The organism is Paenibacillus sp. N3.4 (genome assembly GCF_008017805.1).
Taxonomy (GTDB): Bacteria; Bacillota; Bacilli; order Paenibacillales; family NBRC-103111; genus Paenibacillus_E.
Map to the genome: position 1 here is coordinate 1 of NZ_VRTT01000026.1, position 57671 is coordinate 57671.

Annotated in this window: 44 protein-coding genes and 5 pseudogenes (1 of these 49 running past the window's edge); 43 read left to right on the forward strand and 6 right to left on the reverse strand. The window is 41.7% G+C overall.

What is annotated here, in order from left to right; all coding sequences use genetic code 11:
- The 3 genes from FU659_RS35490 to FU659_RS14925 all read left to right on the forward strand — a co-directional run.
- On the forward strand, positions 1-1279 hold a 1279-nt coding region (locus FU659_RS35490), incomplete at its 5' end, for an immunoglobulin-like domain-containing protein (RefSeq protein ID WP_315971321.1).
- A 75-nt stretch (positions 1280-1354) separates the two neighbouring features.
- A complete protein-coding gene (locus FU659_RS14920; protein WP_147948320.1) occupies positions 1355-2653 on the forward strand; it encodes an S-layer homology domain-containing protein in 1299 nt (432 codons plus the stop codon).
- Between the two features lie 707 nt (positions 2654-3360).
- Positions 3361-10911: a fibronectin type III domain-containing protein gene (locus tag FU659_RS14925; RefSeq protein ID WP_147948321.1), complete on the forward strand. Its 7551-nt coding sequence runs from the start codon at positions 3361-3363 to the stop codon at positions 10909-10911.
- Between the two features lie 130 nt (positions 10912-11041).
- Here the strand turns inward: FU659_RS14925 and FU659_RS14930 are convergent, their stop codons facing one another.
- Both FU659_RS14930 and FU659_RS14935 read right to left on the reverse strand, forming a co-directional pair.
- Positions 11042-11263, reverse strand: a complete 222-nt coding sequence (locus FU659_RS14930; RefSeq protein WP_147948322.1) for a spore germination protein — start codon at positions 11261-11263, stop codon at positions 11042-11044.
- Positions 11264-11516: 253 nt separating this feature from the next.
- Positions 11517-12128 (reverse strand): hypothetical protein, encoded by a 612-nt coding sequence (locus FU659_RS14935; RefSeq protein WP_315971322.1) that lies wholly within the window; start codon positions 12126-12128, stop codon positions 11517-11519.
- Positions 12129-12380: 252 nt separating this feature from the next.
- Between FU659_RS14935 and FU659_RS14940 the strand changes: the two genes are divergently transcribed.
- From FU659_RS14940 to FU659_RS15045, 22 genes and pseudogenes are all read left to right on the forward strand, one after another.
- On the forward strand, positions 12381-13406 hold the full coding sequence (locus FU659_RS14940; protein ID WP_147948323.1) for an HD-GYP domain-containing protein: 1026 nt from the start codon (positions 12381-12383) through the stop codon (positions 13404-13406).
- On the forward strand, positions 13403-13741 hold the full coding sequence (locus FU659_RS14945) for a response regulator transcription factor (RefSeq protein ID WP_147948324.1): 339 nt from the start codon (positions 13403-13405) through the stop codon (positions 13739-13741). The genes FU659_RS14940 and FU659_RS14945 overlap by 4 nt, the downstream gene beginning before the upstream one ends.
- Before the next feature lie 212 nt (positions 13742-13953).
- Positions 13954-14721: a YveK family protein gene (locus tag FU659_RS14950; protein ID WP_187274164.1), complete on the forward strand. Its 768-nt coding sequence runs from the start codon at positions 13954-13956 to the stop codon at positions 14719-14721.
- Positions 14702-15367, forward strand: a complete 666-nt coding sequence (locus FU659_RS14955; protein ID WP_147948326.1) for a CpsD/CapB family tyrosine-protein kinase — start codon at positions 14702-14704, stop codon at positions 15365-15367. The genes FU659_RS14950 and FU659_RS14955 overlap by 20 nt, the downstream gene beginning before the upstream one ends.
- Before the next feature lie 43 nt (positions 15368-15410).
- Positions 15411-16694, forward strand: coding sequence for an efflux RND transporter periplasmic adaptor subunit (locus FU659_RS14960; RefSeq protein WP_147948327.1), 1284 nt, complete (start codon positions 15411-15413; stop codon positions 16692-16694).
- A gap of 20 nt (positions 16695-16714) precedes the next feature.
- Positions 16715-18433, forward strand: coding sequence for a hypothetical protein (locus FU659_RS14965; RefSeq protein WP_147948328.1), 1719 nt, complete (start codon positions 16715-16717; stop codon positions 18431-18433).
- Positions 18434-18446: 13 nt separating this feature from the next.
- On the forward strand, positions 18447-18638 hold the full coding sequence (locus tag FU659_RS14970; RefSeq protein ID WP_147948329.1) for a hypothetical protein: 192 nt from the start codon (positions 18447-18449) through the stop codon (positions 18636-18638).
- 4 nt (positions 18639-18642) lie between these two features.
- Positions 18643-18912 (forward strand): PqqD family protein, encoded by a 270-nt coding sequence (locus tag FU659_RS14975; RefSeq protein ID WP_147948330.1) that lies wholly within the window; start codon positions 18643-18645, stop codon positions 18910-18912.
- A 245-nt stretch (positions 18913-19157) separates the two neighbouring features.
- Positions 19158-21092 (forward strand): lasso peptide isopeptide bond-forming cyclase, encoded by a 1935-nt coding sequence (locus FU659_RS14980; RefSeq protein ID WP_147948331.1) that lies wholly within the window; start codon positions 19158-19160, stop codon positions 21090-21092.
- A 15-nt stretch (positions 21093-21107) separates the two neighbouring features.
- On the forward strand, positions 21108-21242 hold the full coding sequence (locus tag FU659_RS14985) for a paeninodin family lasso peptide (RefSeq protein WP_147948332.1): 135 nt from the start codon (positions 21108-21110) through the stop codon (positions 21240-21242).
- A 146-nt stretch (positions 21243-21388) separates the two neighbouring features.
- A complete protein-coding gene (locus FU659_RS14990) occupies positions 21389-22324 on the forward strand; it encodes an ATP-binding cassette domain-containing protein (protein ID WP_147948333.1) in 936 nt (311 codons plus the stop codon).
- Positions 22325-22636 (forward strand): lasso peptide biosynthesis PqqD family chaperone, encoded by a 312-nt coding sequence (locus FU659_RS14995; protein WP_147948334.1) that lies wholly within the window; start codon positions 22325-22327, stop codon positions 22634-22636.
- A pseudogene (locus FU659_RS15000) lies at positions 22623-23077 on the forward strand (lasso peptide biosynthesis B2 protein). The gene FU659_RS14995 and the pseudogene FU659_RS15000 overlap by 14 nt, the downstream one beginning before the upstream one ends.
- An 18-nt stretch (positions 23078-23095) precedes the next feature.
- Positions 23096-24294, forward strand: a pseudogene (locus FU659_RS15005) (nucleotidyltransferase domain-containing protein).
- Positions 24294-26090 carry an ABC transporter ATP-binding protein gene (locus tag FU659_RS15010; protein ID WP_147948335.1) on the forward strand — a complete coding sequence of 599 codons (1797 nt, stop codon included), beginning with the start codon at positions 24294-24296 and terminating at the stop codon, positions 26088-26090. The pseudogene FU659_RS15005 and the gene FU659_RS15010 overlap by 1 nt, the downstream one beginning before the upstream one ends.
- Before the next feature lie 85 nt (positions 26091-26175).
- Positions 26176-26955: pseudogene (locus FU659_RS15015) on the forward strand (glycosyltransferase family 32 protein); the annotation flags it as partial.
- The gene (locus tag FU659_RS15020; protein WP_147948337.1) at positions 26952-27557 is read left to right on the forward strand and encodes an acyltransferase; all 606 of its coding nucleotides are present in this window, start codon (positions 26952-26954) and stop codon (positions 27555-27557) included. The pseudogene FU659_RS15015 and the gene FU659_RS15020, both read left to right, overlap by 4 nt.
- The gene (locus FU659_RS15025; protein ID WP_147948338.1) at positions 27550-28785 is read left to right on the forward strand and encodes a glycosyltransferase; all 1236 of its coding nucleotides are present in this window, start codon (positions 27550-27552) and stop codon (positions 28783-28785) included. Before FU659_RS15020 ends, FU659_RS15025 begins: the two co-directional genes overlap by 8 nt.
- Positions 28782-29894, forward strand: coding sequence for a polysaccharide pyruvyl transferase family protein (locus FU659_RS15030; RefSeq protein ID WP_147948339.1), 1113 nt, complete (start codon positions 28782-28784; stop codon positions 29892-29894). Before FU659_RS15025 ends, FU659_RS15030 begins: the two co-directional genes overlap by 4 nt.
- Before the next feature lie 18 nt (positions 29895-29912).
- Entirely contained in the window at positions 29913-31094 is a 1182-nt protein-coding gene (locus tag FU659_RS15035) for a glycosyltransferase (RefSeq protein ID WP_147948340.1), read from the forward strand.
- Between the two features lie 21 nt (positions 31095-31115).
- Positions 31116-32669 (forward strand): lipopolysaccharide biosynthesis protein, encoded by a 1554-nt coding sequence (locus tag FU659_RS15040; RefSeq protein WP_147948341.1) that lies wholly within the window; start codon positions 31116-31118, stop codon positions 32667-32669.
- A 27-nt stretch (positions 32670-32696) separates the two neighbouring features.
- Positions 32697-33806 (forward strand): acyltransferase, encoded by a 1110-nt coding sequence (locus FU659_RS15045; RefSeq protein WP_187274165.1) that lies wholly within the window; start codon positions 32697-32699, stop codon positions 33804-33806.
- A gap of 543 nt (positions 33807-34349) precedes the next feature.
- On the opposite strand, the gene FU659_RS35495 is transcribed toward FU659_RS15045, so the two are convergent.
- Positions 34350-34514, reverse strand: coding sequence for a hypothetical protein (locus FU659_RS35495; RefSeq protein WP_187274166.1), 165 nt, complete (start codon positions 34512-34514; stop codon positions 34350-34352).
- A 103-nt stretch (positions 34515-34617) separates the two neighbouring features.
- Positions 34618-35772, reverse strand: a complete 1155-nt coding sequence (locus FU659_RS15050) for an acyltransferase family protein (RefSeq protein ID WP_147948343.1) — start codon at positions 35770-35772, stop codon at positions 34618-34620.
- A 361-nt stretch (positions 35773-36133) separates the two neighbouring features.
- Between FU659_RS15050 and FU659_RS15055 the strand changes: the two genes are divergently transcribed.
- Positions 36134-39787: a fibronectin type III domain-containing protein gene (locus FU659_RS15055; RefSeq protein WP_147948344.1), complete on the forward strand. Its 3654-nt coding sequence runs from the start codon at positions 36134-36136 to the stop codon at positions 39785-39787.
- A 138-nt stretch (positions 39788-39925) separates the two neighbouring features.
- Here FU659_RS15055 and FU659_RS15060 read toward each other — a convergent pair whose 3' ends face one another.
- Positions 39926-40981: a glycosyltransferase family 2 protein gene (locus FU659_RS15060; RefSeq protein ID WP_147948345.1), complete on the reverse strand. Its 1056-nt coding sequence runs from the start codon at positions 40979-40981 to the stop codon at positions 39926-39928.
- A 290-nt stretch (positions 40982-41271) separates the two neighbouring features.
- Between FU659_RS15060 and FU659_RS15065 the strand changes: the two genes are divergently transcribed.
- The 16 genes and pseudogenes from FU659_RS15065 (at position 41272) to FU659_RS15135 (ending at position 56449) form a co-directional block, all read left to right on the forward strand.
- Positions 41272-41859, forward strand: coding sequence for a serine O-acetyltransferase (locus FU659_RS15065; protein WP_147948346.1), 588 nt, complete (start codon positions 41272-41274; stop codon positions 41857-41859).
- A gap of 229 nt (positions 41860-42088) precedes the next feature.
- The gene (locus FU659_RS15070) at positions 42089-43918 is read left to right on the forward strand and encodes a polysaccharide biosynthesis protein (protein ID WP_147948390.1); all 1830 of its coding nucleotides are present in this window, start codon (positions 42089-42091) and stop codon (positions 43916-43918) included.
- 15 nt (positions 43919-43933) lie between these two features.
- Positions 43934-44808: pseudogene (galU, locus tag FU659_RS15075) on the forward strand (UTP--glucose-1-phosphate uridylyltransferase GalU).
- Between the two features lie 9 nt (positions 44809-44817).
- Positions 44818-45971, forward strand: a pseudogene (locus tag FU659_RS15080) (glycosyltransferase family 4 protein).
- Entirely contained in the window at positions 45956-47065 is a 1110-nt protein-coding gene (locus tag FU659_RS15085) for a glycosyltransferase family 1 protein (protein ID WP_147948347.1), read from the forward strand. The pseudogene FU659_RS15080 and the gene FU659_RS15085 overlap by 16 nt, the downstream one beginning before the upstream one ends.
- 4 nt (positions 47066-47069) lie before the next feature.
- Positions 47070-47954 carry a glycosyltransferase family 2 protein gene (locus FU659_RS15090; protein WP_147948348.1) on the forward strand — a complete coding sequence of 295 codons (885 nt, stop codon included), beginning with the start codon at positions 47070-47072 and terminating at the stop codon, positions 47952-47954.
- A gap of 21 nt (positions 47955-47975) precedes the next feature.
- Positions 47976-49049 carry an EpsG family protein gene (locus tag FU659_RS15095; RefSeq protein ID WP_147948349.1) on the forward strand — a complete coding sequence of 358 codons (1074 nt, stop codon included), beginning with the start codon at positions 47976-47978 and terminating at the stop codon, positions 49047-49049.
- 15 nt (positions 49050-49064) lie between these two features.
- On the forward strand, positions 49065-50108 hold the full coding sequence (gene galE, locus FU659_RS15100; RefSeq protein WP_147948350.1) for a UDP-glucose 4-epimerase GalE: 1044 nt from the start codon (positions 49065-49067) through the stop codon (positions 50106-50108).
- Positions 50109-50164: 56 nt separating this feature from the next.
- The gene (locus FU659_RS35500; protein ID WP_187274167.1) at positions 50165-50326 is read left to right on the forward strand and encodes a YwzD family small protein; all 162 of its coding nucleotides are present in this window, start codon (positions 50165-50167) and stop codon (positions 50324-50326) included.
- The gene (locus FU659_RS15105) at positions 50314-51279 is read left to right on the forward strand and encodes a glucosamine inositolphosphorylceramide transferase family protein (RefSeq protein WP_147948351.1); all 966 of its coding nucleotides are present in this window, start codon (positions 50314-50316) and stop codon (positions 51277-51279) included. Before FU659_RS35500 ends, FU659_RS15105 begins: the two co-directional genes overlap by 13 nt.
- Before the next feature lie 22 nt (positions 51280-51301).
- Positions 51302-51898, forward strand: coding sequence for a sugar transferase (locus FU659_RS15110; protein WP_147948352.1), 597 nt, complete (start codon positions 51302-51304; stop codon positions 51896-51898).
- Positions 51899-51913: 15 nt separating this feature from the next.
- A complete protein-coding gene (locus FU659_RS15115) occupies positions 51914-52549 on the forward strand; it encodes an acetyltransferase (protein ID WP_147948353.1) in 636 nt (211 codons plus the stop codon).
- Between the two features lie 65 nt (positions 52550-52614).
- Positions 52615-53781, forward strand: a complete 1167-nt coding sequence (locus FU659_RS15120) for a DegT/DnrJ/EryC1/StrS family aminotransferase (RefSeq protein ID WP_147948354.1) — start codon at positions 52615-52617, stop codon at positions 53779-53781.
- Between the two features lie 26 nt (positions 53782-53807).
- Positions 53808-55610 carry a glutamine--fructose-6-phosphate transaminase (isomerizing) gene (gene glmS / locus FU659_RS15125; protein ID WP_147948355.1) on the forward strand — a complete coding sequence of 601 codons (1803 nt, stop codon included), beginning with the start codon at positions 53808-53810 and terminating at the stop codon, positions 55608-55610.
- An 8-nt stretch (positions 55611-55618) separates the two neighbouring features.
- Positions 55619-55969, forward strand: a complete 351-nt coding sequence (locus FU659_RS15130) for a helix-turn-helix domain-containing protein (protein WP_147948356.1) — start codon at positions 55619-55621, stop codon at positions 55967-55969.
- 138 nt (positions 55970-56107) lie between these two features.
- Entirely contained in the window at positions 56108-56449 is a 342-nt protein-coding gene (locus FU659_RS15135) for a helix-turn-helix domain-containing protein (protein WP_079414124.1), read from the forward strand.
- 21 nt (positions 56450-56470) lie between these two features.
- Here the strand turns inward: FU659_RS15135 and FU659_RS15140 are convergent, their stop codons facing one another.
- Positions 56471-56650 carry an anti-repressor SinI family protein gene (locus FU659_RS15140; RefSeq protein WP_261807828.1) on the reverse strand — a complete coding sequence of 60 codons (180 nt, stop codon included), beginning with the start codon at positions 56648-56650 and terminating at the stop codon, positions 56471-56473.
- Between the two features lie 198 nt (positions 56651-56848).
- On the opposite strand from FU659_RS15140, the gene FU659_RS15145 reads away from it, so the two are divergent.
- Positions 56849-57671: the 5' portion of a metallophosphoesterase gene (locus FU659_RS15145; RefSeq protein WP_261807829.1), read on the forward strand. 44 nt of this gene lie beyond the right edge of the window; 823 of the gene's 867 nt are visible here — the first part of the coding sequence; the start codon lies at positions 56849-56851; its stop codon lies off the right edge, out of view.

Below are 57671 nucleotides of genomic sequence, written 5' to 3' on the forward strand. Positions count from 1 at the left end.
AGTGAAGACGTCTAACGATGAAGTGGTGACGTTGACGGCGACGATTACAAAAGGAACTTCGAAGGAAACGAAAGAATTTACCGTAAACGTCGTGAAGCAAACAACGTTCAACGAAGCGGAATCGGTGGCAGCGGACAAAGCGACACTTGACATCGGTTATAGTGGCAATGATAAAGCAGTCAGTGTAACGCAGGATCTACGATTGCTAAGCACAGGAGCGAATGGAACGAGCATTGCATGGACGTCCAATAGCCTGACGATAGATGCCGCAACTGGCAAGGTAATCCGTCCAGTGAAGACGTCTAACGATGAAGTGGTGACGTTGACGGCGACGATTACAAAAGGAACTTCGAAGGAAACGAAAGAATTTACCGTAAACGTCGTGAAGCAGACAACGTTCAACGAAGTGGAATCGGTGGCAGCGGACAAAGCAGCACTTAACCTCGTTTATGATGGCACCGATACAGCGGTAGGTGTAACCAAAAGTGTAATTTTGCCTGAAGAGGGAACAAATGGAACGACTATTACATGGACCTCTAGTAATTTGTTAGTCATAGCCGCAAACGGAGTAGTGAACCGTCCAACAAATATAGACGGTGATGCTGCGGTTACCTTAACGGCGACAATTACGAAGAACGGTGTAACGGATCAGAAAACATTCAACCTCACCGTCCTGAAAAACAGCCGGACTTCGGCTCCGCTCAGCTCGGACATCGTGGTCACGAACAACGTCGCGGGTCAAAATGATGTAATTAAAGTGTCCAGCCTCCAAGCGGGTGATCTCGTGAACGTGTACAGCTCCACGGGTGACTTGCTCGGATCTGCTAAGGTTGCGAGCGGAGTTACATTCGCAACTGTGGAAGTTACACAGCTCAGCACAGCAGCCGGTTCCGTGCAAATCACAGTAACTCGCGGCGACATGGATGAAAGCATCAAGGTCAACGCGCCGTACGCAGCAGAAAATGCCAAGCCATACGTCATTTCAGGTACTGCACTGGATACGACAAGTGGAATTAAGGCCTCGGTGACGATAACACCGACCGAAGGGCTAACTTACTCCGGTTCAAAGCTTGTCGTATTCGAACTCATGAACGGGGATACCGCTGTGAGCATCAATGCTTTTGATTTTGACGCTACATCAAATAGACCTTTAATCGCACATTTCAATACCGTGTATAACGCAAATCACAAGGTGAAAGTGATGATTCTGGATCAGTATAACGTAGGCACGGATAATGTCGGCACCCCGTTGGCAAACCAAGTCGTTTTGAGCAAGTAAAAGATTATCATTTTGGTAGGCGGCCAAATATCGGGTTAACCGTGTTTGGCTGCCTTACACAGGAGTGAAACAAGAGTGAATAAGAAATGGCTTGCCCTGATTTTCTCTGCCGTAATGCTGATCGGCAGTGTAACCGGGATGACATCTGCAAAAGCCGCACCTTCCAAAGAGACGGTTAACAGCATTGATTCGGTGAACCCCGGTCAAGCAATCACGATAAGTGGTACCTCTCCTAATTCCGATGTCGTGGTAAAAGTGATCGACGTTGCAAAGAATGTAGTTGAATACATCGATACGATTTCTGTGTTAGATGGTGCTTTCTCCGTCAAAATAAACATTTCTCCCGATGCTTCCATCGGTACTCACAAGGTGATTGTTGGCCTTGGTTCCGAAGTTACAGCAAAGGAATTTGCAGTAACCCCTCGTATTGTACCTGGAGGACCAGGAGGACCAGGAGGACCAGGAGGACCAGGAGGAGTACCAACAGATGTCCCATCAAAGAATACAGATATCGTATATGTAGTTAATGGAGGCACATTAACTTTGAATGGGGCTACGATTGCTTTTCCGGCCGGAGTCGTAAAGGGTGACGTTAATAATTTCAAGGTAATAGTGAATAAAGTAGCGGATACGTCCGTTTTGCCAGTGGATTCATCGTCAAAGCTGATTAACGATGTCTTTGAAATTACTAAAGATATAACTGGCGAGTTCAGCAAACCTGTACAAATCACTTTGTCCTATGACAAAAACAGTGTAAATTTGGATCATTCGACAATTAACATTTACTGGTTCAATGAAGAAACTAAGAAGTGGATTCCGTTAGATAATCCGCAGGTGGATAGCAGCAGTGGTACGGTTACTGGCTCGGTCACTCATTTCACGAAATTCGCCATACTGGCAACTGCAAAAACAGATATCCCTGTAGCTCTTTCTGATACGAAGGGACACTGGGCTGAAAAAAACATTTTAGAATTGATTCAAAAGGGAGCTATTAGTGGTTACCCTGATGGAACTTTTAAACCGAATAACAACATTACTAGAGCAGAATTCGTTTCGATCATCGTAAAAGCTTTTAATCTCAAAGAGCAAGACGGGATGGTATTTGCGGATACGAGTAACCATTGGGCGAAAAGTTCAATAGCTACAGCGGCCGCACAGGGTATTATTAGTGGATATAGCGACACAACTTTCGGGCCGAACGATCCTATTTCCCGTGAGCAAATGGCAGCGATCATTGTAAAAGCGGTTAAAATGGACTCTTCGGCAGAAGGCACGACTTATACCGATAGCTCAGAGATTTCAGATTGGGCCAAAGCAGCCATTACTGCAGTCACTTCTAAAGGACTAATGAATGGATATCAGATGGTACTTTAAAACCGAAAGGGAATTCAACCCGTGCGGAAGCAGTTACTGTTATCTTAAGGGCTTTGGCTTATAAAAAATAATGTGAACTTTTAGGCTGTTCCAAATGTCATAAATAGACATTGGGACAGCTTATTTTTTTATTCGCTACCAGATGCTTAGTTGTAAAAGGGGTTAAATATACAGGAGCTAGATTCCATATTAATGAACGGATTTGGATTTCTAGATTTATTATGATTGAAACTATTGATTAGAAAAGTATTTGGAAATAACATTATTTAAAAAATAAATTTTGTAATAATTAAATATAATTGTAAAATCATATATCTGATTTTTCAATAAATAAAGTTGAACCCATCATGTGAGAGAAGACCTTGATTACTCAAGGTTTCCTCTCTTTTTATTTTGTCAGATGAATAATAAAAGTAGTGGGGGTTCAGAGCTAATATTATGATTTTAAATTATGGTAATTGTTAGCGAGAATCCAAAATTCAACTAAATGTTATAAACCATTCCCTCTTACTCGATTATTCCGTTGTTAATCGCCCAATTTCTACTGTTTTTCATAGAATGTGAGCTAATGATTATTTACGTAATGAGCATCTATCTATTAGGATCAAGTTTGAAAACGTATTCAAATAGGAAGGGGGCCATAGAACAAGCGATAGCTAAATCGTTGTATATTAGTCAACAAATTCCATTCGGAGGTATTCATCATTATGATAAGAAAAAGCAAAAAAATAAGCTTGTTGTTAGCCATTTTGCTTGTTCTGCAATTATTTTCTGGCATTCCGTACGGATTGACGGCTGCATCAGCAGCTTCTGAAAGCGTTTCTTCATCTGGCTTGCCGCAAGGTTGGAAGGCAGTGAAAATGACGGATATGATTGGCGGCATCAATGATCCTGGAAACGTGAATGTGAATTTTGAAAGCGGGAAATTTACAATGTCTGCGGCATCGGGGGGCTTGAGTGCTGATAACGATAACCTTGCTTATGTGTATATGCCGTTCACTTCGTCCTTAGACAAAGACTTTCAATTGACTGCAAAAATTAGTATGTCGGGTGAATTAGTTGATTCGAAGACATGGGCCATGATGATGGTCAGGGATGGTACGGAAAGCAATTCCAATTACGTATCGATAGGTTTGGATCGCAATACCGGAAGTACCAGAGTTCGTGATTATCGAAGGTTAGATACTTCAAATGGAGGGGGAAACACGGCTTTAACAAGTGACTCTGTCTATGTGAGAATGACGAGAACAGGAGAAGGGGCTTCATCTAAACTTGCTTTTGAGTACTCTTCCAACGGTACTACATGGACTAGCCGCACAAGCTATTCTAATAACGCAAATAATCATTATGTCTTAAATAAATCAACTTTAAATGTAGGTTTCGCTGTTTCTTCTGTCTCAGCGTCTTTTGAACAAGTAAAATTTACAGTTGGCGGGACGGGAGGAACGGGTACAGGCTCTCAGGTCATTTTCGATTCTGCAACGGCAGTATCAGAGACGCCTTCCACCCCACCAACTATAGGACCAACTATTCAGACATCTGTTACACCGCTTAATAGCAGCAGTGTGCCTATTTCGTGGAGTCCCGTAACCGGTGCAACGCACTACAACGTTAAAGTAGGTACTGTCTCCGGGAATTATAATGTCAGTACGAATCAAATATCTGGCTTGTCAACGACCGTAACAGGCTTAGTGCCAAACACCAAATATTTTTTCACAGTGAGTGCAGCTAACAGTGCTGGGCAAGGTCCGAATGGTACCGAGGTTTCCGCTACCACGCCTGCTGTTGCTGTGACGACACCGACTACTGCGCCAGTTCTATCTCAACCCACGGTCGGTGACCGGAGTGTAACGCTCTCGTGGAGTTCGGTGACCGAAGCGACGTATTATAGGATTAAGGCGGGAACGGCCTCTGGGGTCTATACGATGCTTGATCAAACTTCGGTTACCTCGTACACCTATAATGGCTTGCAGAACGATACCAAGTACTACTTCACAGTGAGCGCAGGCAATAGTGCCGGTGAAGGTCCGAGCGCAATTGAGGTTGCTGTCACGCCGCATGGTGCGACTGTCCTGGAAGCGCCGAAAAATCTAAGAGTTCCGGCAATGGCGTATGATGAAAAGAGTATCATTCTGGTGTGGGATAAACCGGATAACTACGCCAACATTGCGGATTACAACGTATACCAGAATGGAGTGTTTATAGGTACGGCAAACCAAAACACCTTGGACAATTCCCCGGCTCGTCCTTTTATCGATAAGTTCTATCAGGATGATGCCGCAAATAAGCATGTGAAAGTATCGATGCATAATTTCACAGCGACAGGCCTCAATCCGAATACATCGTATACGTATACGGTGAAAGCAGTTGACGCTATAGGTAAGGAATCGCTAGCCAGTAATTCAATCACACAGTCCACTACACCCTTACCTCAGGTATTCAATATTGTTGATTATGGTGCGGTGGGTGACGGGGTTACATTAAATACGGAAGCCATTCAAGCGGCTATCGACAATGCTACCTTTGGAGCAAAGGTGCTGATACCTGCCGGTGTGTTCAAATCCGGAGCGATCTTTTTGAAGAGTGATATGACCCTTGAGATCGGTGAGGGCGCGACACTGCTCGGTTCAGAGAAACCTCAGGATTACCCGTTCGATTATTATTTATATGATTACTCGACCGTTCCGAGGTATTACTCACTTATAAATGCACATACGTACGATTTCGGCAGTATCAAAAATATTCGAATTGTTGGGAAAGGTACGATTGATGGGAATGGATGGGTATGGAGTGATCCTCCGAAGTTCAATGATGGTTATTTTCCTGTACAAACTCCAAGCAGTAATAGTAACTACGGAACGTATGGCGTATTAGCCAAAGCACAGACGGATTATGCAAGGGACAATTTCTTCGCTGGACAAACCAATGCGCAAGCCAACGGTTATGCAGCTCGGTCCAACCTGATTACGCTGCGAGGTGTTGACAATGCGTTCTACGGCGGCTTTACGGCATTGAATCCGTCGAACCATACTTTGGTTAACCTGAATTCGAACCATATTACCATAACCGGAACGAAGCTGTTGACCTTCGATGACAACAATGCGGATGGCATTGAGTTTGGCGGAGGCGATGGTCTAACGGTATTTAACAATGTGCTCGACACCGGTGACGACAATATCAACTTTGCTGCCGGACAAGGTGCAGTTGCACAGCATGAAGATTCGACGCGTAATGCCTGGATTTTCAACAATTACATGAGAGAAGGCCATGGTGGCGTTGTTATGGGTAGCCATACCGGTGCGTGGATCGAGAATATTCTGGCAGAGGACAACGTCATGAACCAGACGGAAATCGGACTCCGCGCCAAAACGAATACCCCGACCGGGGGTGGAGGAAGGAACGTTGTTTTCCGGGATACTGCGATGAAAAACGGAAAAAATCAAGCGTTCATATTCACATCTTCCTACTCCGACGTTAACTCAGTCAGTGAATTTGAGCCTTCGCCTACGATGGCCCAATTTAAAGACATTACAGTTCAGAATGTGACAGTGGAAGGCTACAAAGGCGATTCGATCAACGTGGCCGGGGTCGATGGCGGCGGATTCCATGAAGGCATCCATTTTGATAATGTAAAATTTTATGGGAACAGTAATTCCGCTGTGAAGCAAGCCAATATCAGCTACATGAGAAACAGCTCTTTTAAAGATGTTGTATACGATATCGCAAGTCCTTGGAAGATTGCCAATTCAGTTGGCCTTACATTTACTGGTACAACGACTATGGACAATGTTTCGAAGAATGCAGCGGCGGCGCCAATATGGCCGAACGATAGCACGCTAACCTCTTCCAACGAGAGTAACAGTTCTGTGAAATTGACTTGGACATCAGCATCAGATAATACAGCAGTAAGTAATTATCGTGTGATTGTTGATGGTGCCGTTGTTACGAGCAGCATCACGGGAACCACAAACACGTACACAGTAAGTGGGTTGTCTCCCGGGTTGAAGTATACGTTTAAAGTGGAAGCAATCGACGCGACAGGCAATTGGACCACTACCGGACCTAGCGTGTCAGCGACAACGACAGGAATAGCAGGAACAGTTCCTCCGACGGTACCGACCGGAAGCAACAGTATCCAGCTCGTGGGCACGGCGAATACGACATGGGCTAATATCAAGTGGACGCCAGCAACATCTGCCGTGAAGGAGTATGTGATTTATAACAACGGGCAGAAGAAAGGTTCGGTGGCAGGCAGTGCAAGTACCTTCAACGTGACTGGACTTGCGTTTGCGACAAGGTACGTGATTGAGGTAGAAGCGGTAGATGCTTACGGCAATAAAGCGAAGTATCCTTTCCAATTGGTAATAACTACCGCAGACCCATATGATATTGGAGCGCCGAAATGGCCGACAAATAGCCAAATCACCGCGAATGAAATTACGGGGACAAGTGTGAAGTTGAGCTGGACACCGGCAATTGACGATATCGGTGTAACGGGATACCGATTATACATGAACGGTAAACCAATTGGGGGCGATGTGAAATTTACCCCTGTCAACTCGGCAAATACAGTTTCGGCAACCTCGACATCGTATACGGTGACTGGCCTCACGCCGGGAACGAGCTATACATTCAAGGTGGAAGCGGGAGATGGAAGATCAAAATGGACCGGTACGGGACCGAGCGTGAACATCGTTACAGCCGTTCCCAGTCAGGATAACCAAATTTGGAAGTCAGTCTCGTTCGGACAATCCACAGATCTGAACTTCGCATCGAATGTACTGCCGAATAAAGTGGGAACTAATTATGCCAATCCGGAACAGCCAGGCACCATTAACGGAAAAATCGTGTTGGAAAGCAGGGGTGGGAAGATTGCCCAAGGACACGATGGCATGACTTTTTACTACACAACTTTGGATCCGAAAGTAAACAACTTTGTACTTGAAGCGGATGTAACCATCGAACAATTCGGACCTGAGACCAGCGGGGGCCCCAATTCGCAGGACAGCGCAGGTCTGATGGTCAGGGACATTAACGGGCAACCTCGTCAGGACCCTATGGTTCTAGGGTATGAAGAGCTTCCGGCTGGTTCCAACATGGTAGCTATCGGAGCTATGCGTGTATCAAGCAGCGATAAGAGTAAAGTTCGAATCAATTCGATCTATCGAACTGGAGTGTTGTATCCATGGGGCAATCCGGGAGGCACCATAACTCAATCCGCATTCAGCACCGTCTCGGCTAACGATGTACCGGTCGGTTTACCGCCAGTCGGGAAGCCTGTCAATTTGAAGATTGAACGAACGAACGATCGATTTATTTTGACCACCACATACAAGCATGTAACTCCTAACGTCATCATCACCAAGGAAGTGGCTGGAGCGGATTTGGTTCAGGCGATCGATCCAGATCATATGTATGTCGGGTTCTATGTGGCAAGAAATGCCAAAATGATTGTAGAGAACGCAAAGCTGACTTTAAGTAAAGCGAATACGATTCCCTCTGTTGTGGTTCCGACCGCTGAGCCGGCCGCTACTATGAATATCGTTTCGGCGCCTCAATCAGGCTCGGCCGCATATGACCTGAAGGCACTTGCGAATTACGGCGGAACGATCTCAGTGACTAAGGACGGAGCCCAGGTTATAGCCAATGCAGTCGTTACTAAAAATGAGGCATTCGTTTTCAGCACAACATTGGATAACGATACTGCGGTCTTTAGTGTTACCTTAACACCGGTAGGAGCGCCAAGCGCCAATCCGATCACCAAGAGCATTACCGTTACCAAGAAAATTTACAACAACGGTGCGGGAATTTACGTTTCCACTGACGGAGGGAGCGCGGCCAAAGGAACCATCGATGATCCGATGGATCTAGCAACAGCAATTCGTTATGTGCTGCCAGGCGAAACTATCTTTATGCGCGGGGGAACGTATAAACCTGCTGCGACAATTACGATCGCTAAAGAATATAGCGGAACGCCAGAAAATCGCAAGATGCTGACCGCTTATAATGGTGAGAAAGTGATCGTTGATGGACAGAGAAATATGAGCAACGTTATGCAAATCAATGCTGACTACTGGCATATTGTTGGCCTTGAACTGACCCAAGGAAGCAGCAACGGCATGAGGTTGACAGGAGACCATAACATCATTGAATTGATGAAATTCTATTTTAACGGAGATACCGGCTTCCAACTGAGCGGCGGAGGAACGGATCCAAACAACTGGCCGAAATACAATCTAATATTGAACAGCGAATCCCATGATAACCGTGATGCATCCGATATTAATGCCGACGGCTTTGCTGCGAAGCTAGGTGTAGGCGTAGGCAATGTATTCAGAGGCAACATTGCGCATCATAATATTGATGATGGTTGGGATCTGTTTAACAAGATTGATGAAGGACCGAATATGCCAATCACGCTGGAAGGAAACATTTCCTATTCGAATGGTAAGTTGAGCGATGGCTATAACCAGAATGGAAAAACAGGGAATGGTTTTAAACTCGGTGGTGAAGGATTTCCTGTGGCGCATATTGTCAGAAACAATATTGCCTTCGACAACAATATGGATGGTTTTTCAGATAACTTTAATCCAGGAGCGTTGAAGATTGAGAACAATACGTCATTCAATAACAAAAGATTTAATTATATTTTCAGATCGAATCCGTACTTTCAGCCTGACAAAATGGGATCATTCATAAACAACCTGTCCTTCCGTACAAATACAGAAGGTACATTAGAGGATTTCATCTCAGGAAATGTAGATACTACAGACTTCTTCTTCGACGGGGTAAAAACTGCGAATAGCAATAACCTTGTCGTCACTGGGGCAGATTTGGTCAGCTTGCAGGCTCCTGAGAAGTTTGAAAGAGACGGGGATGGTAACCTACAATTTGGCGATTTTCTTAGAATTGCTTATACCAGCCCGCTAAGAACAGCTGGTAAGAATGGCGGTCATATCGGTGCGCTTGCTGCAGTTGCTCCGGGCGACGGGACACCGGGAGGCGGAACGCCTGGGGATGGAACACCGGGTAGCGGGACACCTGGCAATGGAACTCCAAGCAGCGAAATTCCGTCCGACAGCAGCAAAACAGCGCCTGCGGCGATCACTGTACCCGTGACCTTAGCCGGAGGAGTCGCGAGTGGGACGATAGACAACGCGAAGCTGAGCGATACGCTTAGCAAAGTGGCGGCAAACGCCAAGGGCGTAAAGAGAGCAGATATTGAGGTAGCCAAAATGAATGGGGCGAATGCTTATGAGCTCGTTATTCCGGCTAACGCGATAACTACGGCAGGCAAAAACCAGCAGATTGCCATTTCAACAGCTGTAGCTACCGTTGTATTGTCGGGTAATTTACTCAGTAACCTGGATCTTGGCGGAGCTCAAAACGTAACTTTGAATGTGTCCATCACAGACACAGCCAATCTTCCTGCGGATGTGCGCAATCAAGTTGGCAATCACCCGATTGTAGATTTAAGCTTCACTGCGAACGATAGGAAAATTGCGTATAATAATCCTTCTGCACCGGTGGAAATATCCATTCCGTACCAACCGACCGCCGACGAACTAAAGAATCCTGAGCTTATTACCGTATGGTATATCGATGGATCAGGCAAAGCAACTCCAGTTCCAAGCGGAAAATATGATGTGAATACGGGCAAAGTGACGTTCATAACGACTCACTTTAGTAAATACGCGATAACCTTCGTTCAGAAGTCGTTCAACGACTTGAAGAACGTACCATGGGCTCAAAAATCGATCGAAGTCATGGCATCCAAAGGGATAATCAACGGCACAACGGCTATGACATACACGCCAAGCCACAGTATTACAAGAGCCGATTTCACCGTTCTGCTTGTCAGAGCTTTAGGATTAACAGCCAAAGTGGATGCAACTTTCTCTGATATATTGCCAACCGATTATTATTATGAAGGTGTGGGTATTGCGAAGAGTTTGGGTATCGTAAATGGTCAAGATGAAAATAAATTTAATCCGACAGCTAACATTTCCAGACAAGATATGTTTGTAATTGCTGCCAGAGCGATGAGAGTGGCTGAACTGCTGAATTCCAGCGTTGCTTCCTCCAATCTGAACAGCTTCGTGGACAACTCGGATATCGCGGCATATGCCAGCGGGGATATGGCAGCAATGCTGCAGAACGGTTTGATTCAAGGAGATGACAGCAAAAAGCTGAACCCTCACGCAAACACGACCCGTGCCGAAGCAGCTGTATTGATCTACAGAATATACAATCATTAATAATAATGTTTGCAGTAAGGAATACCCGCTGCAAGGCAGATTTAAACACTTGGAACCCTTGTTAGATAAGGGTTCTTTTTATTGTACAATGTAAAAAACATAGCGGTACAGCGATACTGCCATAAAGTTATCACACAATATTAGTACCATCAAATACATCTAGATCGCTTGTATTCGTACTACTGTTCTGGTTATTCGTAAGGGTACCGAAGCTGTCACCTGGCGTAAACGAGTTTGCACCCGCATGCATCTTGGTATTGCTGGACAACACGATAAAAGCGGCATCTCCAACTTGGACATTAGAACTGTTAGAAACGTTATTAATTCTGATATTTCCGACAAACGAATTCACCCGTTCACTCCTCTCCCTTCATGAACTAACCAATAAGCTATACTATGTAATTTCTCGCCCAAACGTCACATGGGTGCTTATAATAAAACACTGTTGGATAAAGAAGGAAAGAACACATCAAATACATTTGCTACTGGGCAGATTCATTGGAAAGAGGTTTGGGATGCAAGCTTTAACGTGAAAAAGCAGATCTGCCAATTCAATCGACAGCATCTGCTTTTTTTGCTTCCATGCTTGTTAGCTGCTGGTTAGTCTAACAAGTAAATGCATCAATAAAACGTAAATCAATCCCAAAGAACATCCAAGTAAAACCATTCCATCTAAAACCAGAAATTGAGTTATGGCCTACGAAAGTAGGGAAATACCAGAATTGCTGCCCGTTACTCAGCCACACATAAGTGAAATTGAACAAACACCGTCTAATGCTTCCGGGGTCTACGGCAAAGGTTCCTCCTGCAGCTTGAAATGGCTTCTGTGGGGTATAAGCAGGAGGTGCTGACGTGGGCTGTTGTTGGCCGCCTCCTTGTGGTGGCGTACCTGGGAATGAAGGCCCAGGTCCAGGAAATCCCTGACTCGGAAATCCGGGAGACATGCCAGGGCCTGGAAATCCAGGTTGACCACCGGGCTGACCAAGGCCCGGTTGACCTAGTCCGGGAAACCCTGGGAATCCGGGAAGTCCTAGTCCACGCGGATCATAGGCGGGCACCCATGCGTAGGCTTGCGGAATTGGATAAGCATAGGGAGCTTGATAGGGAGCGGACATAGGATTGGGAGCTGGATAATCAGCGGGACTAGTCGATACAGGCTGTGGTTGCAAGGTATCTGCCTCTAATTTTCTATGTTGTTTTTTTTTCTCTGGAGCCATATGTGTACATCCTCCTTAGATAAAAGCGAAATATTCGATACTTACCATATGCAGGATAGTAGACGAATGTCACGGATAAATGAAGAAAGAAGGAAAACAACAAAATGAAATATCATTTTCAATATATTGTAAATAGGCTCTAATCCCTATACCGATTGGAAGAATTCAGGATTCAACTCCTATGTTTGTTAGGAAAGTTGTCGTATATAATTGAAATTGGTTATATTTTGGAATTATTGGAGCGGACCTTCATTGAGAGAATTATTGGGCAAAGTGTTGAAATATGATATCACAACAAGTTACGGACTTGTATTAGCTCCCAGTCAATCTGTTCTGAATCAAGATCACTTGAATTTGTTTCGACAACATCGGATTGACTTCATGGATATCATTGTGACATCAGATAACGAACTTGTGCATATATCTGATTCACCTTCTGATTCTTCTCAAGTCCTTGTACTCAAAGCGACTGAATATGCGCGAGATTTGTTTGAACGTATTCAATCAAAAAAAAAAATTCCATTATTAGAAATTAAAAATGAACTGATTCCTATTGTACAGCAAGCTGCTGAGAATCCTGATTTATTTCAGCTGTTTCAAGCGGTAAAGGCGAAAGATGAATATACACACCAACATAATATCGGCGTAGGTATTTTATCAACGCTCATAGGTAAATGGATGAATTTGGGTGAAACAGAGGTCGCGTTATTATCTTTGGCAGCTACAATGCATGACGTTGGTAAGATACAGGTTTCACAAGAAATTCTGATGAAACCCGGTAAATTAACAAAAGCTGAATTCGATGAGATGAAGCGTCATACCATTCTTGGGTATAACATGCTGAAAGAAACGGTTGGTATTAACTATAGAGTTTCCTTGGTAGCTTTGCAGCATCATGAGCGCGCGGATGGCAGTGGCTACCCACTGAGATTAAAGGATAGCCAGTTGGATAAGATGAGCCGGATCGTGGCTGTCGCGGATGTCTTTCATGCCATGTCATCGAAGCGGCCATATCATGAGATGATGCCGTTCTATGAGGTTGTCAGTCGGATGAGAAAAGGCTTTTTCGGAGAGTTAGATCCTAATATTGTAGCGGTATTCTTAAATAATATGATTCAAAATTTAATAGGGCGAAGAGTCGTGCTAACGGATGGCCGATGGGGTGAGGTAGTTTATATTAATCCAACGGATGACACGAATCCACTTGTTAAGGTTGAAGAAGCTTTTATAGATTTGAGTCGAGAACGGCATATTCATATAAAGGAAGTTATTGCATGAGTAATAGTACGTTAATGGATACTAAAGTTGGTTTGCAGGAGATCACTCACGTGGAGCAGAATCAAGTGTTACATCAATTTTTCTCAAGCTATGGTCTAACACAGCGGGAATCGGAGATTCTTGCCTTATTAGCTACTCACGGATATACGAATCGGGAAATCGCAGAAAACTGCTGCATTAGCGAAAAAACGGTTAAAATTCATTTAGCAAACATCATGAGTAAAATTGGGATCGGTTCGATGCGAAGACTACTGGCATTACTCTTTCAGCAAGCCCTTCTATTCTCTGGACTTTCGGGTGAAACAAGTAGTGTATCGTCAATAAGGATTAATTAATGAACAATAAGAAAAGGACTTCTGATATGGGGGAGTTCTTTTTTTTATGCCATTTTAATGTGATACAATTTGGAACTTAAAAGTGAAATATTGTATTGACATGATACAAAAAGTATCTTAAAGTATAGCTATAACATGATACAAATAGTATCAAGGTTCAGAGGAAATAAATGTATCGAACCAAGCAAAGTAGACTTCTTTGGAGGGGAATCATGGAGATTAATCTTAAAGAGTATTTAATGATAATAAAGAAGCGCATATGGCTTATTGTTGTGTGTGTGCTGGTGGCAACGATTCTCACAACTATGTACACCACATCACATTATCAACCGATTTACCAGGCTTCGACGAAATTGATCGTTAACAAGACAGTTGAGCAAGGTCAATCAGGCAAGGAATCGATCGACTATGGCGCGATTGGTGTTAATCTAGCACTGATGAATACATTCAAAGAAATTATTAGAACCCCAGCGATTATGGATAAAGTTGTTCAGCGCTTCCCCGATTTAAATGTTTCCACAGATCAGCTCATCTCCATCGTGAATGTATCCAATCTCAATGAAACGCAAGTCATGACCATCAGTGCAAGACATTTCTCGCATGAAAAAGCGGTGAAGATTGCTAACGCCGTTTCCGATGTCTTTCAAACAGAAATTCCTAAAATTATGAAGGTTGATAATGTCACGATTTTGAATCGAGCCAAGAGTCAAGATGATCCCATACCCATTAACCAAAAGTCGAACCAATATATTATATTGAGCTTTATTGGCACCTTAGCTGTTATGGTGGGGCTAACCTTCCTCCTAGATGCTATGGATGATACCTTGAAAACGGACGCAGATATCCGAGAATTGTTTGATTCGCCGACACTCGCCTACATACCTAAAGTCAAAGATCGGGACAAAGAACTTCGAACGAATCGAAATCACAAATCCAGAAAAAAAACAGGGGAAACGCCATATGCCAAAACCATCCACTAATTTTCCAATTATGATGAAAGTTAACCCGAATTCCCCCATTTCAGAAGCCTACCGTTCTTTAAGATTTAATATCGAATGCTCAGCTCTCGGGCAAGAAGCCAAGATCATTACTGTTACGTCTTCGGGCCGAGGCGAAGGGAAAACCACAACCGCGATTAATTTGGCCGTAGCGTACGCCCAGATCGGGAAAAACGTGATTTTACTAGACGCCGATTTAAGGAACTCATTCATCCACATTGCTTTTAATCAAGAGAACGATAAAGGCTTGACCAATTATCTGGATAATCAATTCACCTTACAAGAGACCATTCGAGAGTCCTATATCGACAATTTATCGATCATGACCTCGGGATCGCAGGGGCAGAATCCTTCTGAATTGTTAGCATCCAAAAAGATGGATGAGCTTTTGGCAGAACTAAGAGCGAACTACGATATGGTCATTGTCGATACGCCATCAGTGTTGACCTTGACAGATGCTAAGGTGCTGGCAGCCAAATGTGACGGTGTTTTGCTTGTAGTAGAATACGGCAAAGTGAAGCGTCAAATGGCCAAGAAGGTGAAAGAAGAGCTTATGCTGGCGAAGGCCAAGTTGATTGGCATTGTATTGAACGAAATTAAAAACTACCATGTGGACGCCTATCTTTAAAAATATGTAAGAAACCAAAGTAGGGGGAGCGAGTTTATAGCTAATGAGAAAAAAAAGACGTAAGCCGCATAGAAGACCCGCCAGAACCATTTGTATATTGGCACTGAGTTTTGCTGTTCTATCCGGGTGCTCAGACACAGCTCCGTTAAATCCGGATACCAATTCGGTATATAACGAACAAGGGCAGAAGGCCGTAAAAGTATTTAAAGTCATTAAGCAGAAAATCGGAGATCCGCTGGAACGTAATGCTGAGGTGCTTTCCTCTGCACAATTCGATGTCATTTCCAAAGTGTCTGGGGATGTAGAGCAAATCCTCAAGAAGCGCGGAGAGATGGTACAAGAAGGGGATGTTATCGTCAAACTCAAATCAGGCGATTTAACGATCCAGAGAGAAGCAGCTGCACAAACAGTCCAAACGGCTCAAGAGGCTATTGGAAAAGCGAAAGTACGTGCTAAAAAAGAAACGGAAAACCAGAGATTGGATATGAATAACGCGATACAGAAGAAAGAGCTGGGCATGACCAGTCTGCTTCGAAGCTACAATAAAATGAAGAATGACTACGATATCGGTTTAGTGACGAAAGCTCAATTGTATCAAATGGAAACACAAATGATGGATGCAAAGCTGGATTTGGAACAGCTGAAGCAGAAAGCAACGATGCTGGAACCGATTGACGTAACCGCTGAGCTGGAAACACAGCTCAAAACGGATCAGATTGCTTTACAGCAAATCGATCAAACCATTAAAAATCTCGAAATTAAGGCGCAAGTAAGCGGATTGTTGACGGAGATGCCCTTAGAAGTGAGAATGACACTGCAGCCAGGATCTCCTGTCGGCATCATTCAAAGATTGGATCCAATCAAAATTAAAGCCCAGCTTTCAGAGGAAGAAACCAGACATCTAAGCGATAAGAAAGAACTGCCCTACTACGTAACCGGGACTAAACAAATGTTGAAAGGTACGATCAGTTATTTGGCTAAAGTCATTGATCCGCAAACGAAGGCTTACGAAATTAACTTGCAGGTACCCAACAAGGAGCTTGCTTTGAAGCCTGGTATGAAGATTATGATTCAAATGACAGAGGAAAAGGACCAAATTGTGCTCACCGTTCCTACGTATTCAATCGTTAAAGAGGGCGATGCTGCATTCGTGTATGTACTTTCAGGGGATACCGTCGAGAAGCGAAGCGTTCAGCTGGGTAGACTGAATGAACCTAATCAAGAAGTGCTTGCCGGCCTTAACGAAGGCGAGCTCGTCGTAAAAACAAACGCTAATCAGTTGCGTGACAAGGAAAAGGTTCACATGACAGCAGTTGAAGAGCAATAATAAAAATGGAGTGACTTGAATTGAAAATAAACTGGAAACATACGATGGTCGTTTGCGTCTTAACCGCCTCACTTGTAATTCCCTCAGCGTCTTTTCATGCCGCGGCAGATGAGAAATACATACAAACATCCGTAGAGAGCTATTCCTTAACAGATTCGATTCAGGTAGTAGTAAAAAGCATTTTGAATGAATCTACATCGGATGGAACCAGGATTGCTGCGACGGTTCGTATTTACAATAATGGTGATCGTTTAATCGGTGTACCGGAATATGAAGTTCGTGTCAAAGGGCAGGACGGTTTGGAATATATCATGCGGGCTAGTCAAGCCAATGCCAAGAATATTCAGCCTAAGGAGACCGTTGAGCTTAGTTACATGAATGTTGTCGACCGATATGACACTTTCTCGTTGACGGATCTTTCTTGGTACGATGTGAATGAATTTGTATACCCCAAGCAGGAGCAGAAGATCTTATCGATTCCGATCTCTGCGATTGAGTGGAAGGGGGAGAAAGCTACTCTTGCCAATCCTGCCGTGACTAAAAAATGGGAAGATACGTTTACGATTCCTGTTTTGTCTAGCACGGTAGAATTTAAGCCTATCAGTCTCAATGAACAGAACACGCCGGAAGGTCCAATGGTAATTGTCGGCTTGCTTGTAACCAATAAAGGAGTTAAGAAAGCAAAAATCCCGGATTTTCGGATAAACGGCATTTCCGATAAGAAGGTTTACACTGGAAAAAGATTGGAAAAAGATCTGCCCTCCTTGGAATCTAATGAGCAGGCGTACATTCATTATGCCATTCCAGCTAGAAATCGCTTGGAGCTAAGCAGCTTATCTATTCTGACGCCAGAAGATTTCGCAGCAGATGAGAAAACACATACAGACTTTTTAATTGGGCGACTGATGATTACACTTCCGGGGGCTAAAAGCAACCTGAGCTATTTGAATCAATTGCTTTCTTATGAATGGAACAAGCCTATTCGGTTTGACCCGCTAAATAAGATGATTCGGCCGGAGATTGACGTTTCGATGGTGGATCTTCAGCTGCAAGAAAGTGCGGGAGGCGGCTTTAAAGCAGCAGTTGCCAAGTTTAAGCTCCTTAATCATAGCGATATCCCGATGCAGGTTCCACAATTTCAAGCAGCGTTAACCAGCTATACTGGCAACAAATATATGGGTACTCGGCAAAATACCCAGGTCGAGACGCTAATTCCGAATATCAGCTATGTGATTTATTATTCCTTTATCATCCCTAGCTCGGAAACAGGGGAGCAACTGATTATGGAGATTTTGGATAACAAAAGTGTGGAGCCCTACAATATTTCGTTAGCCGCCTTCAAAACAAAGGTGATGGAAGAAACATCCGACAAGTCGTTAGCTTTCTATCCTTTTCAAGTCACGTTGAATGATTGGTCGCTTGGAACTAATTACAGCATGGCCTCAGGCAGCTTGCCCTACACCTATAAGCTGAATTTGGATTTTAATATCAAGTTGCAGGACGAAGTCGTTGTGGATCAAAGCTTTTCCAAAATGAGACTTGAGCTGGTTGATACCAAAAACAGAATTATGACCTCCAAGGTTCTCTCCTTTACAGGCGAAAATAAGCTGGTTAGCGGAACACAGACGCTTAATTTTGATTTGGATCGATTTGAGACAACGATATATTTGCGTATGTACGAAATTATCGATACTCCCTTCGGTGAAGTAAGAAGACTTGTCCAAACATGGAAACGATAGGAGAGCAACAAGTATGGATAAAGAAACTCGTAAACAGCAAAGCGTTTATATGCGTCCTATGATTTTAAGCCAGCAGCCGGTTCTGGAGGAAACGGAACAAAGATGGAATAAAGACCATGGTCATCTGAATCGACCGTATTTTCAAGGGGCAAATCCGTTACCTGATCTGAAAGATGCCGATCATACTACCAATGTGGGGAGCTAATGATATGAAAAACCAGTATCTACGTATGAATGATTATGAGACTATTCATCTGGATATGGAATGGATTATCTTAAATACGGATGAATATACCTTAACGAAGTTGAATAGTGTTGGTGGATTTTGCTGGTCATTGTTGGGTGCAGCACAGACAGTTAGCTCTATCAGCGATGCGGTTCGGAAGGAATATGCATGGGTTGACGCTTCTGTAGAAGAAGATATTGAGTCATTCTTAAACGATTTAATTCGGTGCGGCTTAGTTCAGCATGCAGGTTGAAGGGGATTCAGAGGGATGAATACGGGCATTAGAATCAGAATAAGAAGATAAAGGAAGTTGTTGACAGTTTAGAATTAAGATGGTATTCTGAGGATGTTCTCGATAAAGAACGAAAAAGCGAAAGAATTTATGAAGTTCTACAAGTGATGATTAGCTATTATTTTGATTTAATTAGGCAATAATGTTCTTTAATAAGAACGATACTAAGAAATTCTATGTATGATATAGCAGTACGGAGGAAATGCATGAGTGCTATAACCGGAATCTATTACCTGAATCAAGAGACTGTAAACACGCAGTATGGTCATCTCTTAATGCAAGGTCTAGAGAAATATCCATCGAATGATATCAGAACTTGGTCTAGCGGAAACGTTTTTCTTGGCTGCCATGCCCAATGGATCACGCCGGAATCCATCCATGAACGTTTGCCATACCGCGACTCAGAGAGAGGTCTGGTTATTACAGCTGATGCGATTATTGATAACCGTGATGAACTGTTTCAGCACTTGCAGGTGGAGCCTGGTCTAAGAAACAGCATGTCGGATAGTGAACTGATTTTGCTTTCTTACCACAAATGGGAGATGGATGCCCCGAACTATTTGATCGGAGATTTTGCTTTCATGATCTGGGATGAAAGAAATCAAAGACTGTTCGGAGCTAGAGACTTTTCCGGAAGCCGCACCCTGTATTATTTCCATGATCGTGTTAGGTTTGCATTCTGCACGATTATTGAGCCACTCCTGTCCCTTCCTGATATCGAGAAGAAACTGAATGAACAATGGCTGGCTGAATATCTGGCCATATCGGCGCCAGTTGATGGAGTTGATGGTTCCATCACGCCTTATCTGCATATCGAACAAATACCTCCTTCCCATAGTCTAACGGTAACCAAAGGCCAAATCTCATTGAAGAAATACGGTGCGTTAACGGCAGAGCCGCTAAAGCTGAAGTCAAATGAATATGTAGAAGCCTTTCAAGAAGTCTTTCAACGATCCGTAGATGCTCGGCTTCGCACTTATCGTGGAGTTGGCGCGCATTTGAGTGGTGGTTTAGACTCGGGTTCCGTCGTAAGTTTTGCTGCAAAGTCACTTCGAAATGAGAATAAACGATTGCACACGTTCAGTTATATTCCTTCAAGTGATTTTAAGGATTATACAGCTAATCAATTGATGGCGGATGAGAGCCCCTTCATCCAATTAACTGTCAAGCATGTTGGAGGCATATCGGATCATTACTTGGACTTCCAAGGGAAAAATTCGTATTCTGACATCGACAGCTTACTTGACACGATGGAGATGCCCTACAAGTTTTTTGAGAATTCCTTTTGGATGATAGGATTGTTCGAGAAAGCGCAAGAAGAAGGTGTCGGCGTACTTTTGAGCGGTACCAGAGGGAATTTAAGTATTTCTTGGGGCTCTGCTTATGATCATTATGCGAATCTGATGAAGAAATTAAAGTGGATACAACTTGTCCGAGAGCTGCATCAATATAGTATAAATATCGGCGGACAGCGGCTGCGCAACCTTCCAATCGTGGCAAGAGTAGCCTTCCCCTTTCTGGATCGCATGCTCGAAAAGGGCCCTTCACACAAATTTCCTGTACTCATCAATCCGGAGTTTGCAAGTAAGAGTAAAGTGTTTGCCAAGCTAAAGGACTATGGGATTGATCGGTCAGGCTGGTTCGCAACCTCCAATATCTATGAGCAAAGACATCGGCATTTCCATGATGGATTCCACTGGAATGCCACGAACACGCTGACAACCAAGCTATCCTTGCAGCATTCCTTATGGCAGCGAGATCCTACGAATGATATACGTGTGATCCGTTATTGCTTATCCGTACCCGAAGAGCAATATGTTCAGAAGGGATTAGATCGAGCGCTGATCAGAAGATCCACGGAAAAGCTGTTGCCCGATTCCATCCGCTTAAATCAACGAATTCGGGGCGTCCAGGGAGCTGATTGGGTACATCGCATGACACCGTATTGGGGCTCATTCATCGATGATCTGCAGCAATTAAGCAAAGATCCTGATGTTCTAAGATACATGGATGGCTCGCAGATCAGGGCAGCCTTAACGAAAGTGATGGCTGGGGCACGTCCTGAATTAGCCACTGACTCCGATTATCGAATATTAATGCGAAGCTTAATTGTTTACCGATACATGAAAAAATTTGCTTGAGAGGAGGTGAAGGATATGAAAAAAGAATGGAAAAAACCAGCACTTGAGGTTCTTGAAGTAAGCATGACAATGGCTGATCCGAAAAACGGAAATCATATTGACTATGCTTTCCCATCAGGTACTCCTCGCGACCAATTAACTTATAGCTAATCGTAATGAACTTCAATCTTCTTGGATTTCGGTACATAAGAAACCATGTGGGCAGCTGGTACTTTGAGGTTTATAGGTAAAGGTCCTTATACATCAAGCCGTATAAGGACCTTCACCATAATTATGGATATGATGGAGTGAAAGGCATGTTGGGCATTAAGAAACAAACCAGGTATTTGGCCTTTGGTTTAAACATAGCTAGCGACTTTGATTTCCCGGAACTAAAGCAGATCGATAGTGAGAGCAGTTCTTATGATATTGAAATTAAGCTGTCATTAGAAGACAGAAGCGGTCAGTATGCTGAGGCTTATGATAAACCCAACACGTATGTGGTCACAGATCATTCAGTCCAATTCTATATTCCAAATGTGGCCTTATTTGCTGTTCAGCATGGCAGACAGATCTCTGTTATTCCGATGAAAGACTCGGATGAGAATCAGATTCGGCTGTATATGCTAGGCACCTGCATGGGCGCAATCCTGATGCAGAGAAGGGTGCTTCCTCTGCATGGAAGTGTTGTTGCCATTGAAGGAAAGGCTTACGCCATTGTTGGGGAGTCAGGTGCGGGGAAGTCCACATTAGCCTCAGCTTTTATTAAAGAAGGCTATCAGCTTCTCACGGATGATGTCATAGCGGTTTCACTGTCAGAGGAGGGGAGCAATCCTTATGTGACCTCGTCGTATCCCCAACAGAAGCTATGGCAAGAAAGTTTAGCAAGCTTTGGCATGGAGACTAGCCAATATGACTCGATTTTTGGTAGGGAAACCAAATATAACGTGCCAATGGCTGCTAATTATTTTGCCGGTACCCTACCGCTTGCCGGTGTTATTGAACTCGTGAAATCGGAGGGAAATGAGGCAGAGATTCGACCGATTGAGAAGCTAGCCCGATTGCAGACACTTTTTGAGCACACGTTCCGGAATTTTTTTGTCTCACAATTAGGTTTAACCGACTGGCACTTCCACACCTCAGTAAGTGTGGTGAAACAGATTGATATGTATCGACTATCCAGACCGATGAAGGGGTTTACAGCGCCTCTGCTGGTAGCGACAATTCTGCAAGCTATAAACAAGGAGGAATAGATGATGTTGAAGGATCGAACCATTTCGCTGCCGTATTATTATGTGCAAGGCAAAGGCAACATTGTAAGTGATATGGATGGCGAGAAAGTGATGCTGAGTATCCATAATGGAAAGTACTATAACTTAGGTGAGATAGGAGGAAGAATATGGGAATTAATAGCCCGGCCGGTAGAAATTTCTCAGATCGTTGCGGCATTAATGTCCGAATACGAGGTTGACCAGAGTGAATGCGAGCTTGAGGTCATTTCTTTTATTGGAATGCTTTCCAAAGAAGGATTAATTGAATCCGGTGAAGATTATGGGCTTCTTTAAAAAAGTGAATTTGTTATTTTCTCTAGAGGCAAGTACCATACTTTTATATGTAGAGGCTTTATCGTATTTAGGATGGGCTCGTGTTCAATTATCGGTACCTTTCTCAAAGGTTGCTCCTACTCTTGGGGCCCAGATGGAAGAAACGTCGAAGGAGCAGCAGGATCGAAATAGAACCGAGTTAATTAGGGTTCAAGATGCTATTCAACTGATTAGTCTGCATACCCCTTGGGAAAGTAAATGCTTGGTGAAAGCCATTGCTGCATCAAAGATGCTAGCTAAGCGGCGCATTGCCAGTACGCTATATTTAGGAACGGCTAGAGACGAATCGGGTAAATGATAGCTCATGCTTGGCTCCGCAGCGGTCCTTACTATATTACAGGAGCCGAAGGTATGGAGAAGTTTGCGGTAATCGGTAAATTCGCCAAATATGTAAGTAAATAGAGGTTGAAGGAGATTAAGATGACTAACCATTCCCATTCGGATTCGACGCTTTTCTCTACAGAATTAAACGTGCTCCTCTCCATTATGAAAATGAAGATAGGGAATAACGACCTATCTGCCTATAGAGACCGTCTAAGTGAAATCAATTGGGATGAATTCTTACAGCTTGCCAGACATCATCGGGTGTATCCCAATCTGTATACAAAGCTTAAACAAGCAGAAGAGACCTGTATTCCCCCGCAGGTTCTAAGAGAACTGCAGCAGGATTATCAAAACAATACCTTCGCGATGCTGCACTTGAGCGCCGAGATGGCGTATATAGCGAAGTGTTTTCCGATGCAGACATCCGTACCATCATGCTCAAGGGTCCTGTTCTGGCAGATGATCTCTATGGAGATATCTCTTTACGTACCTCAGGTGATTTGGATGTGCTCATCCCGATTCAGAGCATACAGCAAACAGAGGATTTGTTAGGCAGTCTTGGATATATCAAGGACGATGAATATAAGACGATTCTAAATGATTGGAAATGGCGACATCACCATGTTACCTATAACCATTTTCAAAAAGGAGTTAAACTGGAAATTCATTGGCGATTAAGCCCTGGTCCTGGCAAGGAACCTACATTTAATGAGCTCTGGGAACGAAAAAGAATGAGCCCAATCGCCAGCCATCCTATCTATTACTTGGGGAGAGAGGATTTATTTCTGTTTCTTGCTGCTCATGGAGCTCGACATGGTTGGTCACGATTACGGTGGCTTGCCGATATCGATCAGTTAGTCAGACAAGAGCTGGATTACAGCAAGCTTCAAGCGCTGCTTAAGAAGTATCAGCAGCAGCATATTGGCGCGCAAGCGATGATCCTGGCTGTAAAAATTCTCCACACACCGCTAACGCCAGAGCTGGAGACGTTAACTTCCTTCAAGCGAGCAGATCGCCTGGCCGATGCGGCCTACTTTTACATTCGGCAGAAGATAAATTTACATACGTTTCCCGTTCCTGAGCATGTTTCCAAATATCATAAGCGGCACTTATTTACACTCATGGCGACGCGGCAAAAACTGCTATTTATCTTAAGCTTTCTCCACCCTTATCCAGAGGATGCCGAGACGTTGAAATTACCTGAGCGGCTGCACATTCTCTATTTCCCACTGCGTCCGATTCTATGGGCTTGGAGAAAAACAAAGAAGAATGTTGTATCACAGGGAGAACTATAATGGAACATCTGTTGTATTTTACAAAGCAGCTGCACACGTATGCCGGTAAGATTTTATATGTAAATCTGTTAGGCATGACATTTATCAGTCTTCTTGATGGGTTAGGGATATTCTTACTAATTCCATTGCTCAGTATAAGCGGAATTCTGAACAGCAGCGCTGGACTCAATATGCCTACAGTCTTCCTGAACGTAATTAATGGGCTGCCTAAGGCGTGGGCACTGCTTCTTATCATGGGTGTATACCTCGTAATGATCTCCAGTCAAAGCATCATTCAACGCAATCTCAATCTTCGGGATGTTCGCCTTCATACCGGATTTATTAATCATGTTAGGTTAGAAACATATCGTGCGATCATGCAGGCTAATTGGGATTTTTTTATTAAAAGAAGGAAATCAGACCTCATTAACTCCCTTACGAGTGAATTAGGGCGCGTAACTAGCGGAACCTACATCTTTCTTCAATTCGCTGCTTCAATCGTCTTCACACTTATTCAGGTAGGATTAGCTTTCTGGCTGTCGCCGGTGATGACCGTATTTGTTATCGGCTGTGGGCTGATTGTCTCCTATTTCTCCCGCATTTTCATCAAAAGGTCCAAGCTGCTGGGGCAAGAAACATCCGAGCTTGGCAAAAGTTACATTGGCGGTATGACGGATCACCTGAATGGGATTAAGGATATCAAAAGCAACATGCTCGAACAATCAAGAATTCATTGGTTGATGGCTTGGTGTCAGAAATTCGCTCAGGAGCGTTTGGCACAGGCCAAAATAAGTGCTAATTCCCAGTTGTATTTTAAAATATCGTCATCGCTCATCATAGCCTTCTTCATCTGTCTATCGGTCCTGTTCTTTCAAACCCAAGGACAACAGCTCATCCTGGTCGTCCTCATCTTCTCAAGACTATGGCCGAGATTTACGGCCATCCAGTCCAACTTGGAGCAAATTGCAGCAGCAATACCTGCCTTCAAAACGATGATGGAACTACAAAATGAATGCAAAGAAGCCAGAGAAATCAAAGATACAGGAGGCTTTGTAGAGCCTATCCAAATTAAGGAGAGCCTGGAATGTCAGGATGTGTCATTCTTTTATAACACCAAGGAGCAAGGGTATGCTCTTCAGGACATCAACGTTCGCATTCGTTCGAAACAAATGACAGCGGTCATCGGTAAATCGGGAGCGGGCAAGAGTACCTTTATTGATATTCTCATGGGGCTTCTGCAGCCGCAGCAAGGGCAAGTATGCATGGATGGAGTTCCGCTTACCAAAGACAACTTGTTATCCCTTAGGAAATCAATCAGCTATGTCCCTCAGGACCCGTTCTTATTTAACGGCAGCATTCGAGATAACTTGCTGTTAATTGATGCGAATGCGACAGAGGAGCAACTGTGGGAGGCTCTAGAGTTTGCTGCATCGGCAGAGTTCGTTCGTAAACTTCCCCAAGGGTTGGATACGATGATAGGAGATCGTGGTGTTCGTCTATCTGGCGGTGAACGGCAGCGTCTTGTCCTAGCTCGGGCCATACTGCGCAAACCGTCTATCCTTATCTTGGACGAGGCAACCAGTGCGTTAGATCGGGAGAATGAAGCCAAAATTCAAGAAGCTTTGGATCGACTGCAAGGCAAATTGACCATGATCGTCATTGCTCATAGGCTGTCAACCATTCGTAAAGCAGAACAAGTCATTGTCATTGATGAAGGGAAAATCATTCAGATGGGGGACTACGACCAATTAGCTGGTGAACGAGGCGGATTGTTCTCAACGAAAACAATTAATTTTGGTGTAAATGTTCTCTATTGAAGTAAATACGCGTTGACAAGTTCTTTATAAAGAACTATCATTGGAGATAATAAACGTTCTTAATTAAGAATTTCGATCCTTTAGACGTGAGTCATCGGCAGAAGGAGATTCGGTTATGACAATTCCCAAGATTATTCACTATTGCTGGTTTGGCAAGCAAGAAAAACCGGATATTGTCAATCGCTGTATAGCTAGCTGGCGCAGCCATTTATCCGATTATCGTTTCATCGAGTGGAATGAAAGCAACTTTGATCTTAGCAGCAATTTATATGTAAAAGAGGCTTACGAAGCAGGCAAATATGCGTTCGTTAGCGACTATGCGCGCGTGTATGCCTTATATTACTTTGGTGGTATTTATTTAGATACCGATGTGGAGGTATACAAGTCTTTTGACGCTCTGTTACACCACGAATCCTTCTGGGGATTTGAACAGGAGAACTTTATTGCAACGAGTACGATTGGGGCTGCCAAGGAGAATAAGCTGATTCAAGTATTTATGGACTCCTATCAGAACAAGAGTTTCATTCGTGCGGACGGTACCTTCGATTCCTTAACGAATGTAGCAATGATTACGAAAATACTAGGCGATATGGGGGTTGCCCCCAATGGTCAATTTCAAGAAATAGCAGGAGTCGGCACCTTTTACCCGCAGACGTATTTTTCGCCGTATGATTACATTAACTGTAGGACCTTTACAACAGAACATACCTATGCCATGCACCATTTTTATAAAAGCTGGCTGCCGCCGAAGGCAAGATGGAAGGGACAGATCAAGCAGACGCTGGCAAGAGTCATAGGCGGTCATAACATTGCTAGAATACGAAGGCTGTTGAGTTCAAATAAATCCATTGGGAGAACAGAATGATACGTATTTTAAGGAAAATAGTGACTACGCTTATTGCAGAAAGCCGCGGCAGGGGTTTGTATTACACAATAGTCATGAATCTATCACATGCCATAGGTATTCTGAGAGCATACATCAATAAGCTGGTTTATTTCAAAAACATTAGATCCTCCATATTCTCATTGCAAGCTAATAGCAGAATTGAAGCCTTCAGCAAGCATGCCATCATTCATATCGGTAAATTCGTATTTATTAGAAAGAACACCAGTATCCGAGTGGATCATTATGGTGAGCTTCGTATTGCAGACAAAGTGTTCATCAATGATAACTGTAACATTAATTGCGTGTACAGAATATCTATTGGCAAGAACACCAAAATAGCTCCAAATGTAAGCATCAATGACCATGATCACAATTTTAAACACTTTACGGATGATCATCTTATTAAGGGAGAAGTCATCATAGGCGAAAATGTGTGGATCGGATCCAATGTTGTGATATTAAGGGATACCGTCATCGGGGATAATGCCGTCATCGCAGCTGGAAGTGTTGTGAAGGGGAATGTGCCTGCGAATACGCTATTCTTAAATAAAAGAGAAAAGAGCTATATTCAATATGCATAAAATACTGATCACTGTCTATGACATGGAAATTGGAGGCATTGAAAGAAGCTTAATCAACATGTTGGAGAGCTTCGATTACGATAAATACGAGGTGGATTTATTCATTTGTAACCATTCAGGTGACTTTTTAAGTTTAATACCGGATCGTGTCAACCTTCTGCCGCAGATTTCCCCATACACCGTATTTCGAAAATCAATGCTGGATTGTTTAAAAGAGGGACATCTCTCGGCGCTCTTAATCCGGGTCCTAAGCAAAGGCGTGGCAGGGATGAAAGCTAGACTAAGGAAACTAAAAGAGGGTTCAGGCTATATTCAAATGCAGCTTGTATTGAAATACACCTCTTATCTATTGCCTCGTATAGAAAAACAATATGATCTCGCCATTAGCTATGCTTGGCCGCATGATATTGTTGCGAATAAAGTTAACGCAGTGAAGAAGATGGCCTGGATCCACACGGACTACAGTGAGCTGGAGATAGACAATAACATAGACTTGTCAGTCTGGCATAAGTTCGATGCGATAGCCTCGATCTCTGAGGCATGTACGGAGGCATTTGTAAAAACATATCCTTCACTGCAAGCGAAGATCGTGCTTATAGAAAATATTACTTCTCCTACCTTTATTCAGCATATGGCCGAAGATCCTCTTCACTTGAACGAAAGCTTCGCAGGCACCTTTAATCTTGTATCCGTTGGAAGACTATCTTATGTGAAAGGGTTTGATATGGCTGTTCAAGCACTAAGACTGCTGCATGATCAAGGGCTTACGCATATCAAATGGTTTGTCGTAGGATACGGCGGCTATGAGGAGCAGCTCAAACAGTTAATTGCAGAGAACCAGCTTGAGGGGAGCTTTATCTTAGTTGGCAAAAAAATGAATCCCTACCCCTATATCAGGTTTTGTGATTTATATGTGCAACCCTCCAGATATGAAGGCAAAGCAGTAACTGTGACGGAAGCGAAAATCTTGGGCAAACCCATTCTAATAACCAAGTATCCAACAGCGAGCAGTCAGGTTGAGGATGGGGTGGATGGCATTATTTGTGGATTAAGTGTGGAAGGAATTGCTGAGGGAATTGAGCGGTTGTATCGAAGAAACGAATTAAGAGACTCTTTGGCAAAATATTGTGGGAATATGAACTATGGTAATGCTCATGAATTAAACAAGATCTATGACATTGTAGGTCAATCAGACCAGAAATATGTAATGAAAGAAGTGACAGTATGAAAGTATGTACAATAACGTGTCATGATGTATATAACCATGGAGCTTCATTGCAAGCCTATGGTTTGATGAGGTACTTGAAAACATGTGGTCATGACGTGGAAATCATAGATTACAAGCCGGATTATCTAAGTAATCATTACAATCTATGGAGTGTAAATAATCCTAAGTGGGAAAAGAATAAAGCAACAAAATTCCTATATGTAGCACTAAAAATACCAACTAGACTTCGCGAACGTGCTAAGAAACGAGCGTTTGATAAGTTTAAATCCAAGTATTTGCCTATTACCAATGTGAGATACACAACGAATGAGCAATTGAAGAAGGACACACCTCATGCAGATGCTTACTTGTGTGGGAGTGATCAAATTTGGAATTGCTTGCATAAGAATGGGAAGGATCCAGCATTTTATTTAGACTTTGTTCCTGATGAGAAAATAAAGGCAGCCTATGCCGCGAGCTTTGCTACAGATAGCATTTCTGATGAATATCAACCTCTGGTGAAAGAACGGGTAGAACGATTAGACGCTATAGGTGTAAGAGAAAAAAGCGGTGTTGAGATCTTAAGTAGATTAAACATAAATAAAGCAAATCACGTTGTTGATCCTGTTTTCTTATTAGATAAACGAGACTGGGATCAATTGGGAAACAAAGAGTTTCCAGATCAATATATCTTAATTTATGATTTTGATAGCAGCAGCTTAATAAAGAAGATAGCCATGGAAGTTGCAAAAGAAAAAGGATATAAAATTTATACCCTGCATTCAGGGAAGCTTAAATATGCGGACAAATATTTTACCATGGATGGTCCTGAAACCTTCGTATCCCTTGTTAAAAATGCGCAATTCATCATATCAAATTCATTCCATGCAGCTGTATTCTCTATTCTCTATGAGAAACCGTTCGTTATTGTGAACAGAACAGAAGCAATCAACACAAGGATGAGAGATCTCTTAGATGATTTACAACTAAAAGATCGGTTAGTGAGTGAAAATTACAGCTTGCAAGAGATCGTTAGATCAATTGAATTTCAGGGAAGTAAAAAGTTATTACAGGAAAAAATTGATTTCTCAAAGAGATATTTACATGATGTACTTTCAATTCAGAAATAATGCGAGAGGGTTTCATTTATGAAAACGATACTTTTTGTCATAGATTCCTTACATAGCGGAGGGGCAGAAAAAAGTTTGTTATCGCTACTTACCTTGTTTGACTATGAGAAATATCAGGTCGATCTGCTCCTATTTTCGCAAAAAGGATTATATCTCCCCTTACTTCCAAAGGAAGTGAATGTATTAGATGTTCCTCCATTTATACAAAGACAAGCAAGCGGAGTTAGGAGCTTAATTAGAAATAAGAAATTCAAAGATTTATATGTAAGATTTGGAAGATCCATTTCACTTAGACATCCCATTAAAACCAAAAAGTTGCATAGCGCCCAAATTAGTTGGGGATGGTTAACAAAAGGAATAGAGAAATTAAATGGACACTATGATGTCGCGATTGCGTATAGTCAAGGTACTCCAACCTATTTTGTAACTGAGAAAGTTGATGCGGATAAAAAATTATGTTGGATCAATACGGATTATAAAGTTGCTCCTTATAATAGTGATTTCGATACCGGGTACTACGAGCAATTTGATCACATCATCGCTGTTTCAGACTATAACAAAGAAGTATTCATAAACGAAATACCTATTGTAAAGGAAAAAACGAATGTCGTTTACGATATTGTATCGCCAAGCTTGGTTGTTTCGATGTCCGAACAAAATGGTGGATTTGATGATGGATTCGACGGAATAAGAATATTAACAATTGGACGGCTAGTTGAAGCAAAAGGCTATGATATGGCCATAGAAGCATGCTTCAAACTCATTCAACAAGGTTTAAAGGTTAGATGGTATGTGATTGGAGAAGGTCTTTTGAGGGAGAAACTGGAGAAAACGATACATACTCTTCATTTAGAAAATACGTTCATTTTCTTAGGAACTTTTCATAATCCCTATGTATTTATCAAACAATGCGACATCTATGTTCAACCATCCCGATTTGAGGGCTTTGGATTAGCGATAGCAGAAGCGAAAATTCTACATAAGCCTGTAATTGCAACCAATTTCACGGTTGTTCATAACCAAATAAAGGATGGCGAGAACGGTTTAATCGTAAGTATGAATGCTGAAGCTCTGTATGAAGGACTAAAGAAAATGCTGCAGGAACAAACTCTTCGGGAACGCATACAGAGGAATTTAATCAAGGAAAATGTAGGAACTGAGCAGGAAATTACAAAAGTGTACGCTATGATTGAGTCATAACCTAAAGATGGTGAGCTAAGAATGAGAGTGAAGAAGGCAAGTATCAATGTATTCGTAAATTTATTGACATTTATTTTAGGCATGTTACCATCGTTTATTGTGAGAAAAGCTTTCTTGGTTTCACTAGGAAGCGAGCTATTAGGTTTAACTTCTCTTTATACAAACATCATAGGCTTACTTTCGGTTGTAGAACTCGGCATTGGCAGTGCTATTGTTTACTCATTGTATAAGCCATTCGCTGAAGGTAATTATGAGAAGGTAAAAGGCTATTTAGACTATTATGCTAAGCTCTATAAGTCGGTTGGGTTCGTTATTGTAGGATTAGGACTAATCATGACTTTATTCTTACGTTTTATTGTTAAGGACCAGGTTAATTTAGTAGATGCGCAGCTATATTTCCTGTTATTTCTCATTAATACCTTGATTAGTTATTTATTCTCTTATAAGCAGTGTATTTTAAATGTAGCACAAGACGGATATAAAATATCGATCGGAACTACATTAAGTAAATTAATCATATCTGTTTTACAATTTGCCTTATTAAAAATGTATCCTAATTTGTTTGTTTTTTTAGGGGTGCAGATCGTTATTAATTTACTTTTCTATTTGTATATGAATGCTTACGTGGATAAGATGTTCCCATGGCTTAAGAAGACAGTGGGTAGAATCACTAATGAGGAGAGAAAATCATTAATTAAAAATGTTAAGGCCCTATTTTTACACAAGATAGGGGGCATTTTAGTGTTTGGGACAGACAATTTAGTCATTTCCATTTTTATAAATTTAACTGTTGTCGGTATATTTAATAGTTACAGTATGATTGTGGGAGCGGCGCAAGGACTTATTTCCAGTTCTCTTTCAGGAGTTTCAGCAAGCGTGGGGAACCTGCTCGTAGATGGAAGTAAGGAGACGATTTATAAAGTACATAGAAAGCTGTTCTTTTTAAGCTTTTGGATCGTGTCTTTTACAACGATTTCTTTAATGAACACCATACAGCAATTTGTAAGATTATGGCTAGGTAAAGGCCAAGAACTGGACATATTTACGATTGCTTTACTGCTGATTAATTGTTACTTCTTTTTAATGCGTGGATCGGTTGAGCGTTTTAAAGAAGGTGGTGGAATCTATTATCAAGATAGATATGCTCCATTGGTTGAGGCTGCTATTAATTTATTAGCATCAATCGTATTTATTAAATTAATTGGATTGCCAGGAGTGCTGTTAGGTACCTTATTAAGTAATCTAACTGTTATATTTTGGATAAAACCTAAAATGGTGTATAAGTATATTTTTAATCAGAAATTAAAAGAGTATTTTAAAATGTATGTAAAATTCTTGATAATTGGATTTATTCCTTTACTCGTCACGCAGCTAGCCACCTTGCAATTGAAACAGATTAATAGCATATATGCGTTAATTGGTAACTGCGTCATAAATGTTCTTTTGATAAACCTTATTTATTACTTTATTTTTAGAAAAAATGAAGAGTTCGCCTATTTTAGGGACTTACTTGTAAGTCTTCTTGGAAGAACCAAGTACAAGTGGGGAAGTCTGCGATTGAAAAAAGATATGTAACCTTTTGGATAGATAAGGGGGGATATTGTGTCAACTGAAACAGTAAACAAAAGCAGGTTCCCAGAATTAGATTTTTTAAGAGCAGTAGCAGTAATAGCTGTTATTGCCATTCACGTTACAAGCATAACACTAATAAAGACAGATCCCGATCATTTCACAAGGTTATCAAGCTTACTTATCAATCAATTAAGCCGGTTTTGTGTACCGGCATTTTTGTTTGTTTCAGGAATACTTGCCTACCATAGTTTTCACAGGAGTACCTATTCCCAACTCATTGTTAGCAAAGTAAAAGCGTTGATTATCCCTTATGTCGTATGGACCCTAATAGGGCTGTTGTTTTTTTTATCATTTTCAATTAATTATAAGGGAATCATCATGATTTTCCTGACGGGAAACGGCCCTTTTTATCAGTTGTACTATATTCCTCTTTTGTTTCAAATGTTTGTTATATTGCCTCTCATAATGAGATTTATGTTAAATAGGTTCATACTGATTGTCATATCGCTTTTATCATGTTTTTTATTTATTGGATATCAGTTCATGATCATTGAATCTGTTCATACGATGAGTTTAATTGGATATGTAAGTTCTTTCTTACAATCGGCTTTTTTTGGATGGATTATTTACTTTTATATAGGTTTGCTTGCTGCAAAAAACTATCCTAGTGTTCTTAAATTTTTACAATCGAAATCACTCGCTTTTTTTGTAATGATATATGTAATATGTTCAATTCTGCTTGTAACAGATGCGTATTATAGTATTATTATTCACAAACAAGATGAACTAATGGGTTATTTTAGAATATCTGTCTTGGTGTATTCGTTTGCAGCATTAGGTTTAATTATTAAACTAGGGATGATATCTAAGTGGAAGATAATGACGAATCTCTATCAAAATTCTTTTGGGATCTATTTAATTCACGTGGCTGTCTTAAAGCTTATGTTTCTGATTTCCTCTGTCTTATTCTCTAATCTTATCTATGTAACTGCAAGTATTGTCTTAACTATTGTTATTTCTTACTGGATTGTTGAGCTGATAAAGAGAACTCCTCTTTCATTTTTATTACTTGGGCAGAAAAGTATGAGTACCAAAAGACATTCTTCTATGAAGCCCAGAGATAAAAAAATGGTAAGCTAGGGATATGAAGGAGCAATAGTTGAATGACCAAATCAGTAAAATTCGTAGCAATCACCTTCAAATTATGATAACTTCTCGGCATTCGACGAGGCAGATGGGGCAAGGGTTTCCTTGAACCAACCAAACTGTTTCCTCCTACGCTTATATCGTAAAGTTATGATCATACTCCACCTGATCTAGGTCTCCCTAACTTCCGGGAGATTTTTTTGAATTTCTTTTGAAATTTCAAAGAAAGACGACAAGGAGATTGCGTGTTACTTCAATACGCCACTCGTAGTTATAGACAACCAAGCGAAACAAATCGAAAAATTAGAATAGCGTGTTCACGAGTTAGAATGGCAACTCGGCCAGATTAGAAACAACAGCAGTAAGTCAACATCCAACGAAGGATAACAGAAACCAAATCCCAAAAGTGGCATAAGAGCGGCGGACAGCCCTGGCCATAAAGCGTATTGGCTGAAGCTGAACGATTATCCAGATCATTGAACCGGACAAAACACACTCAGGCTGATATAGCGGGGGCAGCAATAGGATTATTAAGAGTTAGGTAGCTGCCAAGTTAATATTTGAAGGTGCTGAACTGGAATAAGAAAAATAATTGAAACCCCAAGAGCTATACGGCATCAACGACTTGGAGAAGAAGATCGGTAAGAAAATTCGTTTCAACACATTGAGCCGCTGTTGTATCTCATTAGTCTCTTTAGGCATATTTAAATTACCTCCCTTCAGTGAGAAAAATAAAAAGAGCCCCGCAAGGTGCGAAGCCCAGTTTGATTAAAATTTATATATAACAAACCATCTGAGATATCCCTCAAATGGTTTGTTGTGCAACTGTTTCTAATTCAATCTCATTTAAATTTACTTTCTTCTTGCTTGTTAAAGATTTACCAAGCCTAATTGATGGTTTTTCAATAAGATAATAGGTTATTCCTGCCAACATAAAAGAAGTAACCAATGCCAACAAGACAATGTATCCTGTTGGAATTACTCCATGCAAAATTTTCATGAGACTCAGAACAAGCGTCATATGAAACAGATACAAGCTGTATGATGTTTTACCAATAAAATGAATTGGTTTTTGAATTAATATTTTCTTGAAAACAGTTGATTTAATGCTAAATATGATGATTATCGAACCACCAATAGCAATAATCCAATCATTTAATACTGTAAGATGTAAATAAGCAGAACTTGGCAAGAACCACCACGAATAGGCGTAAGCCAAGATTCCGATTAATAGTATTGATAGCTTCAATAAAAGCGAGATCCTATCATAAAGATCACTTAAAATGTATCTGTACTTAGCCAGAAGAGCTCCTAAGATGAATATACCGAGGTAATGAATGGTTATAAAATATGTTGAGTTGAAATTTAAAACCTTGAGAAAGAAATACCAAAGTGCGAAAAATACAACACTGCAAGATAAAGCGAAAACAATGTTCTTTTTCAAACTAAATTTAACTACGAAAAACATGACGAATGGAAATACGATTGAAATCCTCATTTCATGTACGAGCGTCCAAATTACAGGATTGTAGCTTAGAGTATTATAATCCCCTAAGAAAATAAGGTGATTTAGTAATAATTCAATTGTCGCTGGACTGCTCCACGTTTCATTAAACGCACTCTTTAGTTCAGGTACTGAGATATTTGAGAACAAACTCATAAGGGCGACAGCAAATAAAATCGATAATATGTATGGAATATAAATCCTACAAATCCTCTTAATTACGTACTCATTATATTTTGGAGCCTTTTGGTTGTGATATGGCAAAGACAAGACAAAACCACTTAATATAAAAAATAGTATCACCGCCTCATGTCCGCTCCACAATACATGCATTGGAGTCTTTGCTAATTTACTTATCAGGTACATGCCTGGTATTAAAGCGGCTAAATGGGCAAATAAAACAGTTGCCGCTGCTAAGCCTCTAAGTGAGTCTAATTCTTCAAACCTCTTATTCATGGGTACCTCCTAAAAATTCATTATCAAGAACAATTAAGTACTCAATAAAGAATATAACAAATTTTAGGTTGTAATGTCTATCTAATTCATTATTACCTATTCATTAGATGCCGTCACACCGTAAACTTTGTATAGTTTTTTATCGTAGTACTCCTATCTTAGCTTTTGTGGAATTGCAGAAGGAGCAAATGTTCCAGTTAAAGGCCTCGCCAATAACCCGACATCTTGTTGCGAATATACGATATCTGTCGTCTTAGGTGAGCTAGGAGATATGGAGCAATAGATGGATGACCAAATCAGAATAATTCGTAGCACAATCACCTTCAAATGAATATCTTTTTAGTATGGAGGTGTTTATACAATGGCAGATGGCGGTGATTCGTACAAGATTGAGCTTGATCGATGGAGCATAAAGAATAATGGTACGGAAGCCATAAAGACAAGCAAAGGAATCAATGATGCATTAAAGTACGCTGCCGATCAAGGGTATGTCGAAGTCATACTTCCTTTGGGAACATACTTAATTGATGAGAACAATCCTATTGAGCCTCAAAGCTATATGACATTAAACTTAAATGGTTCGACACTAAAAATCCAGACTAACGGCTTAGTCGGTTACGCAGTTATCTTATTCCAAAGAAACCAGCAGTATTCAAGAATTACCAACGGAATCATACAAGGTGACAAGGATACTCATGATTACATGACGATTAGAAGCACACATGAAGGAGGACATGGAATTTATGTAGATAATACCCCATTAATTGGTTCAAACATCAGATTCCTTACCCTAGATAACCTTGAAATTTTTAATTGCACGGGTGATGGGATTGGTTTGGGGAGTTTATATGGTCAGATTGCTGGTTACAGTTTTGATAGTAAGTTTGAAAATGGCGGAATTAGTCTGACAGATGGATCCTTAGTAGCGAATGGCAATCGAATTAGGTCATCTGTAAAGATTGATTTGAGTGATTCTCATATCGTGAAGTGGGGATACTTTGGACTTTATGGCGATAGTTACGGTGGACTTGGTGCAGGTATAACCTCATCTCTGTATGACGTCATTTTTTATAACAAAGACAATACATTTTATTCGGCCAAATCCAACGTGCAATTTCATGATGAGGTACAAGTTCCTAAAGGGCCAAGCTATGCTAAAATAGTTGTTCATCAGAGTGTAGTGCCCGCCGCTGGACAAACCACAATAACGTTGAAAGTTGTTGAATTCGCTAAGAATGTGTACATTGAGAAATGTCATATACACGATTGCAGAAGGCTAGGGATATCTGTTAGTGGTGCAAAGCAAGTATATATAAGGGGAAATGAAATCCACCATATCAAAGGAACTGCTCCGCAAGGGGCTATAGATATTGAGGACATGTATGGTTTTAATCAATATATTTATATAGAAAACAATCATTTACACGATAATGAGTTCTATAACATAGTTGCTGTTGCTGGTAAACATATCAGCATAACGAACAATGCAATTAATGGTGGTACGCTTGCAATTAATGTAAATGTAGATAAGGCAGTAATTGACGGAAATGATTTAAGAGATGTAGGCGCTCAGCTAGCGGGAGAAATTATTTTTTCCAATAATCATCTCTACGCTACGAAAATCGTGCTCAGTGCTGGGGATCGAGAGATACTTATAAATGGATGCTTATTTCATAATAGTGCACTAAACATAAATAGGGATAAAGCTTATAGTGTTAACATTAATAATTGTAAATTTAGTAATGATAAGGATTTCTTTAGTTCATTTGCAGGTTTAGGTGCTACGATAAGCTTCTCTATCGAGCCGCAAATATTCTCGGATTGCGTCATTGAAGGCGGTGGCGTCCAAGGAAGCAGCTTAACATGGGTTGCTAATGAAACGAAAAATGGCTGGATACTAAACAACATGACTTTAACTAGTACCAAGCATGATCAAAATATTATTACTGGTTTGCCGCCAGGCAGTTATTTGGGTTGTAGGTTTATTAATCCTGGTCCATTATCCATCGTCAACAACCCCCAAGCTGAATATGAATTTAATGGATGCAGCTTTGATTGGGATACGTATACATTATTTTCGACTGCAATAAATAAGAAAACTGCTATCTTTCAGGTGAGCAATAGCCTTTTTTCAGGTAAGCAAAATCCTGCCTTTTACTTCGCTGATATAGGGGGGGAAATAATATTTACCCAAAATATATTTAATTATCCTGTTTCTACATCAATTGGAGTTATGATTGATTTTGGATGGCAGACGTTTAGTAGTGAATGTATTACTTTAGATGGAAATAAATTCAAATCAAATATAGCCTTGAAAGCGATTAATGCGAGCGATCCCAGATCCTCATTGACGCAAATTATTTTTAAAAATAATGTTGTCAAGACTGCTGTCGTCAATATCTTGGTAAATCCTAAACATCTACAACTAAATAATATTATCGATGGAATTCTGGATTCAAAAGTTAGCAATGGTATAACTCTGCCGGCAGCAGTTACCAATCTGGCAGTGGGAAAGACAACCTCTGGTACGATACAGGTGACTTGGACAGCTTCGATTTCACCAGATATCGCAAAGTATGAAGTGGCGTATAGTACAGATGGGACCAATTTTACTATCGTTAATGACGCTGTAGTCGGGACTTCATGTACTTTAACAGGCTTGACCGCAAGCACTCTTTATATCATTAGAATAACTGCAATTGATTCCTCCAATAACCGTTCTCTAAACAATTCAACCATACAAATATTAACAGAAAATGCGCTCAGTGGTCCCAATCCTGTAACAAGTTTAACAACAGGCACCTTAACTCCTACTTCCATAAACGTGTTGTGGACACCATCAACGTCTCCCGCTGCCAGTAATACCGAAATTGCTTATTCATCGGATACAATAAATTATGCTGTAGCAGGGATCGTAGATAAGGGAGTCAACTCGTTTACTGTGACGGGGCTAACTGCTGGTAAAGCATATATGATTCGTGTAATGACTCTTGATGCATCTAGAAATAGGTCTATAGCAACCACGATATCAGCTACGACTGCTGCGAATGGAGTACCTGACACGACTGCACCGGTAGTCAAATCGTACCCAGATAGCGTGACTTTTGCTTCAAATCAGACATTATTAGCGAATCTTATAGCCAATAAGGAAGCGACTATATATTACACAACCAATGGGGTTACTCCAACGGCAGCAAGTTCAATATATAGTTCTCCAATCCCCATTAGTACCACGACCACGCTGAAATACTATGCTGTAGACGCTTCGCTGAATGCGTCCAATGTGATGACATCAACCTATAGCAAGCAAACATTTGCGATACCAAATATTACAACAGTGACAAACGGTCTACTTCACAGTTACGATTTCAGTCAAGATACGGGTACGGCTCAAACTGACTTAACCGGCGCTATGCCTCTGGCTCTTAACGGATACAAAACGGATGGAACAGAAGGTAGACAAGGAGCAGGATTGAAATCGACAGGCACTGGCTATGCTAATAACTCTGATATAGCTAACCTCGGACTAAGTGCAGGCAATTCGTTTACAGTTGTTTTAATGGGAGCTATCAATATGGGGACTTTCTCTAATAACTTCTTCAGTAGTAATAAGAATAATACAGCCATCGAGATAGGCATCCCTCTTACTAGTATCCTGGGAAGATTTCAAATAGGCACATATAACGTAGGCGCGCTACATGTCCATCCTCAGGTGGTGGTCGCAGACACTACAAATGGGAATACAGCAATTGCGAGAGATGATGCAGCTACAGCTGCTTCATCCATAAGCAATGGTAAGGGCTATGTCATCCAACTGACCTATGATGCTAGTACCAAGCTAGTATCCTTATATCTGAACGGTACGCTTAACAAATCAAAAGTTGTCAATAACCACCTCAAGTTTGAGGGCTTAACAATCAGTAATAGTAATACAACGGTATATGCTCTCTTAGTGTATAATAAAATACTCACCAGTACTGAATTAATTCAAGTGAGCAATGAGTTACTAACTTAATAAGTCATTTGGAAAGAGGAAGATCGGCAAGCAGGTCGAAGTGTAAATTAAAAAAGTAAGCGGTGGGCTTATGCCCTCCTCTTACTTTTTTAGTTACATAAGTTTTTAAGGTTTGAATGACCCTGACTGTTGTAGAACTTAGCAAACTTGAGATAAAACGTTGATAAGAATTTTTCTTGGCCGTGCTCTTCTATACATATCTTGACCTAATTTATAAAGAAATTCTACATCTTTATTTCTGATGGCTAGTAAAAATTCTGAAGGAAAATACCTTGAAGCCCCTCCATTTGATGTACAATTCACAACTGTTTCATTTAAAGTGTAGGATTCTATTAGAGCTTTAACTTCTAATTTAGTAAGTTTACTGTTAAATAAATTCGATAGACATGTTTTTAATGTATTAAGAAGCATTATGCTGATCCCATTGTAGGATTTCTCTTCCGTATCTTCATAGTAATCATCAATGACTTCTTTTTGAATTAAATATCCATTAACCATATCTTCAAAAAGATAGGGTTGATATTTGCTTGTGAAACCACCTTGTCTATAATAATACAAGGGTTTATCAATCATTTTTAACGTATTGGTCTTTAACAATATTTCTAGGTTGCAAAAAAGATCGTCCCCTAAGAAATGAATCTTACTCAAATATTTACCAACACCTAAAAATAAGTCTTTTTTATATAACTTTGCACTTAATGATGAAGGAAATGGATGCCCATGAAAGTAAGCCGTTATCAGATGGCTTTTTATTTCTGATTTATGATAAATATTTTCCCCTTTAAAATACTTGTTATTAACTTCTCTCTTAATAAAAACACCATTACCTAATACTCTATATGAATTACAAACAGCTATATCCAAATTATTTTCTATAACTTCATTATATAATAACTCAATAATCTTAGAATCAACCCAATCATCAGCATCAACGAACATCACATATTTACCTATGGAGGCCTCGATCCCTTTTTTTCTTGTAGCAATACTTCCCTCGTTGAACTTATCTATAACCATTATTCTACGATCAATTTTTTCATATCTTTTGCAGATATCTAAACTTTTATCTTTTGACCCATCATTGACTAAGATTAGTTCAAAGTCATTGAAAGTTTGATTAAGAATTGATTTTATGCACTTATGAAGCTTTTTTCCTGCATTGTAAATGGGTACAATTACGCTAACCGTTGGCATAAAGACCTCCTAGTATTTGTAATCAAAAAAATAAACGTTCTTTATAATGAACTATAATACTTGTATATTACCTTTTTCAAAATACTTAATCAAGAATTATTTTTATTTTATTCACCTATTTAAATCCTCGGAAATTTCATGATTTCTTATATTCATTATAGGTTCACATTAGATCTGTGTGGCAGAAAAAGTGTAAAAATAGGGTATTGACATGTTCTTTATAAAGAACTAAAATAACTTTATTAGGGTTATTATTTTAGGCAAAAAATCAGTAGTGGAGAAGTGATCATTTGAGTTTAAAAGAGTTAAAAAAGTATTGGTATTCCGATTTATTTCGCTATGAAGAGACGCAACACGTCAATTTGAAGAAGTTGATTTTACGTCAATACTTGTCTCCTGGGTTTCGGTATTCCTTTTGGTTGCGTCTATGTAAATACTTAAGTGGCAAAAACAAATTGTGGTCTCCTCTTTACTTCCTGGCAATGCTTATTTTACAGCGATATAAATATAAATTCGGAATTGATATATCCCCCAAAACGGTTATTGGCTCTGGATTTTATATCGGCCATTTTGGAGGAATCGTTGTTAATAGCATGGCAGTCATTGGGAAAAATTGCAACCTTAGTCAAGGGGTAACGATTGGAATGGCTAATAGAGGGAAGAATAAAGGTGTTGCAGTGATTGGTGACAATGTATACATAGGACCAGGAGCAAAGATTGTTGGAGCTGTTAAAATTGGTGATAATGCTGCAATTGGTGCTAATTGTGTAGTGACGAAGGATGTACCTGAACACGCAGTTGTTGTTGGGGTTCCAGGCAAAGTTATTTCAATGAGTGGTTCAAAGGGCTATATCGGAAATACAAACTACATATTTTAGTTAAGCAGATAAACAGCATGACTATGTGTAGGGGTGTTCTTTATGAAGAACTAAAGGTGGCATTCACGATTTTTTTTTCTTAAAAAGTTCTTTATAAAGAACAATCTTGATGGAATGACTTAACAAGTAATACCTCTTTACCGTTCCCTAAAGGTATTAAAGGATTTAAATATACGGTCTTTCCTCTAAGGCCCTATACTTAAGAACTTTAATGAAAGGGTGGATTATTCTGTCATATCGTCAACGTTTATCTCTTTTAATCACAATAGACTCTGTCATCGTGTTAACTTCCATTTGCTTTAGTTACTTTTTATTAAGTGCTAACTTCCGTGTTCTCTCTTTTCCATTGGTTGTTAGTTCAATAACCTTGCTGCTTAGTCATCATATCTTTTCGTTCATTTATAAGCTTTATAAGAAAGCATGGGAGCATGCAAGCATCACCGAGCTGTTGTTTATTTTTAAAGCGATCACTTTCTCGATGATTACGGTTGCTTTTGTTCAGCAAATCATTGTCCATGATATTTACTTTCGATTGTTGGCAGTGACATGGATGTTGTATTTGTTATTAATTGGAGGCTCTCGTTTCTGCTGGAGACTCATTGTTACTACCTATATGAATAAGGCCTTGAATAAAAAAAGATCGTTGATTGTTGGTGCAGGCTCAGCTGGGACGATGGTCGCGAGACAATTAATTAAAAGTAATGATGCTGAATTCGTTCCTGTCGTCTTCATCGATGACAATGTAAACATTCACGGCCTGCACATACTAGGCATACCCGTATATGGCGGGGTTGAGCAAATCGAAAAAGCAGTGAAAGAGCTAAACATCGACAATATTATTATCGCTATTCCATCCTTGGGGAAAAAAGAATTAAACCTTATTTTCCAAGAATGCTCGAAAACAAAAGCAAGGACGCAAACTCTTCCCATGTTGGAGGATTTGGTATCAGGAAAGCTGTCAGTGAATCATTTCATGGATGTGCAGGTCGAAGATTTGCTGGGCCGTCAACCCATTGAGCTGGATATTGAAAGTATTTCAGAATATATCACGGGCAAGGTGGTTTTGGTTACGGGTGCCGGTGGTTCAATTGGCTCCGAAGTTTGTCGTCAGGTGACGAAGTTTAACCCTCAGAAGTTAATTTTGTTAGGTCACGGCGAGAACAGCATTTACAGTATCGAGATGGAATTAAAAGACTCCAACGAGCATACAGAGATTGAATTCATAACAGAAATAGCGGATGTACAGGATGTCAAAAAAATGATGTCGATTATGAATAAATACCAGCCGAATGTCGTTTACCACGCCGCTGCGCATAAACATGTGCCTCTCATGGAAAGAAATCCAGAAGAAGCCTTTAAGAACAATGTCATCGGTACGATGAATGTGGCCATGGCAGCAAATCAATACGAGGTCGATACATTCGTTATGATCTCTACAGATAAAGCTGTCAATCCGACTAGTGTGATGGGCGCGACTAAACGCATGGCCGAAATGATCATTCAAGATATGGATAAAACGAGTAAGACGAAGTTCGTTGCTGTACGTTTCGGTAATGTGTTGGGGAGCCGTGGCAGCGTAATTCCTCGATTTAAGCAGCAAATTGTCAAAGGCGGTCCAGTATCTGTTACTCATCCCGATATGATTCGTTATTTTATGACGATTCCAGAAGCCTCCAGATTAGTTATCCAAGCTGGTTCATTAGCTAGAGGCGGGGAGATTTTTGTTCTAGATATGGGAGAGCCTGTGAAAATTGTGGATCTGGCTAAGAATCTAATAAAGCTTTCAGGAAACTCACTAGAAGATATTGGAATTGAATTTACCGGTATGAGACCGGGAGAGAAGTTGTTTGAAGAGTTGTTAAAAGCAGATGAAATAGATGGAAAGCAGATATTTCCGAAAATTTATATTGGCAAAACGGCGAATCTGTATATGGAAGAAATTAAAGAAATGATCTCTACATACGCTACGTTGGATAAAGAAAGTCTGAGAACACAATTATTGGATTTAGCAAATAGCAAAGTCATACCGATTCCGAAAAATCTAGTCTCGATTGGCTAAAAGGAGCAAACCATCATGAAAGTAAGGAAAGCGATCATTCCCGCAGCAGGTCTAGGTACAAGATTCTTGCCTGCTACCAAGGCTATGCCCAAAGAAATGCTGCCCATCGTCGATAAACCCACCATTCAATTCATCGTTGAAGAAGCGATCGAGTCGGGAATCGAAGACATTATTATTGTGACCGGTAAAGGGAAAAGAGCGATCGAGGATCATTTTGATAATTGCTTTGAGCTCGAACAAAATTTGTTTGAGAAACAAAAGTTCGAGTTATTAACGGAAGTTCAAAAATCGTCCAGAGTAGAAATCCATTATATCCGTCAAAAGGAACCTAAGGGTCTGGGACACGCTATCTGGTGCGCACGCAAGTTCATCGGTGATGAACGTTTGCGGTACTCCTCGGCGACGATATTGTTCGGGCGGATACGCCTTGCTTAAAGCAAATGATCAATCAATATGAACAGCGTGAAGCCTCCATTATTGGTGTACAGCATGTATCGGTTGATGAGGTGTCTCGATACGGAATTGTTGATGGTATGGAAATCAACAAGCGTCTCTTTAGCGTTAATCACTTAGTGGAGAAGCCGAAGAAAGAGGATGCACCCTCGAACCTTGCAATCATGGGCCGCTATATTTTAACACCTAGGATTTTTGAGATCCTTAGTCATCTAGAACCGGGATCCGGTGGGGAAATCCAGCTTACGGATGCTATTGCTGAGTTAAATCGTCTTGAATCTGTGTATGCGTACGAATTTGAAGGCAAACGATTCGATGTGGGCGAGAAATTAGGTTTTATACAAACATCCATCGATTACGCGCTCCAGCGTGAGGATTTAAAATACGAGCTGTTGAAATACCTCTCTTCGATCTTGGAGAAGGAACTCATTAAGTAGGGGATGCAGATGCTTAAGAAAGTGTTATTTTGTGCAACGGTCGATTATCACTTTAATGCCTTCCATGTTCCTTATATGAAATGGTTCAAAGAGCAGGGATGGGAAGTCCATATTGCTGCGAACGGGAATATGGAGCTTCCGTATGTCGACAAGAAGTATAACGTTCCCATCCAAAGATCTCCGTTCCAGCAAGCCAACTTAAAAGCTTACTCGCAATTAAAGTCAATCATCCATGAGAATCACTATGATATCATCCATTGTCATACCCCGATGGGGGGCGTGCTGGCGCGCTTGGCAGCACGAAAAGCGAGGAAGAAGGGAACGAAGGTCATCTACACCGCGCATGGCTTTCACTTTGCAAAGGAGCGCCTCTCGTTCATTGGCTGGTGTATTATCCGTTAGAGAAATTGCTTTCCTATCTAACCGATTGCTTAATAACGATTAATGAGGAGGACTACCAGCTAGCTGTTAATCACCGATTCCGGGCAAGTCGAGTTGAACTTGTTCACGGCGTTGGTGTGAATACAGAACGGTTTAAACCAGTGGAAAACTCCTATAAGCGTGAATTAAAGCAGGCAAACGGTTATCAACCGGATGACATTCTTCTCTTCTATGCAGCTGAGTTTAATGCCAATAAGAATCAACAAATGCTCATTCATGCCTTAGCTTCGGCCAAAGAGGATGTACCTAATGTCAAGCTTCTGCTTGCCGGTGAAGGGGCATTGAAAGAACAATGCCGTGATCTAGCCGAACAATTACATATAGCCGATCAGATCGAATTTCTGGGGTACCGCAATGATATCGACCAACTATTGCAGATGTGTGATGTTGCCGTAGCTTCGAGCCTTCGTGAAGGGCTTCCGGTGAATCTAATGGAGGCTATGGCTAGTGGACTTCCAATCATCGCAAGTGAAAACCGAGGGCATAATGAGTTGGTTCACAACGAGCAGAATGGCTGGCTTATCGTTCCTAATGATCAAGCAGCCATGGCAGAGAGAATCAAGCTGGTTGCTCATAACCAGGAATTAAGAATGAAGCTGGGGAAGAGCGGCCGAGAATTGATTGAAAGTCGATACGCCATTCATCAGGTATTAGAAGAAAAGAGCAGGATATATTCCCTATTTATGGACGAAAAGGTGGAAGTCATGTGGGCGATCCAATAAGAATTCTACATGTTGTCGTGAATATGAACCGAGGTGGAGCAGAAACACTCCTTATGAATCTATATCGGAATATGGATCGAACCAAGGTCCAATTCGACTTCCTAACCTGTAAAGCAGGAGCCTATGATGCTGAGATTATGGGGATGGGGGGAACCCTTCATCGGATTCCCTATGTTTCGGATATTGGTCATGCGAAATATATCCAAGCGTTAGATCAATTTTTTGCAGCCAATCCCAATTACAAGATCGTGCATGCCCATATGGATAAAATGAGTGGATTCGTACTGCGTTCCGCCAAAAAAGCGGGTGCTCCCATACGAATTGCGCATAGTCATAATACGAGCAGTGAGGGCGGAGCCGCTGCCAGGCTCTATAAGTGGGTAGCCGGCACCTTCATAACGTCTTGTGCAACGCACTTTGTGGCTTGTTCCACGAAAGCAGCCGAATGGCTATTTCACAAAAAAGAGAAGAATGCGATGATCCTCAAAAATGGCATCGAGAGTGATAAATTTGCGTTCTCGCCAGAGGTTAGAGAGCAAGTTAGACGGGAATTGAAGCTCTCACAGGATTGTTACGTAGTCGGACATGTGGGGAGATTCGCTCATCAGAAAAATCATGATTTTCTGATTGATATATTTGCCCAATTGAATCGAGAAAGACCGGATACGGTGTTGGTCCTTGCAGGAGACGGACCACTGCGAGCGGTCATCGAGAAGAAAGTGAAAGCTTATCTCTTGCAGGACAAGGTAAGATTCCTCGGGGTCCGCAGTGATATTACGCGATTGCTTCAAGCCTTTGATCTGTTCGTATTTCCTTCCTTGCATGAGGGACTGCCTGTCACACTCATCGAGGCGCAAGGTGCGGGTCTGCCTTGTCTCATATCGGATGAAATCACCCAGGAAGTGGATATGGATATTCATTTGGTAGAGCGGCTGCCGCTGAATGACAAGCAGGTTTGGATTGACAGAATGAAGCAAATCATTGAAGGAAATTTAACACGTCAGATCCCGGCGTTATCGTTATCGAACAAGGGCTACGACATTAAGAATACAGCCGCTTGGACAGAGGGTTTTTATTTAGGCATATTGAGGTGATCGCATGAAGAAGCTTACCGTGTTTACACCGACCTATAACAGAGCCTATTGTCTGGTTCATTGTTATGAAAGTCTTAAACGGCAGACCTCCAAAGACTTCATCTGGTTAATTATTGATGATGGCTCAACGGACAATACCGATGAGCTGGTGGCGGGCTGGATCGCAGAGAATGAGATGATGATCCGTTATCATTATCAGGATAATCAGGGGATGCATGGAGCCCATAATACCGCTTATCAGCTCATCGACACGGAATTAAATGTATGCATTGATTCCGATGATTATATGCCGGATAACGCAGTAGAACAAATAAATGCTTTTTGGGAAAGCCATGGAAGCGATCAGGTAAGTGGAATCATTGGACTCGATGCTTTCACAGATGGGCGAATCATTGGTTCAAGGCTGCCTGAAGAGCTTGAAAGCTCAACACTTTTTGAGTTATACAGCAAGCATCGTGTGACTGGTGATAAGAAGCTGGTGTATCGAACCGAGCTAACTCGGGACTATCCCTATCCCATTTTTGAGAATGAGAAGTATGTTGGCTTGGCCTATAAGTATTATAAGCTGGATCAATCGTATGAACTACTGCTGATGAATGAAGTGCTTTGCTGTGTGGAGTATTTACCCGATGGCTCCTCCATGAATATGTTGAAGCAGTATCGCAAGAACCCAAAGGGATTCGCCTTTTACAGGAAAGAGCTCATGAAGCTTCCCTTCGCAAGTTTATTCTTCAAATTCAGGCAATCCATCCACTACGTCTCCAGCAGCATGACTTCTGGAAATCGAAGGTTTATGAAGGAAACACCGGCCAAAATGTTAACTTTTCTAGCTATTCCACTTGGGGTCATCCTCTATTGGTACATGATTAGAAAAACAAGAATCTCGTAGGTACTCGAAAGGAATGTCACAATGGCTATCTTATGGGTTAATCTGGTTGTCGTCTATATTGCATCGTTCTTTTCAAGGTATTTGGCCAAACCTGTGACAACCGGCTCTGGACCCTTGTTGATAAAGCCTAATAAATGGATGGCCGCCATTGTCATGGCTACATTTGTCATCATAGCCGGGCTTCGTAATAACATAGGCGATACGTTCTTTTATATGTATGCTTACAAACTTAATGATTTCACATGGGAACAGGTTAGGGCAGAAAAGGATATTGGCTTTGGCATCCTGCAAATGGTCTTGAAATCATTCACGGGTGACCCTCAATTATTAATCTTCTTAACTGCGTTAGTGACCAATGTGCTTATTGTCTATGTGTTATACAAGTATTCAAAGTTATTTGAAGTGAGCATCTATGTCTATATCACATCAGGGCTTTACATTGTTTCGATGAACGGTGTTCGCCAGTTTCTGGCATCTGCCATTGTATTTGCGGCTACCAAGTATTTATTTGCGGGAAGTTGGCAAAAGTATTTCCTTGTAGTTGCCTTCGCTTCTACATTTCATGAGAGTGCCTTAATCCTCATTCCCATTTATTTCATTGTTCGAAGAAGGGCATGGGAGGCCTCGACATTCGTACTCCTTTTCGTGGCTGTCATTATAATCCTGGGATACAACGTGTTATCGGATGCCATATTCTCCGCTATTGCAGACACGCATTACAGTGAGTATAAAAACTTTCAAGAAGGCGGAGCTAATGTCATTCGAGTAGCCGTGGGTGCCGTCCCTCTCCTATTTGCTTATTTGGGAAGACATAAACTAAGAGAGCTATTTCCGCAAAGTGATTACATTGTCAATATGTCCTTATTGAATTTTGTGATCATGGCTGTCGCGACGCAAAATTGGATTTTCGCAAGGTTTTCGATCTACTTTGGCTTATATAATGTCCTCCTCATGTCATGGGTGATTAGTTTATTTGTCAAAAGAGAGCAGAAACTGATTTACTACGCGGTTCTTGGCTTTTATATGGTGTATTTCTACTACGAGAATGTAGTGACCTTAAATATTATTTACAAAAGCGATTACTTGAGGTTTTGAAAAGGGGGTTAGAGGATGGCTGTTCTTGTAACCGGTGGGGCTGGTTATATTGGAAGTCACACCTGTTTGGAATTATTAAATGCGGGTTATGAGATCGTGGTGGTAGACAATCTTGCAAATAGCAGCACGGAATCGCTAAAGCGGGTACAGGAGCTAACGGGCAAGGATTTCACGTTCTATCAGACGGACCTCTTGGACCAAGAAGCGATGGAAGTCGTGTTTAAGCAAAATAAGATAGACGCCGTTATTCATTTGGCCGGGTTCAAGTCCGTAGGGGAATCCGTTCGGCTGCCACTTCGCTACTATCATAATAATATGACGGGCACGCTCGTGCTCTGCCAGCTTATGCAGGAGCATGCGGTTAAAAACATCGTATTCAGCTCTTCCGCTACGGTATACGGGATGTCGGACAGCGTACCGATTTCCGAAGATTTCCCGCTTAGCGCAACGAACGCTTATGGGAGAACGAAGCTAATGATTGAAGAGATGATGAAGGATCTGTACGAATCGGATCCGGAGTGGAGCATCGCCCTACTGCGTTATTTTAACCCGATTGGTGCTCATAGTAGTGGAAAGCTAGGCGAGGATCCCAATGGGATACCGAATAATCTAATGCCTTATATCACACAAGTGGCAGCCGGTGGGTTAAACGAACTGCACATTTATGGAAGCGACTATCCAACACGGGATGGCACTGGCGTAAGGGATTATATCCATGTTGTGGATTTGGCTCGAGGGCACTTGAAGGCACTGGAGAAGGTCGTGTCTTCTAAGGGGATAGAAGCATATAACCTTGGGACTGGGCGTGGCTATAGCGTGATGGAGATGATTGCATCCTTCGAGAAAGTAACCGGTCAACGTATCTCGTATCGGATTACGGATCGTAGACCAGGGGATATCGGCGTCTGTTATTCAGACCCATCCAAGGCGGAAAGGGAACTCGGCTGGGTTGCCCTAAAGGGAATTGAAGAGATGTGCCGGGATGCGTGGCATTGGCAATCGAATAATCCGCAAGGGTATCAGAAGGAGAAGCCTATTCTCTTTACGGGTATTTCTTAATATCTAAGTGAGCCTGTATGCACCATACATAATTAATAGATAATGAGGTCTTATTCATGGATATATCTGCACTGACAAACCAACAGATGAAAGAAATTGTCATTGACGTATACAGGATCGGCAAGGATTCGGAACATCTTGAGGCCAAAGAGCTAATTGAAGAAATTAAAAGACAGATTATTTTGGTCCTAAGGGAGGAAATGACTTGCCAATCCTAAAAAGCAAGTCTTTGCAGAAATTCTCGAATTTGCTCTCTCTCATGCAGAAAGGAATGGTTGCCCAGATTTGGTCCATTAAGGTTTTTCAATCCGAACATATGATTTCGAACTCCTGCATGGAAACCAATTTGGATACGCCCTCTCTGCAAGCCTCGGATGTCAGTGATGTGCATGCCGAATTTGTAGCGGATCCTTTTATTATCAAATATAAGTTGAAGTTCTACTTATTTTTTGAAGTCTTTAACAAAGGATCAGGACGGGGTGAAATTGGGTTGGCCATCAGTGATGACGGAGCTAAGTGGGAATACCAGCAGGTTGTGCTGCGTGAAGGCTTTCATTTGTCTTACCCACAGGTGTTTGTCATCGAGGATGACGTCTATATGCTGCCTGAGACCGCAGGAGCTGGGCGTGTATTGTTATACAAGGCCAAACAATTTCCGTTCCAATGGGAAGTCGTTTCCGAGTTATTCGAAGGAAACTTCTTGGATCCTTCCATTGTGAAGTATGAAGACAAATGGTGGATCTTTGCCGGTTCGGAAGGAGGCAATCTTCATTTATTCCACGCAGGCGATTTGTTGGGTCCATGGATGGAGCATCCTCAAAGCCCAATCATTACGAATGATAAGAGGATTACAAGACCAGGGGGACGACTCGTTGCAATGGGAAGTCATCTGTATCGCTATACACAAGATGGTTCTCAATACTATGGAAATTCTGTGCGCGTATTCAAAATAAATACACTGTCCGAATTCGAGTATGCGGATGAGGAAGTGTCACTCGTATTACGAGGCACGAATAAAGAAAGAGACTGGCGGAAAGACGGCATGCATCATATTGACCAACTCATGATTAGCGATAATGAATGGCTGGTAGCCGTAGACGGCCAGAGGACGAAGAGATGGAACTATTTTGCATGGAAGCTCGATCGTATTAAATCAAAGATGTTTAGTTAAGATCAGTAGGAGAAGAGAGCATATGAAGCGATTATTTGATTTGTTGATAGCGATTCCTTGCTTCGTCTTATTTCTCCCGATTATCGGGATAGTCGCTATTCTGGTTAGGCTTAAATTGGGATCACCTGTTATTTTCAAACAACAGAGACCTGGGTTACATGGGAAGCCTATTCAACTGTATAAGTTCCGAAGCATGACGGATGAACGAGACCACGAAGGAAAATTGCTGCCTGATTCAGTAAGACTAACCTCATTCGGCAGGTTGCTCAGGAAGTTTAGTCTAGATGAGCTCCTGCAGCTGGTTAATGTTATTCAAGGGGATTTGAGCTTGGTAGGGCCAAGACCACTGTTGATGGATTACTTACCTCTTTACTCGAAAGAGCAGGCCAAACGTCATCTTGTCAGGCCAGGCATTACCGGATGGGCTCAAGTCAACGGCAGGAACGAAATCTCCTGGGAAGACAAATTTAAGCTGGATGTCTGGTATGTGGAAAATCAAAACTTTCTTCTTGATTTGAGAATCCTCGCCTTAACGGTTGTTAAGGTTTTGAGGTCTGATGGGATCAGTCACGGGAATCATGTGACGATGGAGAAATTTTCGGGTTCGAACCTCTCATGAAGGTTGTGATACAAAATGGATCTCGTCCTCATAGGTGAAGGCGGACATAGCAAAGTAATCAAGGATTTAATTGGATCGAAGCATGCGTATAACCTCAGGGCTATCCTGGATGACAAGTACGAACAATTAAAGCTAGTCGGCGACATCTACATAGGACCTATTTCCTCTGTACACGACTTAGTTGAACAGATGCGGAGTTCTCCTAAATTTGTGATCGGAATCGGCAATAATAGAACTCGCAAGTCGATTGCAGAGAGGCTGGGTTTAACGAGAGAGAGCTATACTTCACTCATTCATGATTCTGCCATTGTGAGTGGAAGTGCGTTTATAGGGGTTGGGTCCGTAATTATGGCTCATACCATTGTCAATGCCGGTGCTGTCATTGGGGATCACGCCATCATTAATTCTGGTGCAATTGTTGAGCACGATGCCTATGTTGGCGATTATGTCCACATCGCCCCGAAATCTCTGCTGACAGGCTCTGTTGTTGCCGGGGAAGGGGCTATGATCGGTGCAGGGGCAACGGTTATTCCAGGGAAGAAGATAGGGGAATGGGTCACTGTGGGAGCCGGGGCAACAGTCATTCATGATCTCCCCTCCTATTGTACGGCTGTAGGCATTCCTGCTCGAATGATTGCTAGATCGTCTTAGGAAATTCGGAGAAAAATAGCTATTGATGCATATATCATCTATTCGGAAGGCTGTGAATTAATATCATGTCGCTACAAAACAAGAAAATATTTCTTTCCCCTCCACACATGAGCGGGAATGAAATGACGTATATCCAGGACGCTTTTGATACAAATTGGATCGCTCCGCTTGGTCCGCATGTGGATGCCTTTGAGAAAGAGCTTGCTGCTTATGTAGGCGTTAAGGATGCCGCGGCTGTCAGCTCAGGGACAGCTGCCATTCATCTTGCTTTGCAACTGCTGGAGGTTAAAGAAGGCGATACGGTTTTCTGCTCAAGTCTTACGTTTGTGGCCAGTGCGAATCCGATTGTCTATTGCGGGGCCAAGCCGATCTTTATTGATTCTGAGCCGGAGACATGGAATATGTCGCCTCAGGCACTGGAACGCGCACTGCATGACGCAGTACAAGAGGGGCAATTGCCTAAAGCCGTTATTGTCGTCAATCTCTATGGACAAAGTGCCAAAATGGATGAAATTATTCGGTTATGTGATGACTTTGATATTCCCGTTATCGAGGATGCGGCTGAATCGTTAGGTTCCACCTATCGGGGTGAAGCAAGCGGGTCTTATGGCAAATTTGGTGTTTATTCCTTTAACGGGAACAAGATCATATCCACCTCGGGCGGGGGCATGCTGGTTTCCAATGATGTGGAGCAGTTAAAAAGAGCACGGTTTTTAGCTACACAAGCAAGAGATCAGGCGGCACATTATCAGCATAGTCAATTGGGCTTTAATTACCGTTTGAGTAATGTTCTGGCAGGGATTGGAAGAGCCCAATTAGAGGTATTGGATGATCGCGTTCAAGCCAGAAGAATGATTTTTAATAGGTATCAAGAAGCTTTGTCCTCTTTACCGGGCGTTCACTTCATGCCAGAACTGGCAAGCTCACGTTCCAATCGTTGGCTCACCGTCTTAACCATAGACGAGCAAGAAGCGGGGATTAGCGTTCAGGAAGTGCTTGCAGCATTGACGGAACAAAACATCGAAGCTCGTCCCGTATGGAAGCCGCTTCATCTGCAGCCGCTTTTTGAAGGAGCTAAATTTTATCCGCATCGTGAAAAGGAGATTGTATCGGAACGATTATTTCATACAGGTCTATGTTTGCCTTCCGGATCTCAAATGACAGAAGATGACCAGTATAGAGTTATCTCGTGTATGAAGAAGTCTATCCTTCAAACCATTCATTCAAGTTAACTATTAAACGGGAGGTCATCGTAACCATGTGCGGAATTGTTGGATATATCGGTAATCAAGATGCGAAGGAGATTTTAGTCAAAGGACTTGAAAAACTGGAATACAGAGGTTATGATTCCTCCGGAGTAGCCCTGTTAAATGACAGTGGACTGCATGTCTACAAAGAACAGGGCCGCATTGCGGCCCTTCGTGAGGTCATCGACGAGCAGGAGCAGGCGAAGGTAGGAATCGGCCACACCCGATGGGCCACACATGGGAAGCCTAGTCGTAGAAATGCCCATCCTCATTTAAGCAACAGCGGACGGTTTACGATCGTTCATAACGGAGTCATTGAGAACTATGAAGAACTTAAAGCGCGCTATTTGCTGGATATTCCCTTCGCCAGTGATACGGACACAGAGGTTATCGTACAATTGATGGATAAATGGGTGGAGAGCGGAGTAGCGGTTGAGAATGCTTTCCGGCAGTTGTTCCTGGAGATTAAGGGATCCTATGCGGTTGCCTTATTAGACAATCAAGACTTGGAAACGATTTATGTAGGTAAAAATAAGAGCCCATTACTTATCGGACTCGGTCAAGATTTCCACGTTATTGCTAGTGATGCTCTGGCCATGCTGCAAGTAACGAATCAATTTGTTGAATTGATGGATGAAGAGATCGTCATTCTCCGCCAAACCTCCAAACGGATTACAAACCTGAGCGGAGAAATCGTTCAGCGTAGACCCTTTTACGTCAAGCTGGATGCCAGCGATATCGAAAAGGGGCCCTACCCGCACTATATGCTGAAAGAAATTGACGAACAGCCGGTTGTCATCCGTAAGGTCATCTCCAAATACCAAGACATCACTGGCGATTTGGTTATCGATAGCCATATTCGGGCGCATATCCAGAAGGCCGATCGAATCTACATCATTGCTTGTGGTACAAGTTATCATGCGGGATTAGTAGGTAAGCAGCTGATGGAGAAGATTGCAGATATACCGGTTGAAACACATATTGCCAGTGAATTTTTATATAACAGACCTCTCTTGTCAGTGAATCCACTCTTTATCTTTATTTCCCAAAGTGGAGAAACAGCGGATAGTCGAGGTGTGCTAGTCGCTATGAAACAATTGGGCCATATCACCTTGACGATAACCAACGTTCCAGGGTCAACGCTATCTCGCGAAGCCACGTACACCTTATTGACGCATGCCGGACCAGAAATTGCGGTAGCATCAACTAAGGCCTATACAGCACAAATCGCTGTCTTAGCCATATTGGCATTCGATAGCGCGCGTGCCAAGGGAATCAAGGTAGATGTGAATCCTGTGCATGAATTAAGTATTGCCGCGAATGCCATGGAAATTATGATTAATCATAAAGAAGTGATGGAAGAGGTCGTTTGGCAATATGTAAACACTTCACGTAACTGCTTTTTTATCGGTCGGGGTGTGGACTACTATGCTTGTTTGGAAGGCGCGCTCAAGCTGAAGGAGATTTCCTATATCCAAGCCGAAGGATTTCCGGGCGGAGAGCTGAAGCATGGGACGATTGCCTTAATTGAGGAAGGTACTCCGGTTATTGCACTCGTCACACAAGCTCACGTTAGAGCCAATATTCGCAGTAATGTTCAGGAGGTCAAAGCACGCGGCGCACATGTCTGTATGATTAGCATTGAAGGGATCGAGGAGAAAGAAGATCACATTATTCTCCCTGCAGTCCATGAATGGCTAACACCGCTTGTTTCCGTCGTTCCTTTACAACTAATCGCTTATTATGCTGCATTATATCGGGGCTGCGATGTAGATAAACCAAGAAATCTTGCCAAGAGTGTTACTGTGGAGTGATGGAGACCATGATTGGACAAAACATTTCAAGTATTCGTAAACAAAGGGGATATACGTTATCAGAGCTTTCTGAGCGGACCGGTATCTCCAAATCCTATTTAAGCAACATTGAAAGAAATCTTAAACAGAACCCTTCTATCCATGTCATGGAAAGAATTGCCCTGGTTCTGAAGGTAGATTTGAAAACGCTGTTAAAAATAGCGGTAGATGTTGAGACGAACCCTCAACTGGATCAAGAATGGATTGATTTTGTTTTTTATTTGAAACAATCCGGCATAGCCAAAGAACGGATTCATGAATTTAAAAAATTTATTGATTTTATGAAATGGCAAGATGATAAAACATCGAATAAACAATAATTCATTAACGGCGTTTACCCAAAAACATTTTTTTGGTGAATTGCCGTTCTTAATAACAAACATATTTGTTCGTTGTAAGAAATTCTGCTATACTAACAACAAGAGCAATTATAACTTCACGAAGAGGGAAGATCTGAAATGATTGGAAAACGTGTACAACAATTGAGAAAAGAGAAAGGCCTGTCCCTGACAGAATTGGCAGAACGCGCAGGCGTTGCCAAGTCATATATCAGCAGCTTGGAACGAGACATTCAGAAGAATCCGTCGATTCAATTTCTTGAGAAAATTGCAGCTGTATTAAAAGTACCTGTCGACAGGTTGATTGATGATCAGGAAGAAATGGCTCCAAATGACCGTGAGCTGGATCAGGAATGGTATGAGATCATTAAGGAAGCCATGACTTCAGGTGTTGACAAACAGCAGTTTCGGGAATTTTTAGATTTCAATAAATGGAGAATGAAACGTCCAAACGATGAGTAGTATTGAGTTCGTTAATGAATGCTACGGGGACGTACAAGTGTTCGTTGCTGTTGAAATGTGTGGATTTTTCATGGGTTGATAGGGGCTTCTTAAGAATGCGCGGATATCCTCCAACGTAAGACCCAACTTACGTGCACTCATAATCAGATTCATCCATTCTGCATCAAACTCTTCGGTTTTCATCTGGTTTAACATACTCATAGTTATAACCCCTCCACAATCATCCGATGTGATACAAATCGTATCTTACTGCTTATTATTGCACGTTTTTTCCGTGAAATCAATCCTGCAATTATTAAAATTATACAAAGTGTATCAGGAATAAGGTGAATCCCTCGACAAATAACACGTGAATACCGGAAATCGCCTCAATAAACGGGAGAGGGGAGGGATTACCTGGTGAATGGTAAGCGCCTTAGTCGCAGGACATTTCTCAAGAACAGCCTATTTACCATAAAAGCTCTTGCTGCCCTAGCGGGAGTTGGCGGGCTTTATAGTATTTTCGGAGAGCGGTTTTGGATCCAAACCAAAATGGTTCGTCTTTCATATCGTCGTTATCCTTTATCCTTCGCAGGCATGCGGATTGTCCAATTTAGCGATACACATATTGGAAAGTATTACAGCTTGAATCGATTAGAAGAAGTCGTTGAACTTGTTCAAAAGCAAAAACCTGATTTGATCTGCTTTACAGGGGATCTATTTGATTCTAAATTCGGGGAAGTAAGCGATGACGTCATTCCGATTCTAGCTCGACTTCAAGCCGATTTGGGTAAATTTGCAGTTCTTGGTAATCACGATATGCGTTTGAATGCCAAACGGGTCGTGGATGTGCTGGAGCGCTCAGGTTTTACCGTACTTATCAACCAAAGCCGATCTATTGTGCGTGGACATGAGCGATTGCAGGTGGTCGGTATAGATGAAATCTTTCATGGCAAACCTAATTTACCACTCGCTATGAAGGGGGTAGGACGGGACGATTTCGTACTTTTACTTGCCCACGAGCCGGATTTTGCAGATACAGCCATCTCTTTTCCTGTCGATTTGCAGCTCTCGGGTCACAGCCATGGCGGGCAGATACGAATCCCTTTTTACGGGAGCATCTTTATACCAGACTTGGCTCAGAAGTATCCGATGGGGCTGTACACCTTCGCAGACAGTGAGTTTCATGTGTATACAAATCGCGGAATAGGAACAACGTTATTTCCGATCCGGTTCAATTGTC

What these genes read in the sequence shown, in the direction of transcription:
- FU659_RS14925 (WP_147948321.1), top strand. Translation starts at nt 3,361, where the DNA reads ATGATAAGAAAAAGCAAAAAAATAAGCTTGTTGTTAGCCATTTTGCTT.
- FU659_RS14935 (WP_315971322.1), bottom strand. Translation starts at nt 12,128, where the DNA reads ATGGCTCCAGAGAAAAAAAAACAACATAGAAAATTAGAGGCAGATACC.
- FU659_RS14945 (WP_147948324.1), top strand. Translation starts at nt 13,403, where the DNA reads ATGAGTAATAGTACGTTAATGGATACTAAAGTTGGTTTGCAGGAGATC.
- FU659_RS14950 (WP_187274164.1), top strand. Translation starts at nt 13,954, where the DNA reads ATGGAGATTAATCTTAAAGAGTATTTAATGATAATAAAGAAGCGCATA.
- FU659_RS14955 (WP_147948326.1), top strand. Translation starts at nt 14,702, where the DNA reads ATGCCAAAACCATCCACTAATTTTCCAATTATGATGAAAGTTAACCCG.
- FU659_RS14960 (WP_147948327.1), top strand. Translation starts at nt 15,411, where the DNA reads ATGAGAAAAAAAAGACGTAAGCCGCATAGAAGACCCGCCAGAACCATT.
- FU659_RS14970 (WP_147948329.1), top strand. Translation starts at nt 18,447, where the DNA reads ATGGATAAAGAAACTCGTAAACAGCAAAGCGTTTATATGCGTCCTATG.
- FU659_RS14975 (WP_147948330.1), top strand. Translation starts at nt 18,643, where the DNA reads ATGAAAAACCAGTATCTACGTATGAATGATTATGAGACTATTCATCTG.
- FU659_RS14980 (WP_147948331.1), top strand. Translation starts at nt 19,158, where the DNA reads ATGAGTGCTATAACCGGAATCTATTACCTGAATCAAGAGACTGTAAAC.
- FU659_RS14985 (WP_147948332.1), top strand. Translation starts at nt 21,108, where the DNA reads ATGAAAAAAGAATGGAAAAAACCAGCACTTGAGGTTCTTGAAGTAAGC.
- FU659_RS14990 (WP_147948333.1), top strand. Translation starts at nt 21,389, where the DNA reads ATGTTGGGCATTAAGAAACAAACCAGGTATTTGGCCTTTGGTTTAAAC.
- FU659_RS14995 (WP_147948334.1), top strand. Translation starts at nt 22,325, where the DNA reads ATGATGTTGAAGGATCGAACCATTTCGCTGCCGTATTATTATGTGCAA.
- FU659_RS15010 (WP_147948335.1), top strand. Translation starts at nt 24,294, where the DNA reads ATGGAACATCTGTTGTATTTTACAAAGCAGCTGCACACGTATGCCGGT.
- FU659_RS15020 (WP_147948337.1), top strand. Translation starts at nt 26,952, where the DNA reads ATGATACGTATTTTAAGGAAAATAGTGACTACGCTTATTGCAGAAAGC.
- FU659_RS15025 (WP_147948338.1), top strand. Translation starts at nt 27,550, where the DNA reads ATGCATAAAATACTGATCACTGTCTATGACATGGAAATTGGAGGCATT.
- FU659_RS15030 (WP_147948339.1), top strand. Translation starts at nt 28,782, where the DNA reads ATGAAAGTATGTACAATAACGTGTCATGATGTATATAACCATGGAGCT.
- FU659_RS15035 (WP_147948340.1), top strand. Translation starts at nt 29,913, where the DNA reads ATGAAAACGATACTTTTTGTCATAGATTCCTTACATAGCGGAGGGGCA.
- FU659_RS15040 (WP_147948341.1), top strand. Translation starts at nt 31,116, where the DNA reads ATGAGAGTGAAGAAGGCAAGTATCAATGTATTCGTAAATTTATTGACA.
- FU659_RS35495 (WP_187274166.1), bottom strand. Translation starts at nt 34,514, where the DNA reads ATGCCTAAAGAGACTAATGAGATACAACAGCGGCTCAATGTGTTGAAA.
- FU659_RS15050 (WP_147948343.1), bottom strand. Translation starts at nt 35,772, where the DNA reads ATGAATAAGAGGTTTGAAGAATTAGACTCACTTAGAGGCTTAGCAGCG.
- FU659_RS15055 (WP_147948344.1), top strand. Translation starts at nt 36,134, where the DNA reads ATGGCAGATGGCGGTGATTCGTACAAGATTGAGCTTGATCGATGGAGC.
- FU659_RS15060 (WP_147948345.1), bottom strand. Translation starts at nt 40,981, where the DNA reads ATGCCAACGGTTAGCGTAATTGTACCCATTTACAATGCAGGAAAAAAG.
- FU659_RS15090 (WP_147948348.1), top strand. Translation starts at nt 47,070, where the DNA reads ATGAAGAAGCTTACCGTGTTTACACCGACCTATAACAGAGCCTATTGT.
- FU659_RS15095 (WP_147948349.1), top strand. Translation starts at nt 47,976, where the DNA reads ATGGCTATCTTATGGGTTAATCTGGTTGTCGTCTATATTGCATCGTTC.
- galE (WP_147948350.1), top strand. Translation starts at nt 49,065, where the DNA reads ATGGCTGTTCTTGTAACCGGTGGGGCTGGTTATATTGGAAGTCACACC.
- FU659_RS35500 (WP_187274167.1), top strand. Translation starts at nt 50,165, where the DNA reads ATGGATATATCTGCACTGACAAACCAACAGATGAAAGAAATTGTCATT.
- FU659_RS15110 (WP_147948352.1), top strand. Translation starts at nt 51,302, where the DNA reads ATGAAGCGATTATTTGATTTGTTGATAGCGATTCCTTGCTTCGTCTTA.
- FU659_RS15115 (WP_147948353.1), top strand. Translation starts at nt 51,914, where the DNA reads ATGGATCTCGTCCTCATAGGTGAAGGCGGACATAGCAAAGTAATCAAG.
- FU659_RS15120 (WP_147948354.1), top strand. Translation starts at nt 52,615, where the DNA reads ATGTCGCTACAAAACAAGAAAATATTTCTTTCCCCTCCACACATGAGC.
- glmS (WP_147948355.1), top strand. Translation starts at nt 53,808, where the DNA reads ATGTGCGGAATTGTTGGATATATCGGTAATCAAGATGCGAAGGAGATT.
- FU659_RS15130 (WP_147948356.1), top strand. Translation starts at nt 55,619, where the DNA reads ATGATTGGACAAAACATTTCAAGTATTCGTAAACAAAGGGGATATACG.
- FU659_RS15135 (WP_079414124.1), top strand. Translation starts at nt 56,108, where the DNA reads ATGATTGGAAAACGTGTACAACAATTGAGAAAAGAGAAAGGCCTGTCC.
- FU659_RS15140 (WP_261807828.1), bottom strand. Translation starts at nt 56,650, where the DNA reads ATGAGTATGTTAAACCAGATGAAAACCGAAGAGTTTGATGCAGAATGG.